Source organism: Pseudomonas sp. GW822-FHT02D10, assembly GCF_058802345.1.
The window spans coordinates 1-57,671 of record NZ_JBXAOB010000022.1 but is presented as its reverse complement, the minus strand read 5'-3'; the positions used below and the strand labels follow the sequence as shown (position 1 = coordinate 57,671).

At 59.5% G+C, this 57,671-nt stretch carries 48 protein-coding genes and 5 tRNA genes (1 of these 53 running past the window's edge); 14 read left to right on the top strand and 39 right to left on the bottom strand.

Annotated features, from left to right (window positions below; all coding sequences use genetic code 11):
* From asd to leuC, 5 genes are all read right to left on the bottom strand, one after another.
* On the bottom strand, positions 1-716 hold the 5' portion of the coding sequence (gene asd, locus AC1RPZ_RS25260) for an aspartate-semialdehyde dehydrogenase (protein WP_493140341.1). The gene continues 397 nt to the left of window position 1, outside the view; only the first 716 of its 1,113 coding nucleotides appear in the window; its start codon is at positions 714-716; its stop codon lies beyond the left edge, outside the window.
* A gap of 67 nt (positions 717-783) precedes the next feature.
* Positions 784-1,866, bottom strand: a complete 1,083-nt coding sequence (gene leuB / locus AC1RPZ_RS25255; protein ID WP_493140339.1) for a 3-isopropylmalate dehydrogenase — start codon at positions 1,864-1,866, stop codon at positions 784-786.
* Positions 1,867-1,931: 65 nt separating this feature from the next.
* Positions 1,932-2,699, bottom strand: a complete 768-nt coding sequence (locus AC1RPZ_RS25250) for a class I SAM-dependent methyltransferase (RefSeq protein ID WP_493140337.1) — start codon at positions 2,697-2,699, stop codon at positions 1,932-1,934.
* A 57-nt stretch (positions 2,700-2,756) separates the two neighbouring features.
* Complete coding sequence (gene leuD, locus AC1RPZ_RS25245; protein WP_054596619.1) at positions 2,757-3,401, bottom strand: 3-isopropylmalate dehydratase small subunit; 645 nt, start codon at positions 3,399-3,401, stop codon at positions 2,757-2,759.
* A gap of 11 nt (positions 3,402-3,412) precedes the next feature.
* Positions 3,413-4,831, bottom strand: coding sequence for a 3-isopropylmalate dehydratase large subunit (gene leuC / locus AC1RPZ_RS25240; protein ID WP_123425723.1), 1,419 nt, complete (start codon positions 4,829-4,831; stop codon positions 3,413-3,415).
* Between the two features lie 147 nt (positions 4,832-4,978).
* Between leuC and AC1RPZ_RS25235 the strand changes: the two genes are divergently transcribed.
* Entirely contained in the window at positions 4,979-5,869 is an 891-nt protein-coding gene (locus AC1RPZ_RS25235; RefSeq protein ID WP_493140335.1) for a LysR family transcriptional regulator, read from the top strand.
* Between the two features lie 69 nt (positions 5,870-5,938).
* Complete coding sequence (locus tag AC1RPZ_RS25230) at positions 5,939-9,229, top strand: EAL domain-containing protein (protein WP_493140333.1); 3,291 nt, start codon at positions 5,939-5,941, stop codon at positions 9,227-9,229.
* 69 nt (positions 9,230-9,298) lie between these two features.
* Here the strand turns inward: AC1RPZ_RS25230 and AC1RPZ_RS25225 are convergent, their stop codons facing one another.
* From AC1RPZ_RS25225 to gltX, 9 genes are all read right to left on the bottom strand, one after another.
* Complete coding sequence (locus AC1RPZ_RS25225; protein ID WP_493140331.1) at positions 9,299-10,258, bottom strand: tRNA dihydrouridine synthase; 960 nt, start codon at positions 10,256-10,258, stop codon at positions 9,299-9,301.
* Between the two features lie 69 nt (positions 10,259-10,327).
* Positions 10,328-10,765, bottom strand: a complete 438-nt coding sequence (locus tag AC1RPZ_RS25220; protein WP_493140329.1) for an acyl-CoA thioesterase — start codon at positions 10,763-10,765, stop codon at positions 10,328-10,330.
* A 47-nt stretch (positions 10,766-10,812) separates the two neighbouring features.
* Positions 10,813-11,646, bottom strand: coding sequence for an alpha/beta fold hydrolase (locus AC1RPZ_RS25215; protein ID WP_493140327.1), 834 nt, complete (start codon positions 11,644-11,646; stop codon positions 10,813-10,815).
* A 29-nt stretch (positions 11,647-11,675) separates the two neighbouring features.
* On the bottom strand, positions 11,676-12,215 hold the full coding sequence (locus AC1RPZ_RS25210) for a TetR/AcrR family transcriptional regulator (protein ID WP_493140325.1): 540 nt from the start codon (positions 12,213-12,215) through the stop codon (positions 11,676-11,678).
* Positions 12,216-12,395: 180 nt separating this feature from the next.
* Positions 12,396-12,471: transfer RNA gene (locus AC1RPZ_RS25205), tRNA-Glu, on the bottom strand.
* Positions 12,472-12,552: 81 nt separating this feature from the next.
* Positions 12,553-12,628: transfer RNA gene (locus AC1RPZ_RS25200), tRNA-Ala, on the bottom strand.
* 53 nt (positions 12,629-12,681) lie between these two features.
* A tRNA-Glu gene (locus AC1RPZ_RS25195) sits at positions 12,682-12,757 on the bottom strand.
* A gap of 79 nt (positions 12,758-12,836) precedes the next feature.
* A tRNA-Ala gene (locus tag AC1RPZ_RS25190) sits at positions 12,837-12,912 on the bottom strand.
* 169 nt (positions 12,913-13,081) lie between these two features.
* Positions 13,082-14,563, bottom strand: coding sequence for a glutamate--tRNA ligase (gltX, locus tag AC1RPZ_RS25185; RefSeq protein ID WP_493140323.1), 1,482 nt, complete (start codon positions 14,561-14,563; stop codon positions 13,082-13,084).
* Between the two features lie 231 nt (positions 14,564-14,794).
* Here gltX and AC1RPZ_RS25180 point away from each other — a divergent pair, with 231 nt between their 5' ends.
* On the top strand, positions 14,795-15,841 hold the full coding sequence (locus AC1RPZ_RS25180; RefSeq protein ID WP_493140321.1) for an HlyD family secretion protein: 1,047 nt from the start codon (positions 14,795-14,797) through the stop codon (positions 15,839-15,841).
* Complete coding sequence (locus AC1RPZ_RS25175; RefSeq protein ID WP_493140319.1) at positions 15,831-17,381, top strand: MDR family MFS transporter; 1,551 nt, start codon at positions 15,831-15,833, stop codon at positions 17,379-17,381. Before AC1RPZ_RS25180 ends, AC1RPZ_RS25175 begins: the two co-directional genes overlap by 11 nt.
* 119 nt (positions 17,382-17,500) lie before the next feature.
* Here the strand turns inward: AC1RPZ_RS25175 and uvrB are convergent, their stop codons facing one another.
* Positions 17,501-19,516 carry an excinuclease ABC subunit UvrB gene (gene uvrB, locus AC1RPZ_RS25170; protein ID WP_493140317.1) on the bottom strand — a complete coding sequence of 672 codons (2,016 nt, stop codon included), beginning with the start codon at positions 19,514-19,516 and terminating at the stop codon, positions 17,501-17,503.
* 336 nt (positions 19,517-19,852) lie between these two features.
* Between uvrB and AC1RPZ_RS25165 the strand changes: the two genes are divergently transcribed.
* Positions 19,853-21,049: an amino acid aminotransferase gene (locus AC1RPZ_RS25165; RefSeq protein WP_493140315.1), complete on the top strand. Its 1,197-nt coding sequence runs from the start codon at positions 19,853-19,855 to the stop codon at positions 21,047-21,049.
* A 128-nt stretch (positions 21,050-21,177) separates the two neighbouring features.
* Positions 21,178-21,381, top strand: coding sequence for a hypothetical protein (locus AC1RPZ_RS25160; protein WP_071550868.1), 204 nt, complete (start codon positions 21,178-21,180; stop codon positions 21,379-21,381).
* Between the two features lie 6 nt (positions 21,382-21,387).
* Here the strand turns inward: AC1RPZ_RS25160 and AC1RPZ_RS25155 are convergent, their stop codons facing one another.
* Positions 21,388-21,621: a hypothetical protein gene (locus AC1RPZ_RS25155; protein WP_493140313.1), complete on the bottom strand. Its 234-nt coding sequence runs from the start codon at positions 21,619-21,621 to the stop codon at positions 21,388-21,390.
* Positions 21,622-21,863: 242 nt separating this feature from the next.
* On the opposite strand from AC1RPZ_RS25155, the gene AC1RPZ_RS25150 reads away from it, so the two are divergent.
* A tRNA-Asn gene (locus AC1RPZ_RS25150) sits at positions 21,864-21,939 on the top strand.
* Positions 21,940-22,097: 158 nt separating this feature from the next.
* Here the strand turns inward: AC1RPZ_RS25150 and AC1RPZ_RS25145 are convergent.
* The 9 genes from AC1RPZ_RS25145 to AC1RPZ_RS25105 form a co-directional block, all read right to left on the bottom strand.
* Positions 22,098-23,618: a nucleobase:cation symporter-2 family protein gene (locus AC1RPZ_RS25145; RefSeq protein ID WP_493140363.1), complete on the bottom strand. Its 1,521-nt coding sequence runs from the start codon at positions 23,616-23,618 to the stop codon at positions 22,098-22,100.
* A 169-nt stretch (positions 23,619-23,787) separates the two neighbouring features.
* Positions 23,788-24,627 carry an arylamine N-acetyltransferase family protein gene (locus AC1RPZ_RS25140; protein WP_493140311.1) on the bottom strand — a complete coding sequence of 280 codons (840 nt, stop codon included), beginning with the start codon at positions 24,625-24,627 and terminating at the stop codon, positions 23,788-23,790.
* Positions 24,628-24,676: 49 nt separating this feature from the next.
* The gene (locus AC1RPZ_RS25135) at positions 24,677-26,110 is read right to left on the bottom strand and encodes a mechanosensitive ion channel domain-containing protein (RefSeq protein ID WP_493140309.1); all 1,434 of its coding nucleotides are present in this window, start codon (positions 26,108-26,110) and stop codon (positions 24,677-24,679) included.
* A gap of 243 nt (positions 26,111-26,353) precedes the next feature.
* Positions 26,354-26,980, bottom strand: coding sequence for an isochorismate family cysteine hydrolase YcaC (gene ycaC / locus AC1RPZ_RS25130; RefSeq protein WP_493140307.1), 627 nt, complete (start codon positions 26,978-26,980; stop codon positions 26,354-26,356).
* A 254-nt stretch (positions 26,981-27,234) separates the two neighbouring features.
* Positions 27,235-30,480 carry a transporter substrate-binding domain-containing protein gene (locus AC1RPZ_RS25125; protein ID WP_493140305.1) on the bottom strand — a complete coding sequence of 1,082 codons (3,246 nt, stop codon included), beginning with the start codon at positions 30,478-30,480 and terminating at the stop codon, positions 27,235-27,237.
* Entirely contained in the window at positions 30,481-31,128 is a 648-nt protein-coding gene (locus AC1RPZ_RS25120) for a response regulator (protein WP_493140303.1), read from the bottom strand.
* A 173-nt stretch (positions 31,129-31,301) separates the two neighbouring features.
* Positions 31,302-31,736 (bottom strand): response regulator, encoded by a 435-nt coding sequence (locus AC1RPZ_RS25115; protein ID WP_493140301.1) that lies wholly within the window; start codon positions 31,734-31,736, stop codon positions 31,302-31,304.
* 213 nt (positions 31,737-31,949) lie between these two features.
* Positions 31,950-33,122 carry an MFS transporter gene (locus tag AC1RPZ_RS25110; RefSeq protein WP_493140299.1) on the bottom strand — a complete coding sequence of 391 codons (1,173 nt, stop codon included), beginning with the start codon at positions 33,120-33,122 and terminating at the stop codon, positions 31,950-31,952.
* A 155-nt stretch (positions 33,123-33,277) separates the two neighbouring features.
* The gene (locus tag AC1RPZ_RS25105) at positions 33,278-33,649 is read right to left on the bottom strand and encodes a DUF6124 family protein (protein ID WP_493140297.1); all 372 of its coding nucleotides are present in this window, start codon (positions 33,647-33,649) and stop codon (positions 33,278-33,280) included.
* A gap of 442 nt (positions 33,650-34,091) precedes the next feature.
* Between AC1RPZ_RS25105 and AC1RPZ_RS25100 the strand changes: the two genes are divergently transcribed.
* Entirely contained in the window at positions 34,092-34,481 is a 390-nt protein-coding gene (locus tag AC1RPZ_RS25100; RefSeq protein WP_493140295.1) for a hypothetical protein, read from the top strand.
* Positions 34,482-34,488: 7 nt separating this feature from the next.
* Here the strand turns inward: AC1RPZ_RS25100 and AC1RPZ_RS25095 are convergent, their stop codons facing one another.
* Positions 34,489-35,475 (bottom strand): GlxA family transcriptional regulator, encoded by a 987-nt coding sequence (locus AC1RPZ_RS25095; RefSeq protein ID WP_493140293.1) that lies wholly within the window; start codon positions 35,473-35,475, stop codon positions 34,489-34,491.
* 109 nt (positions 35,476-35,584) lie between these two features.
* Here AC1RPZ_RS25095 and inhA point away from each other — a divergent pair, with 109 nt between their 5' ends.
* Positions 35,585-36,277, top strand: a complete 693-nt coding sequence (inhA, locus tag AC1RPZ_RS25090) for an isonitrile hydratase (protein ID WP_493140291.1) — start codon at positions 35,585-35,587, stop codon at positions 36,275-36,277.
* Between the two features lie 46 nt (positions 36,278-36,323).
* On the opposite strand, the gene AC1RPZ_RS25085 is transcribed toward inhA, so the two are convergent.
* The gene (locus AC1RPZ_RS25085; RefSeq protein WP_493140289.1) at positions 36,324-36,953 is read right to left on the bottom strand and encodes a LysE family translocator; all 630 of its coding nucleotides are present in this window, start codon (positions 36,951-36,953) and stop codon (positions 36,324-36,326) included.
* Positions 36,954-37,044: 91 nt separating this feature from the next.
* Between AC1RPZ_RS25085 and AC1RPZ_RS25080 the strand changes: the two genes are divergently transcribed.
* Entirely contained in the window at positions 37,045-38,370 is a 1,326-nt protein-coding gene (locus tag AC1RPZ_RS25080) for an aminotransferase-like domain-containing protein (RefSeq protein WP_493140288.1), read from the top strand.
* A 299-nt stretch (positions 38,371-38,669) separates the two neighbouring features.
* On the opposite strand, the gene AC1RPZ_RS25075 is transcribed toward AC1RPZ_RS25080, so the two are convergent.
* Complete coding sequence (locus tag AC1RPZ_RS25075) at positions 38,670-39,032, bottom strand: ArsR/SmtB family transcription factor (protein WP_493140286.1); 363 nt, start codon at positions 39,030-39,032, stop codon at positions 38,670-38,672.
* Complete coding sequence (locus AC1RPZ_RS25070; RefSeq protein ID WP_493140284.1) at positions 39,019-39,477, bottom strand: SRPBCC family protein; 459 nt, start codon at positions 39,475-39,477, stop codon at positions 39,019-39,021. Before AC1RPZ_RS25070 ends, AC1RPZ_RS25075 begins: the two co-directional genes overlap by 14 nt.
* A 150-nt stretch (positions 39,478-39,627) precedes the next feature.
* On the opposite strand from AC1RPZ_RS25070, the gene AC1RPZ_RS25065 reads away from it, so the two are divergent.
* Positions 39,628-40,548 carry an ADP-ribosylglycohydrolase family protein gene (locus AC1RPZ_RS25065; RefSeq protein WP_493140282.1) on the top strand — a complete coding sequence of 307 codons (921 nt, stop codon included), beginning with the start codon at positions 39,628-39,630 and terminating at the stop codon, positions 40,546-40,548.
* Positions 40,549-40,572: 24 nt separating this feature from the next.
* A complete protein-coding gene (locus AC1RPZ_RS25060; protein ID WP_493140280.1) occupies positions 40,573-40,962 on the top strand; it encodes a GFA family protein in 390 nt (129 codons plus the stop codon).
* Positions 40,963-41,123: 161 nt separating this feature from the next.
* On the opposite strand, the gene peaD is transcribed toward AC1RPZ_RS25060, so the two are convergent.
* The 4 genes from peaD to peaA all read right to left on the bottom strand — a co-directional run bounded on the left by peaD (position 41,124) and on the right by peaA (position 45,695).
* Positions 41,124-42,242: a quinohemoprotein amine dehydrogenase subunit beta gene (gene peaD, locus AC1RPZ_RS25055; RefSeq protein WP_493140278.1), complete on the bottom strand. Its 1,119-nt coding sequence runs from the start codon at positions 42,240-42,242 to the stop codon at positions 41,124-41,126.
* A gap of 23 nt (positions 42,243-42,265) precedes the next feature.
* Entirely contained in the window at positions 42,266-42,589 is a 324-nt protein-coding gene (gene qhpC / locus AC1RPZ_RS25050) for a quinohemoprotein amine dehydrogenase subunit gamma (protein WP_054596428.1), read from the bottom strand.
* 1 nt (position 42,590) lies between these two features.
* Positions 42,591-44,021 carry a quinohemoprotein amine dehydrogenase maturation protein gene (gene peaB / locus AC1RPZ_RS25045; protein ID WP_493140276.1) on the bottom strand — a complete coding sequence of 477 codons (1,431 nt, stop codon included), beginning with the start codon at positions 44,019-44,021 and terminating at the stop codon, positions 42,591-42,593.
* A gap of 93 nt (positions 44,022-44,114) precedes the next feature.
* Positions 44,115-45,695, bottom strand: a complete 1,581-nt coding sequence (gene peaA, locus AC1RPZ_RS25040; RefSeq protein ID WP_493140274.1) for a quinohemoprotein amine dehydrogenase subunit alpha — start codon at positions 45,693-45,695, stop codon at positions 44,115-44,117.
* Between the two features lie 498 nt (positions 45,696-46,193).
* Between peaA and AC1RPZ_RS25035 the strand changes: the two genes are divergently transcribed.
* Complete coding sequence (locus AC1RPZ_RS25035) at positions 46,194-47,684, top strand: aldehyde dehydrogenase family protein (protein WP_493140273.1); 1,491 nt, start codon at positions 46,194-46,196, stop codon at positions 47,682-47,684.
* 84 nt (positions 47,685-47,768) lie between these two features.
* On the opposite strand, the gene qhpG is transcribed toward AC1RPZ_RS25035, so the two are convergent.
* The 5 genes from qhpG to AC1RPZ_RS25010 all read right to left on the bottom strand — a co-directional run bounded on the left by qhpG (position 47,769) and on the right by AC1RPZ_RS25010 (position 54,345).
* Complete coding sequence (gene qhpG, locus AC1RPZ_RS25030) at positions 47,769-49,064, bottom strand: flavin-dependent monooxygenase QhpG (RefSeq protein WP_493140271.1); 1,296 nt, start codon at positions 49,062-49,064, stop codon at positions 47,769-47,771.
* Positions 49,061-49,738: a subtilisin-like serine protease QhpE gene (qhpE, locus tag AC1RPZ_RS25025; protein ID WP_493140269.1), complete on the bottom strand. Its 678-nt coding sequence runs from the start codon at positions 49,736-49,738 to the stop codon at positions 49,061-49,063. The genes qhpG and qhpE overlap by 4 nt, the downstream gene beginning before the upstream one ends.
* Positions 49,728-51,446 carry an ABC transporter ATP-binding protein gene (locus tag AC1RPZ_RS25020; RefSeq protein WP_493140267.1) on the bottom strand — a complete coding sequence of 573 codons (1,719 nt, stop codon included), beginning with the start codon at positions 51,444-51,446 and terminating at the stop codon, positions 49,728-49,730. Before AC1RPZ_RS25020 ends, qhpE begins: the two co-directional genes overlap by 11 nt.
* Positions 51,446-53,350 (bottom strand): sigma-54-dependent Fis family transcriptional regulator, encoded by a 1,905-nt coding sequence (locus tag AC1RPZ_RS25015; RefSeq protein ID WP_493140265.1) that lies wholly within the window; start codon positions 53,348-53,350, stop codon positions 51,446-51,448. Before AC1RPZ_RS25015 ends, AC1RPZ_RS25020 begins: the two co-directional genes overlap by 1 nt.
* 239 nt (positions 53,351-53,589) lie before the next feature.
* Positions 53,590-54,345, bottom strand: coding sequence for a class II aldolase/adducin family protein (locus AC1RPZ_RS25010; RefSeq protein ID WP_493140264.1), 756 nt, complete (start codon positions 54,343-54,345; stop codon positions 53,590-53,592).
* 176 nt (positions 54,346-54,521) lie between these two features.
* Here AC1RPZ_RS25010 and AC1RPZ_RS25005 point away from each other — a divergent pair, with 176 nt between their 5' ends.
* Positions 54,522-55,478, top strand: a complete 957-nt coding sequence (locus AC1RPZ_RS25005) for a LysR family transcriptional regulator (protein WP_493140262.1) — start codon at positions 54,522-54,524, stop codon at positions 55,476-55,478.
* 11 nt (positions 55,479-55,489) lie between these two features.
* Here the strand turns inward: AC1RPZ_RS25005 and mrdA are convergent, their stop codons facing one another.
* Entirely contained in the window at positions 55,490-57,382 is a 1,893-nt protein-coding gene (gene mrdA, locus AC1RPZ_RS25000) for a penicillin-binding protein 2 (RefSeq protein WP_493140260.1), read from the bottom strand.
* Between the last annotated feature and the right edge of the window lie 289 nt (positions 57,383-57,671).

The following is a 57,671-nucleotide window of genomic DNA, read 5'->3' as shown; positions in this document are numbered from 1 at the left end:
CTCTGACCGTTCGGCAGTTCTTTGTCGATCCACGGAATCAGGCTGCCGGCCAATGGCACGCCGAAGTTTTCGGTCGGGTAGGCATCGCTGCGCATGGCTTCGGCGACACGGCGGTCGATGTCAAGGATCGCGCTGGCCGGGTCGGCCAGTTGATCGGCGACAGCGGCGTGAGTCGCGCCCATCTGCTTGATCAGTTCACGCATGTTCTGCGCACCGGCACCGGAGGCTGCCTGATAGGTCATGGCGCTCATCCACTCCACCAGACCGGCTTCGAACAGACCGCCCAGGCCCATCAGCATCAGGCTGACGGTGCAGTTGCCGCCGATGTAGTTCTTGGTGCCCGCGTCGAGTTGCTGGTCGATGACCTTGCGGTTTACCGGGTCCAGAACGATGACCGCGTCATCCTCCATACGCAGGCTGGAAGCGGCGTCGATCCAGTAACCCTGCCAACCGGCTTCGCGCAGTTTCGGGAAGACTTCGCTGGTGTAGTCGCCACCCTGGCAGGTCAGAATCACGTCGAGGGTTTTCAGCTCTTCAATGCTGTAAGCGTCCTTGAGCGGAGCAATATCCTTACCCACGGACGGGCCTTGGCCACCCACATTGGAAGTGGTGAAAAACACCGGCTCAATAAGATCGAAATCCTGCTCTTCCAGCATCCGCTGCATGAGCACGGAACCGACCATACCGCGCCAACCGATCAGACCTACACGTTTCATCGCAACTACACCTTTTACAAAAAGTGGGCTCGCTTGCCGGCATCAGCGACAAGCGGGGCCAGAGAGATTACAGATTCCGCAGCGCTGCGACTACTGCGTCGCCCATTTCCTGCGTACCTACTTTCGCGCAACCCGGCGACCAGATGTCACCTGTGCGCAGCCCTTGGTCCAATACCAGGCTCACGGCCTTTTCAATAGCATCAGCGGCCACAACCTGATTGAAGCTGTAACGCAACATCATCGACACCGACAGAATCGTCGCCAACGGGTTGGCGATGCCTTTGCCTGCGATGTCCGGCGCCGAACCGTGGCACGGCTCGTACATGCCTTTATTGTTGGCATCCAGCGAGGCCGACGGCAACATGCCGATGGATCCGGTGAGCATCGAAGCTTCGTCGGACAGGATATCGCCGAACAGGTTGTCGGTGACGATCACGTCGAACTGCTTCGGTGCACGCACCAGTTGCATGGCGGCGTTGTCGACGTACATGTGGCTCAGCTCGACATCCGGGTAATCCTTGGCCACTTGCTCGACGATTTCGCGCCACAGCTGGCTGGACGCCAGAACGTTGGCCTTGTCGACCGAGCAGAGCTTCTTGCCGCGTACACGCGCCATGTCGAAACCGACACGGGCGATACGACGGATTTCGCTTTCGCTGTATGGCAGGGTGTCGTAAGCCTGACGCTCGCCATTTTCCAGCTCGCGCACACCACGTGGCGCGCCGAAGTAGATACCGCCGGTCAGTTCACGGACGATCAGGATGTCCAGGCCCGCGACGATTTCCGCTTTCAGGCTCGAAGCTTCGGCCAGTTGCGGATACAGAATCGCCGGACGCAGGTTGCCGAACAGGCCCAGTTGCGCACGAATCTTCAACAAGCCGCGCTCTGGACGAATATCACGCTCGATGGTGTCCCATTTCGGACCACCCACCGCACCCAGCAACACCGCATCGGCAGCGCGAGCGCGGGCCAGGGTTTCGTCGGCCAACGGCACGCCGTGCTTGTCGATGGCGGCGCCGCCGATCACGTCATGGCTCAGCTCAAAATCCAGCGCGAACTTGTCGTTGGCCAGCTCCAGCACCTTGACCGCTTCGGTCATGATTTCCGGGCCAATACCGTCACCTGGGAGAATCAGAATCTGCTTGCTCATGCGTTCCTCATGTCATCAGTCGGCGCGCTCATGGGCGCGCCCGGAAAAATTCCAGCGCTCGGCGCTTATCGTTCAGCCATCAGCACCAGCACATCGGTGCTGAACGAACCATCGGCTTCTATCTCGAAATACTCGCGCACTTCGTTGCCCATTGCCTGCTGCAACTCACGGATCGCCACGCGCAATGCTTGCGGTGTGCGCATGCGCTCGACCCAGGAGTTGTACTCCAGACGCAGCCGCTGGCGCGTGGTGCTACGGGTATGCAACCCCGCCTCGCTGACCTGACGCAACCACTCCCCGGCGGAATAATCACGCACGTGGCTGGTGTCGCGCAGCACTTCAACGCTTTGCAGGTAAGTGTCGAACAACGGACTGCCCGGAGACAAGACATCTATGAACGCTGCCACGCCACCCGGCTTGAGTACCCGGCGCACTTCGCGCAAAGCCTGCCCGAGATCGCTCCAATGGTGCGCCGAATAACGGCTGAAGACGAAATCGAATTCACCATCGGCGAACGGCAGACGCTCCGCCGCACCGAGCACGGTGGTCACGTTGTTCAGGCCACGATCAACCGCAGCGCCAGCCACCACGTCGAGCATCTGCTGCGACAGGTCGTAGGCCACTACTTCTTTCACCAGCGAAGCGACATGAAAACTCACATGACCAGCACCGCAGCCCAGGTCCAGCACACGTGCATCATCGCGACCTGCGAGTTCGGCCTGTAGCAGTGCGAATTCGGTACCTTGGGCGTGTACTGCGCTGCTCAGGTAGGCGGCAGCCTGTTCACCGAATTGCTTTTGTACGACTTCGCTGTGCTGGGCAGTGCTGGTCATGATGACTTCCTTAAGGGGTGAGTCTTGTGGTGTTTATTGGGGCCTCATCGCGAGCAATCAAGCGTCGCGGAACAACCATGGCTGGCTGGCGCGGTGCCTGGCTTCGAACGCGGCAATCGCATCACCGTCCTGCAAGGTCAGGCCGATATCGTCCAGACCGTTGAGCAGGCAGTGTTTGCGGAACGCATCGATTTCAAAGCTCAGGACCTTGCCGTCAGGACGGGTCACGGTCTGGGCCTGCAAGTCGATCTGCAACTGGTAGCCAGGATTGGCTTCCACCTGCGCAAACAACTCGTCGACTTCAGCGTCGCTCAAGATGATTGGCAGCAAGCCGTTCTTGAAGCTGTTGTTGAAGAAAATATCGGCGTAGCTCGGCGCGATGATGCTGCGGAAACCGTACTCTTCCAGGGCCCAAGGCGCATGCTCGCGGCTCGAACCGCAGCCGAAGTTTTCCCGGGCGAGCAACACGCTGGCACCTTGATAACGCTCGGCGTTGAGCACGAAGTCCTTGTTCAACGGACGCTTGGAGTTGTCCTGATACGGTTGGCCCACATCCAGGTAACGCCACTCGTCGAACAGATTCGGGCCAAAACCGGTGCGCTTGATCGACTTCAAGAACTGCTTGGGAATGATCTGATCGGTGTCGACGTTGGCACGATCCAAAGGCGCGACAAGACCAGTGTGCTGGGTAAAAGCTTTCATGCTGCGCTCCTTTAGATCAATTCACGGACGTCGACGAAACGACCGTTGACAGCGGCGGCGGCGGCCATCGCCGGGCTCACCAGGTGCGTACGGCCACCGGCGCCCTGACGACCTTCGAAGTTACGGTTGGAGGTCGATGCGCAATGCTCGCCGGACTCCAAACGGTCCGGGTTCATTGCCAGGCACATCGAGCACCCTGGCTCACGCCATTCGAAACCGGCCTCGAGGAAAATCTTGTCCAGCCCTTCAGCTTCGGCTTGGGCCTTCACCAGGCCCGAACCCGGCACCACAATGGCTTGCTTGATGGTCGAAGCCACTTTACGGCCCTTGGCAATCACCGCCGCAGCGCGCAAATCTTCGATCCGCGAGTTGGTGCAGGAGCCAATGAATACGCGGTCCAGTTGAATGTCGGTGATCGCCTGATTGGCGGTCAAACCCATGTATTTCAAGGCGCGGACGATGGAGTCGCGCTTGACCAGGTCCATCTCTTTAGCCGGATCCGGCACGTTCTGATCGACCGCGAGGACCATTTCCGGGGAAGTACCCCAGCTGACTTGCGGTTTGATCTGCGCAGCATCGAGTTCAACGATGGTGTCGAACTTGGCATCTGCATCGGAAACCAGGTCTTTCCAGGCTTCGACAGCCAAATCCCACTCCGCGCCTTTCGGTGCGAACGGACGCCCCTTGACGTAGGCAACGGTCTTTTCGTCAGCGGCAACCAGACCAACCCGCGCACCGGCTTCGATGGACATGTTGCAGATGGTCATGCGGCCTTCGACCGACAACTCACGAATCGCGCTACCGGCGAATTCGATGGCGTGGCCGTTACCGCCGGCAGTGCCGATCTTGCCGATAACAGCCAGAACGATGTCCTTGGCGGTCACGCCGAACGGCAAGGTGCCTTCGACCGAAACCAGCATGTTCTTCATTTTCTTGGCGACCAGGCACTGGGTGGCGAGCACGTGCTCGACCTCGGAAGTGCCGATACCGTGAGCCAATGCGCCAAAAGCGCCGTGGGTCGAGGTATGGGAGTCACCGCAGACCACGGTCATGCCCGGCAAGGTTGCGCCCTGCTCCGGACCGATAACGTGAACGATGCCTTGACGTACGTCATTCATCTTGAATTCGACGATGCCATATTCGTCACAGTTGTCATCGAGGGTCTGAACCTGCAAACGCGAGACTTCGTCAGCGATGGCGGCAATGCCGCCCTTGCGCTCTGGAGTCGTCGGTACGTTGTGGTCCGGGGTCGCGATGTTGGCATCGATGCGCCACGGTTTGCGCCCGGCCAGACGCAGACCTTCGAAGGCTTGCGGCGAGGTCACTTCGTGAATGATGTGACGATCGATGTAGATCAGCGCCGAACCATCGTCGCGCTGCTTGACCAAATGCGAATCCCAGAGCTTGTCGTAGAGCGTTTTGCCGGCCATCAGACGTTTCCTCATCAGCTTGTTTCTATGCCCCGGGTTAAGGACGCTTCAATAACCCCTTGGCTTGTGAGGTCGATCCTATGGGGTTACATTAAATAACTCAAATTCATATTTTTTATGCTTTGGATAACCAACTGGAATACAACCATGGACCTGGCCAACCTCAATGCTTTTATAGCCATCGCCGAGACCGGCAGCTTCTCCGGTGCAGGTGAACGGCTGCACCTGACCCAGCCGGCCATCAGCAAACGCATCGCCGGGCTGGAGCAGCAGCTCAAGGTGCGGCTGTTTGATCGACTGGGTCGGGAAGTCAGCCTGACCGAAGCCGGACGCGCCCTCCTGCCGCGGGCTTATCAGATTCTTAACGTGCTGGATGACACGCGCCGGGCGCTGACCAACCTGACCGGCGAAGTGACCGGCCGTCTGACACTGGCGACCAGTCACCACATCGGTCTACACCGCCTGCCGCCCTTGCTGCGGGCGTTCACCCGGCGCTATCCCGAGGTCGCGCTGGATATTCAGTTCCTCGATTCGGAAGTTGCCTACGAGGAAATTCTGCATGGCCGCGCCGAACTGGCGGTCATTACCCTGGCGCCCGAGCCACACACGCTGGTGAAGGCCACGCCGGTGTGGGACGACCCACTGGACTTCGTGGCGGCCCCGGAACACTCGCTGATCAGCAACGGCGCCGTCAGCCTGGCCGATATTGCCCGCCATCCGGCGGTTTTCCCTGGTGGTAACACCTTTACCCACCACATCGTGCAACGACTTTTCGAAGCCCAAGGGCTGACGCCGAACATCGCGATGAGCACTAACTATCTGGAAACTATCAAGATGATGGTTTCCATTGGCCTGGCCTGGAGCGTGTTGCCACGCACCATGCTCGACGATCAAGTGGCACGCATTCCTTTACCGGGCATACAACTCACTCGCCAGCTAGGCTATATCGTGCACACCGAACGGACGCTGTCGAATGCTGCACGGGCTTTCATGGCCTTGTTGGACGCACAAATCGATTTGCCACGGACTCACGGCTAAGTTGTGCTAATCCTTTAAGGTTGAAAATCCCAGCGCCAAACACCCCATTCAGCCCAAGGCTTGTTACCCATGCCCAAATCTGCTGACCGCACTCGCTCACGCACGCCCCCAATGCCGCGCATTCAGGCGCTCGACCCGCGTACCTCGGAGCAGATTTGGGAGAGTGCGCCACAACTGCTCGCCGCCTTGAACGGTGCACGCTTGGGCGCCTGGTACTGGGACATTGAACGCGGGCTGATCAGCTGGTCGCGGGGGACTCAAGCCCTGTTCGGGTTTGACCCAAAAAAGCCACTGCCGGCCGACTTGGAATACCTGGATCTGTTGCCGGTGGAGGATCGCGCCAAAACCCTGCGGGCCTTTAACGCCGTGGTCGCTGGCGCACCGCTGGAACAGGCGATGCATCACCGGATCCGCTGGCCCGACGGCAGCCTGCACTGGCTGGAGATCAACGGCAGCCTGATACCGGACAAACAAGGCCGGCCACGGATGATCGGGGTGATCCGCGAGATCACCCATCAACGCCAGCGCGAACAGGCCCTGAGCAGCTCTGAGAAACGTTTCGCAACGCTATTTCATCTATGCCCGAACATGGTGCTGCTGACCCGCCAGGAAGACGGCCTGATCAGCGAAGCCAATCAATACTTCGAAAGCCTGTTTGGCTGGCCCGTGCACAGCGTGATCGGCCGCACGACACTGGAACTGGGCCTTTGGGTGAACCCGGAACAACGCGCCAAACTGGTCAAGGCAACCAAGGCCAAGGGCGAGCTGGTCAGCATGGAGGTGCAGTTTCGCGCCAGCAACGGCCAGGTCCACGATGGCATTCTCAGCGCGCAAAAGGTTGAACTCGAAGGCCAGCCCTACCTGCTCAGCACATTCCTCGACACCAGCGAACGCAAACTCGCCGAGCAAGCGCTCAAAGACAGCCAGGAGCGCCTGGACCTGGCCCTGGATTCAGCGCAACTCGGCACCTGGGACTGGCACATTCCCAGTGGCATGCTCTACGGCTCGGCCCGCGCCGCGCAGTTGCATGGCCTTGACCCGGTGCCCTTTCACGAACCCTTCGATGCGTTTTTCGAAGGTGTGCCCGACGATGAGCGCGGCAGCATGCGCGACGCCTACCGCAGCCTCCGCGAAGGCCCGGCCGGCAATTATCAGCTGACCTACCACGTGCAATTGGCCGACGGCAGTTCGCGCTACCTGGAAAGCCGTGCACGGCTCTATCGCGATGAGTCCGGCGCGCCACTGCGCATGGCCGGCACTCTGCTCGACATCACCGACCAGGTGGAGCGCGAACAACGCCTGATCACCTCCGAGGAAAAATTCGCCAGCCTGTTCCAGGTCAGCCCGGACCCGATCTGCGTGACGCGCCAGGACACGGGTCAGTTCATCGAAATCAACTCCGCTTTCACCCAGACCTTCGGCTGGACCACCCGCGACGTCATCGACCGCAGCGCCGACGAAATCGGCCTCTGGGACGCCTCGGTGAAACGCCAGCAGCGCATCGAACAGGTGATTCGTGAACAAGCGTTGAACAACGTCGCGATCATCGTTCACCACAAGGACGGACAACCCCTGACCTGCGTGATTTCCAGTCGCCAGATCAGCGTCGGCAACGAGCCATGCATCGTCACCACCTTGCGCGACATCACCCAGCAGCAACGTTCCGAGGCAGCGCTCAAGGCCAGCGAAGAAAAATTTGCCAAAGCGTTTCACTCCAGCCCCGACGCCATCACCATCACCGAGCGCGACAGCGGACGTTACCTGGAGGTCAATGATGGTTTCTGTCGGTTGACCGGCTACCGTGCCGATGAGGTGGTTGGCAAAACCGTGTATCAGGTCGGCCTCTGGGCCGAAGAAAAACAACGCTCGGCACTGCTGGCCGAATTGAAGATCAAAGGCCGGGTGCATCACCAGGAAATGCTCGGTCGCAACAAGCGCGGCGAGATTCTCACGCTCGAGGTGTCGGTCGAACCCATCACCCTGAACGAAACCGCCTGCCTGCTGCTGACCGCCCGGGACGTCAGCCTGCTGAAAAATGCCGAAGCGCAGATCCGTCACCTGGCCTACCACGACCCGCTGACCAACCTGCCCAACCGCGCCCTGCTAATGGATCGCCTGAGCCAGCAGATCGCCCTGCTCAAACGCCACAACCTGCGCGGCGCCCTACTGTTCCTCGATCTCGACCACTTCAAGCACATCAACGACTCGCTGGGTCACCCGGTGGGCGACACGGTGCTGAAAATCATCACCGCACGACTCGAAGCCAGCGTGCGCATGGAAGACACCGTGGCGCGACTGGGTGGCGATGAGTTTGTGGTGCTGTTGAGCGGCCTGGAAGGTACACGCAGCGAGGTCACCGAACAGGTTCGCGAGCTGGCCGACACGTTGCGCGAACTGCTGTCCGAGCCGATGTTCCTCGACGGTCAGCGCCTGCAAGTCACACCGAGCATCGGCGTGGCCTTGATCCCCGATCACGGCTCAACCCCGACCGACCTGCTCAAGCGCGCCGACATCGCGCTCTACCGGGCCAAGGACTCGGGGCGCAATACCACGCAGATGTTCCACACCACCATGCAAAAAGCCGCCAGTGAACGCCTGCGGATGGAAACCGACCTGCGCCTGGCCCTTTCACGAGGCGAGTTCAGCGTGCAGTACCAGCCTCAGGTGGACGCGCAAGACGATCGAATCATCGGCGCTGAAGCCCTGGTACGCTGGCACCACCCGCAGCTGGGCGTGCAATCGCCCACCGAATTCATCAAGGTGCTGGAGGACAGCGGACTGATTCTGGAAGTCGGCACCTGGATCCTCGATGAAGCCTGCCAGGCCTTCAGGCAACTGATCGATGGAGGCCTGATCGATCCGTTGAATTTCAGTCTTTGTGTGAACATCAGCCCACGGCAATTTCGCCAGAATGACTTCGTCGAACGGATTGAACACTGCCTGAGCAGTCACGGGTTACCGTGCTCGCTGCTCAAGCTGGAGATTACCGAAGGCATCGTGATCCAGAACCTGGACGACACCATCGGCAAGATGCGCCGCCTGAAGAAACTCGGTGTCAGCTTTGCCATGGACGATTTTGGCACCGGTTACTCCTCGCTGACGTACCTGAAGCGCCTGCCGGTGGACACATTGAAGATCGACCAGTCCTTTATCCACGATGCGACCACCGACCCGAACGATGCAGAAATCATCCGCGCCATTGTGGCCATGGCACGCAGCCTGGAATTGGAAGTGATCGCCGAAGGAGTGGAGACACCGGAGCAGCTGGCGTTTCTACAAGGGCTGGGCTGCCATTTGTATCAGGGCTATCTGCACAGTCGACCGCTACCGCTGGAGGGGTTCCTGAAACTGCTCAAATGACGAGCACAAAAAAGGGCGCCAGTGGCGCCCTTCTTCATCGCGATGACTCAGTGTTCCAGAGCCGGTTTTTCAGGCTGCTTCAGAGACCTGGACACCCAGCAAACGCGATACCTGATCCAGTTCGGTCTCACGACGCAGGACTGTGAACAGCTCCACCGCTTCGGGATAATTGCGGGTCAGCATCGCCAGCCACTGCTTCAAGCGACCCGGCGACTGGCGTGGCGTCATCTGTGCCTTGGCTTGCAACCAGAAGTCCTGAAGCAGGGGCAGCAACTCAGCCCAGGTCATCTCGACCACTTCCTCACCCGCCCGTGCCGCAGCGATTTGCCGCGCCAGGTCAGGGCGCGAGACCAGGCCGCGACCCAGCATGATGTCTTCCACGCCGCTGATTTCACGGCAACGGCGCCAGTCTTCAACGCTCCAGATATCGCCATTGGCGAACACCGGCACCTTGACCACTTCCTGCACCCGTGGGATCCACTCCCAATGCGCTGGCGGCTTGTAGCCGTCAGTCTTGGTCCGTGCATGCACCACAATGTGCGCTGCACCGCCCTCAGCCAATGCCGTGGCACACACCAGCGCGCCGTCGGGACTGTCAAAACCCAATCGCATCTTGGCGGTCACCGGGATGTGCGCCGGCACTGCGCGGCGCACGTGCTCGACGATTTCGTTGAGCAGCTCAGGCTCTTTGAGAAGTACTGCACCGCCGCGTGATTTGTTCACGGTCTTGGCCGGGCAACCGAAATTCAGATCAATCACCTCTGAGCCCAGCTCACAGGCCAGCGCCGCGTTTTCCGCCAGGCACACCGGATCGGAACCGAGCAGTTGCACACGCAACGGCACGCCGGCAGCGGTCTTGGCGCCGTTCAGCAGTTCAGGGCCGAATTTGTGGAAATAGGCAGGTGTAAGCAGTTGATCGTTGATCCGAATGAACTCGGTCACGCACCAATCGATACCGCCAACACGAGTCAACACGTCCCGCAGGATGTTGTCGACCAACCCCTCCATGGGCGCCAAAGCAATTTGCATGGAAAACACTCAACGAAAAACGTGCGGCAGTTTACTGGATTTACACCACGTAGGGGCGGGGGGGCTTTGTCAGATCGTGACTTGCAACGCCGGGCCGTAGCCTTCGATGAATTCCGCCGGCATGCGCTTGGGCTTGCCGCTGGACAGCTCGATGCAGACAAACGTGGTTTGCGCCCGCAGCAACGTGGCGTTGTCGCTGGGGCGGATCAGCTGGAAGTGTCGGGTCATCTTCAGGCGCTGATCCCAGTCGACGATCCAGGTCGCCAACTGCAATTCATCGTCCTCATACGCGGCAGCCAGGTAATCGATTTCGTGGCGCACCACCGCCATCGCCCGGTCCAGCCGCCGATACTCGGTCAGGTCCAGCCCCAGGCGCTGCGAGTGGCGCCAGGCGCAGCGCTCGAGCCAGGTGACGTACACGGCGTTATTGGCGTGCCCCAGACCATCGATGTCTTCGGCAGCCACCTGCAGGTCAATGATAAATGGCGTTGCCCGATCCCAGCCCATGCCCCACTCCCGGTCAGATTATTCGACCGGGGGAGTGTAACGGATGATCAGGCAGATTGGCGCGCCTGCAAGCTACGACCGGACAGCAGCGACAGCACGCCTTCGATCAATCGAGGATCAGCCAGCACCCGCTGATGCCCCCCCTCTTCCAGGCGCAACAGGCGACTGTCGAACCAGGCGTCGTGAATCAGCTGCGACTCCTTGACCGAGACAAAGCAGTCGTCTTCGGCGTGTACGATCAGCCCCGGCATATCCAGCTGGTAATGGGCGACATCAAGTCGCGAGGCCTGGATGCCAACATCCTGCTCGACCTTGCGGATAAACGCCGAGCGCGCCTTGGGCGGCATGCGAACGTGACGGGCAAAACCGCGCAACACAGCGAGAATCCGCGCCGGTGCGGCGATACTGACCAGGGTTTCAGTGCGCAAACCCAATTGAACGGCAAGCATCGCACTGGCACCCCCCATAGAGTGACCGATGACCGCTTGCAAAGGTGGCAGCTCCGCCGCCGCTTCAAGCATGGCTCGCGCAAACAGCACCACATTGGCCTCGCGACCAGGAGAACGACCGTGAGCCGGGCCATCCAGCGCAACCACGGTGTAGCCGGCGTCTACCAGCGCCGTGATCAGACTGGCAAATTGCGTCGGCCGACCTTCCCAGCCGTGCATCAACAGCACCGTCGGGCCCTGCCCCCAGCGCAACGCTGAAAGGCCGAAGCGCAAGGTGATTCGCTCGGAATTCGCCAGCAGCGGCATTTCCCAATCACGCGGCGGCAGCTCGCGCGGCGTCATGAACGCCGAACGCATCTTGCTTGCCACCAACTGTGGTGCGACCCAGCCCAAGGTGCCATTAACGCCACGAATCCAACTTAACGTGCTCATCGCTCATCTCCAAAGGCTTGTGCTTCAGGTCATAGCACCGCCGACTTAGCGGCACGCAATAATCGATCGGACAACTCGCCGGCACCCAGCGCCCGCGCCAGGGCCAAACCACCGACCATCAGCGCCAAGTCAGCCAGCGCTTTGTCGATGTCTTCCGGGCTGGCGGCCAATTGCGCGACCATCAGTTCGACGTGTTCATTCAAGGCCAGACGGAAATCGTCCGGCAAACGCCCCAACTCGCCTATCGACGCCGGAATCGGGCAGGCGTGTTCGGTGGAATCACGGTGTTTGCGTGACAGGTAAAACGCAGCGACCAACGCCCGGCGCTCCTCGCCAGTCAGCTCGGCGTCCATATCGGCAATCATGGCCCGACGCTGGCCGAGCAATTGAGTGAAGGCCTCCAGCATCATCGCGTCCTTGCTTTCGAAGTGAGCATAGAAACCGCCGACGGTAAGGCCGGCAGCGCCCATCACTTCACCCACGCTAGGTTCTGCCGGGCCACGCTGAATCAGCGCGGAACTGGCGGCCTGGAGAATACGTTCACGGGTTTTAGCTTTTTTGTCGTTCATCGTTATCTCCGAATATTACGATTAGAATATTATTCTCATAATAATTTTACGCAAGTCGTTGATGTGACCGTTGGTCAGAAGAAAGTTTTGGGAGAATGAGGGATTAGCTAAACGCCAGACAAACAAAAGGGCCATTCAATAATTGAATGACCCTTATAAATCCCGCAGAGCGGGTAATCGTGGCGTCCCCTAGGGGACTCGAACCCCTGTTACCGCCGTGAAAGGGCGGTGTCCTAGGCCACTAGACGAAGGGGACACAAACCCTTCTATACAACTGATCAGTGCTGAGTACTGATCGATTCAAGGCCGGTGTGGCCAGACCTTGAACTGTAAAATTTGGTGGAGCTAGACGGGATCGAACCGTCGACCTCTTGCATGCCATGCAAGCGCTCTCCCAGCTGAGCTATAGCCCCGGATTTTTCGCCTCGCGGCGGAGCGACGTTTTGCAACATCACTTCTGTAAAACTGGCGTCCCCTAGGGGACTCGAACCCCTGTTACCGCCGTGAAAGGGCGGTGTCCTAGGCCACTAGACGAAGGGGACGCAAACCCTTCTATACAACTGATCAACGCTGAGTGCTGATCGCTTCAAAACCGGTGTGGCCAAGCCTTGAAGTGTAAATTGGTGGAGCTAGACGGGATCGAACCGTCGACCTCTTGCATGCCATGCAAGCGCTCTCCCAGCTGAGCTATAGCCCCTCATCGCTGAGGACGGGGCGAATCTTAAGGGCGTATCGAAAGACTGTCAAATTTATTTTCAACAATTTTCAATATTTTTTGCCGACATAACAATCACTTACCGCCCTCCCCCCGAAAAACGGGGCTTTTGGAAAGATCGTCCGAACGCGGCCCGAGCCTTTGGCAGCTGCTACGCGATAGCGCCCAAGAGCTTTTCCCACTCTTTGTTTTCTTTCTTCGACACGCCACCGAGCAAGTCGATGGCCTGGCGCAGACGGAAACGCGTCAGATCCGGGCCGAGGATTTCCATCGCATCCAGCACCGAGACCGAACTGGCCTGACCGGTGATGGCGGCGAACATCAGCGGCATGGCGTCACGCAGCTTCAACTCCAGGGATTCGACCACTGCCTGAATGGTCGCCGTGATGCTGTCCTTCTCCCACTGACGCAGGCTTTCGAGCTTCCACAGGATCAACTGCATCAACTGGCGAACCTGATCGCCCGAGAGCTTCTTGGATTCGAACAGCTTGGCATCCGGGGTCACGCCACCGGCGAAGAAGAACCCGGCCAACGGTGCGATCTGGCTGAAGGTTTCAACCCGACCTTGCACGTGCGGCGCGATCTTCATCATGTACTCGGGGTTCAGCGCCCAGGTCTGCACACGGCTGGCAAACTCTTCCACCGGCAGATCACGCAACCATTGGCCGTTGAGCCACGACAGTTTCTCGATGTCGAAAATCGGCCCGCCCAGGGAAACGCGTTTCAGGTCGAAGTTGTCGACCATTTCCTGCAGCGAGAACTTCTCGCGCTCGTCCGGCATCGACCAGCCCATGCGACCGAGGTAGTTGAGCATCGCTTCCGGCATAAAGCCCATGCGCTCGTAGAACGTCACCGAGGTCGGGTTCTTGCGCTTGGACAGCTTGCTCTTGTCCGGGTTACGCAGCAGCGGCATGTAGCACAGCGCCGGTTGCTCCCAGCCGAAGTACTCGTAAAGCAGGATCAGCTTCGGCGCCGAGGGCAGCCACTCTTCACCGCGCAAGACGTGAGTGATGCCCATCAGGTGGTCGTCGACCACGTTGGCGAGGAAGTAGGTCGGCAGGCCGTCGGTCTTCATCAACACTTGCATGTCCATGCGATCCCACGGGATCTCGACGTCGCCACGGAGCATGTCCGGCACCACGCAGACGCCTTCGGTCGGCACCTTCATGCGGATGACGTGCGGCTCGCCAGCGGCCAGACGGCGCGCGACTTCTTCCTTGGAGAGCAACAGCGCGCGACCGTCGTAACGCGGGGTTTCACCGCGGGCCATTTGTTCGGCACGCATCTGGTCCAGTTCTTCGGCGGTGCAGAAGCACGGGAAGGCATGGCCCAGATCGACCAGTTGCTGGCAGTACTTCTGATAGATGTCGCCACGCTCGCTCTGGCGATACGGACCGTGCGGACCGCCCACATCCGGGCCTTCGCTCCAGTTGATGCCCAACCAGCGCAAGGCATCGAAAATCTGCTGTTCGGACTCGCGGGTCGAACGCAATTGGTCGGTGTCTTCAATCCGCAGGATGAACTCACCGCCATGCTGCTTGGCAAAGCAATAGTTGAACAAAGCGATGTAAGCGGTGCCGACATGGGGATCGCCGGTAGGCGATGGCGCGATGCGAGTGCGGACGGTGGTCATGGCGTGTCTCGAAAGAATATAAAAAGCGGAGATGAAACAAAGGGCGAATGGTAACAGGCGTTGCCCGCCCGGCTCCAGTGAGCAGGGCATTTAAGCCAACGTTGAGGCTACAAAAGGCTCTGGCACCGTTCAATGGCTGATTATCAATAAGTGGCATTTACCGCCTATCGGCTATATGACAGATTCGCGCAACGATAAATCTCCTTACACTTTCTCGACTACAGTCTGCCCATGCCTGCCCAACTCAAGCGTCGCCTGTTTATTTTCCTGTTTATCGTCCTGCTGATTGCCGGGGGCTTCTTTGCTCAATGGCTCTTCAAGGGACGTTTTTATGAAAGCACCGATAACGCTTATGTCCAGGGTGAAATTACCCGCGTCTCCAGCCAGTTGGGCGCGCGCATCGAGGAAGTGCTGGTGCAGGACAACCAGCATGTCGAAAAGGGCCAGTTACTGATCAAACTCGAAGGCGACGACTTTCATCTCGCCGTCGACCGCGCCAACGCCGCCCTCGCCACTCGCGAGGCCGAGCGCCTGCAAGCCCAGAGCAAGCTGACCCAACAAGCCAGCCTGATCGCCGCCAGCGAAGCCCAGGTCGCTGCCAGCCAGGCCACCCTCGGCCGCTCGCAAATCGATTTGTCCCGCGCGCAAACCCTGCGCAAACCGGGTTACGTCTCGGAAGAACGGGTGACCACCCTCTCCGCCGACAACCATATCGCCCGCTCGCAAGTGGCCAAGGCTCAGGCGGATGCCCAAAGCCAGCGCCAGCAGGTCAACGCTTTGGCGGCCGAGATCAAGCGCCTCGACGCCCAAATCGCCAACGCCAAAACCGATTTGGCCCAAGCCCAACTGAACCTGACCCGTAGCGAAATCCACGCACCGATCAGCGGCCTGATCGGCCAGCGTGCCGCCCGCAATGGCCAATACGTGCAGGCCGGCGCTTACCTGCTGTCGATCGTCCCGGATCAGGACATCTGGATTCAAGCCAACTTCAAGGAAACCCAGATTGGCCACATGCAGCCCGGCCAGAAAGCCGAGCTGACCTTCGATGCCTACAGCGACACGCCGATCGAAGCCCGGGTCAACAGCCTGTTCGCCGCCTCGGGCGCGCAGTTCAGCCTGCTGCCACCGGACAATGCCACCGGCAACTTCACCAAAGTCGTACAACGGATTCCGGTGAAACTGACTTTTGCTGCTGACAATCCGCTGCACGGCAAGATCCGCCCAGGCATGTCGGTCACCGTCAAAGTGAACATCAAAGATTCTGTCGATGGCCGGTGATCAACTGATCCGCCCGGTCGGCGAACCGACCCGGCGGGACTGGATTGCGGTGATGAGCGTGATGCTCGGCGCCTTCATGGCGGTGCTCGACATCCAGATCACCAACGCCTCGCTCAAGGACATTCAAGGCGCGCTGTCAGCGACACTGGAAGAGGGCTCGTGGATTTCCACCTCGTACCTGGTGGCGGAAATCATCATGATCCCGCTCACCGCGTGGCTGGTGCAGCTGCTTTCGGCACGACGGCTGGCGGTCTGGGTTTCGCTGGGGTTTCTCGCCGCCTCCCTGCTCTGCTCAATGGCCTGGAGCCTGGAGAGCATGATCGTGTTCCGCGCCTTGCAGGGTTTCACTGGCGGTGCGCTGATCCCGCTGGCGTTCACCCTGACGCTGATCAAACTCCCCGAACACCATCGCGCCAAAGGCATGGCGATGTTCGCCATGACCGCGACTTTCGCGCCCTCCATCGGCCCGACCCTCGGCGGCTGGTTGACGGAAAACTGGGGCTGGAAGTACATCTTCTACATCAACATCCCGCCGGGGCTGATCATGATCGCCGGCCTCATGTATGGCCTTGAGAAAAAAGAAGCCCACTGGGAATTGCTCAAAAGCACCGACTACATAGGCATTCTCACGCTGGGGGTTGGCCTGGGGTGCTTGCAGGTGTTTCTTGAGGAAGGTCATCGCAAGGACTGGCTGGAGTCGAACCTGATCGTGACGCTGGGTTGCATCGCCCTGCTGAGCCTGATCACCTTTGTGATCGTGCAAGTGTCCAAGCCCAATCCGCTGATCAATCTGGGCATCTTGCGCAACCGCAATTTCGGTTTATCGAGTATTTCCAGCCTGGGCATGGGCGTCGGGCTGTATGGCTCGATTTATCTGCTGCCCCTATATCTGGCGCAGATCCAGAACTACAACGCCTTGCAGATCGGCGAAGTGATCATGTGGATGGGCGTGCCGCAGCTGTTCCTGATTCCGCTGGTGCCGAAACTGATGAAGTTCGTTTCGCCGAAGTGGCTGTGCACGCTCGGTTTTGGCCTGTTTGGCTTGGCAAGCATTCTTTCGGGCGCGCTCAACCCGGATTTCGCCGGACCGCAGTTCAATCAGATCCAGCTCGTCCGGGCGCTGGGCCAGCCGCTGATCATGGTGACCATCTCGCTGATCGCCACCGCCTACATCCTGCCGCAGGATGCAGGCTCCGCTTCGAGCCTGTTCAATATTCTGCGTAACCTCGGCGGCGCGATTGGCATCGCCCTGCTCGCCACCCTATTGGATGCACGAACCAAGACTTACTTCGATTATTTGCGTGAGTCGATCGTGCCGATCAACCCGCAAGTGGCCGAACGCATGGCGAGCATGACTGATCGATTTGGCAGTGAGACGGCGGCGCTGGGCAAGCTCAGTGAGATCGCCCATCAGCAGGCCTCGATCATGGCCTACAACGATGCGTTTCACTTTGTCGGGATTGCGCTGGGGGTGAGCATGCTGGCGATCTTGCTGACCAAGGCGTTGCCGGCAGGGTTGAAGGCTGGCGAGGCGCATTGAGACTGCGGCGCCCCTATCGCGAGCAAGCTCGCTCCCACATTGGACCGCGCATGCCTGGACAACGCGATCAACTGTGGGAGCGAGCTTGCTCGCGATGAGGCCATTTCAGGCATCGCAAATCAGACGGTCAACAACCGCTCGCGCATCTTGGCGATTTCGTCGCGTGTCTGCGCGGCTGCTTCGAACTCTAGGTCGCGGGCGAGCTGGTACATTTTCTCTTCCAGCTGACGAATGCGCTTGGCGATTTCGCTCGGTGAACGCAGTTCGTTTTCGTACTTGGCGCTTTCCTCCGCAGCCTTGGCCATGCCCTTGCGCTTCTTGCTGCGCGAGCCCGGCACGACGGCGCCTTCCATGATATCGGCGACGTCCTTGAATACGCCTTTTGGGGTGATGCCATTGGCCAGGTTGAAGGCGATCTGTTTGTCGCGACGACGCTCGGTCTCGCCAATCGCTCGCTCCATCGAGCCAGTGATCCGGTCGGCATACAGAATCGCCCGGCCATTGAGGTTACGTGCCGCACGGCCGATGGTCTGAATCAGCGAACGCTCGGAACGCAGGAAGCCCTCCTTGTCCGCATCGAGAATCGCCACCAGCGACACTTCCGGCATGTCCAGCCCCTCACGCAGCAGGTTGATCCCCACCAGCACATCGAAGGTGCCCAGACGCAAATCGCGAATGATCTCGACCCGCTCCACGGTGTCGATGTCCGAATGCAGATAACGCACGCGCACACCGTGGTCGGCGAGGTAGTCGGTCAAGTCTTCGGACATGCGCTTGGTCAGCGTGGTGACCAGCACCCGCTCTTCAAGCGCCACGCGCTTGGTGATTTCCGAGAGCAAGTCGTCGACCTGGGTCAGCGCCGGACGGATTTCGATTTGCGGGTCGACCAGACCGGTCGGCCGCACCAACTGCTCGATCACTCGACCGGCGTGCTCGGCCTCATAGTTGCCCGGGGTCGCCGAGACGAAAATCGTCTGCGGACTGATACTTTCCCACTCGTCAAAACGCATGGGCCGGTTATCCAGCGCCGACGGCAGGCGGAAGCCATATTCCACCAGCGTTTCTTTACGCGAACGGTCGCCCTTATACATCGCACCGACCTGCGGCACGCTGACGTGGGATTCGTCGATCACCAGCAAGGCGTCGGCCGGCAGGTAGTCGAACAAGGTCGGCGGAGCCTCTCCGGAGGCACGACCCGACAGGTAGCGCGAGTAGTTTTCGATACCGTTGCAGTAACCCAGTTCCAGAATCATTTCCAGATCGAAACGGGTGCGCTGCTCCAGCCGTTGGGCTTCCACCAGTTTATTGTTGGAGCGCAGGTATTCCAGGCGCTCCTGGAGCTCAACCTTGATCCCTTCGATGGCCCCCAACAGGGTTTCTCGCGGTGTGACATAGTGGCTTTTCGGATAGAAGGTGAAACGCGGCAGTTGGCGAATCACTTCGCCGGTCAACGGATCGAAGGCAGAAATCTTCTCCACTTCATCATCGAAGAGCTCAATACGGATCGCTTCAAAATCGGATTCCGCCGGGTGGATATCAATCACGTCGCCGCGCACGCGGAAGGTTGCGCGGGCAAAATCCATATCGTTGCGGGTGTATTGCAGGTCCGCCAAACGGCGCAACAAGGCGCGCTGATCGAGCTTGTCGCCGCGATCGACGTGCAGCACCATTTTCAGATAGGTTTCCGGGCTGCCCAAACCGTAAATGCACGACACCGTGGTGACAATGATTGCGTCCTTGCGCTCCAGCAACGCTTTGGTCGCCGACAGCCGCATCTGTTCGATGTGATCGTTGATCGAGGCATCTTTCTCAATGAACGTATCGGACGACGGCACGTAGGCTTCGGGCTGGTAGTAGTCGTAGTAGGAAACGAAGTACTCCACCGCATTGTTCGGGAAGAACGCCTTGAACTCGCCATATAACTGCGCGGCCAGGGTCTTGTTCGGCGCCAGCACCAGTGTCGGCCGCTGCACCTGGGCGATCACGTTGGCGATACTGAAGGTCTTGCCCGAACCGGTCACACCGAGCAACGTCTGGTGCGCCAGTCCGGCCTCGATGCCCTCGACCATCAAACGGATGGCTTCCGGTTGATCGCCGGCGGGCTCGAAGCGGGTCACTAGCTGGAATTCAGACATAACGTACCTCTTGGTTCATTCCTGCGCGAGCTGACCGGGCACGAACGATGAAGACCGCTCACGACGAATGTCGCCGGGAAAAATCATGATAACCGTTGATGTGGTGCCGAATACCTCTAGTTTCAAGGCAAACGTCCTACACGCCCCTTAGCCATTAACGTGACAATAAGGCGAACGGTCGAAAAATAATCCGAAAAAACCTGCCCGAAAAGCGGAAACGCCTGTCGCCGCGCCGGGTGTTGGCCTCTATACTAGCTCCCCGTTTGTGCACCGCTCTAGTGCATTCGGCTGGAGCGCTACACGTCCCTCCACATTCCATTCAGAGCCGCCGCAATAATGAGCCTCTTCTCCGCTGTCGAAATGGCACCACGCGATCCAATCCTGGGCCTCAACGAAGCATTCAACGCTGACACCCGTACCAATAAGGTCAACCTGGGAGTCGGTGTTTATTGCAACGAGGAGGGGCGAATTCCACTCCTGCGAGCCGTTGTCGAAGCCGAGACGATTCGCGCTGCTCAACATGCTTCCCGTGGCTACCTGCCGATCGACGGTATCGCCGCCTACGACCAGGCCGTGCAAAAGCTGCTGTTCGGTAAAGACTCGCCACTGCTCGCCGCTGGCCGGGTTGTTACTACCCAGTCCGTCGGCGGTACCGGCGCCCTGAAAATCGGCGCTGACTTCCTCAAACAACTGCTGCCGAACGCCGTCGTTGCCATCAGCGACCCAAGCTGGGAAAACCACCGCGCGCTGTTCGAAACCGCCGGTTTCCCGGTTCAGAACTATCGCTACTATGACGCCGCGACTCACGATGTGAACCGCGCTGGTCTGCTGGAAGACCTGAACGCCCTGCCGGCCGGCTCGATCGTCGTGCTGCACGCGTGCTGCCATAACCCGACCGGTGTCGATCTGAGCCCGGCGGACTGGAACAACGTGCTGGACGTGGTCAAGGCGAAAAACCTCGTACCGTTCCTCGACATGGCCTACCAGGGCTTTGGCGACGGCATTGACGAAGACGCCGCTGCCGTGCGCCTGTTCGCCGAGTCGGGCCTGAACTTCTTCGTTTCCAGCTCGTTCTCCAAATCGTTCTCGCTGTACGGCGAACGTGTAGGCGCGCTGTCGATCGTCAGCGAGTCGAAAGAAGAAAGCGCTCGCGTACTGTCGCAAGTCAAACGCGTGATCCGCACCAACTACTCCAACCCGCCGACCCACGGTGCAGCCATTGTTGCCGCCGTACTGAACAGCCCTGAGCTGCGCGCCCAGTGGGAACAGGAACTGGCCGAAATGCGTCTGCGCATTCGCGGCATGCGCACGCAAATGGTCGACCTGCTGGCGAAAAATGCACCTGGCCGCGACTTCAGCTTCGTCGGTCGTCAACGCGGCATGTTCTCGTACTCCGGCCTGACGGTTGAGCAAGTCACCCGTTTGCGCAACGAGTTCGGCATCTATGCCCTGGACACCGGCCGCATCTGCGTGGCCGCGCTGAACCAGAACAACATCGACGTGGTGACCAAGGCCATCGTTCAGGTGATCTAAGCCACACGCGCGACAGAAAAGGGGAAGCCGTTTGGCTTCCCCTTTTCGTTGCAGCCCAGAAAATCAACAGTGTGGCGCGCATGCACTCTAGACTGATGGTCTAGCGCCCTGCCTTTTCGAGAGATTTTATGAAGAACGATGATTTACGCGCTGACCGTGATGAAGACCTGGATCACTTCGTGCCGCGCAACCAGACCAAACGCAGCAGCGGGCTGGTGTGGCAGGTTGCCTTGGGCGTGTTTCTCGGTGGCCTGGCTCTGTGGCTGGTGCAACTGGCTGCCACGTCGCTGTATGCCAAGTTCTTGCTTGGCACCTTTACCTTTGGCGGCTAAGGTCGATCAGCCCGCCAGTTCAGCCGAACGCTGACTGGCGGCGTCGTCATAAGCCACATACAGCGATTCGGCGACCTGACTTTTGATCGCTTTGGTGCTTTCCAGCCCCAGTACAAACCCTTCGGCCTTACCGCCAGCGCGATTCAGCTCATCAGCGGTGCTCGCCTGCGTGATCGCATCGAAGAGCTTCTCGGCATGCGGCCCAACGCCTTTGGGCAGGCTGATCTGTGCGACGCTCATACGAACACCTCGCGCAGCAGGGAAGATGTGATCAGTGGTTGGTGAGTCATGACGCGTACCTTTTCGGCTGAGGGCCGGTAGCGCGTGAAACCACTTCCGGGGGGCCATGGTAGACCTCTGCCACGATTCTGGTAACCGCCAATGGCTGACAGCCTCCGGAATCATCACCGCTCAACTGAAAATCTGCCACTCGAGCAATCCACACTTGACTTGTCCTTTTTAATCAGTAACATACGGCGCATTCCGCGATAGCTCAGTTGGTAGAGCAAGTGACTGTTAATCACTGGGTCCCTGGTTCGAGTCCAGGTCGTGGAGCCAGACAGCAGTATCGAAAGCCCCTGAATCGAAAGATTCAGGGGCTTTTTTGTGGCCGATCGAAATCAGAAGCAGGCCCAGCCGTCGTAGACCTTGTGTACGAAACAAAAAGGGCCGGTCTGTCTACTCGACAGGCCAGCCCTTTTTAGCAGGTGCAGCCGTCAGACATGCTCACTGCTTTTGGCATGTGCCGATCGATGCTCCATCGGGCCGTGAGACGAATCCACAATCACCGGGACTTCATTCCCGTCACAGTCATGCAGTTTGCCGTCGCTGAAGTAATCCCCTTCACGCAACGCCGCCAGATCCTGGAAGCGCAGGGTCCGTTCGGTGCCGGCGGCAAATACCGACTGCTGGTCCGAGTTGCCGGCGGTGAAATGGTTGAAGGTCAGGTTGAGCACGATCGCCATGATCGCCGATGAGCTGATGCCGGAATGGAAGATGGTTGCGAACCAGCTTGGGAAGTGATCGTAGAAGTTAGGTGCGGCGATGGGAATCATGCCGAAGCCGATGGAAGTGGCGACGATGATCAGGTTCACGTTGTTGCGGTAGTCGACCTTGGACAGGGTACGAATGCCACTCGCCGCCACCGTGCCAAACAACACAATACCGGCACCGCCAAGGACGGAAGTCGGTACAGCGGCAATCACTCGCCCCATCACTGGCAACAGGCCTAGCACCACCAGGAACACCCCGCCCGTGGCCACCACGTAGCGGCTCTTGATCCCGGTCACCGCCACCAGTCCGACGTTCTGAGCGAAGGCACTTTGAGTGAAAGAACCGAAGATCGGCGCGATCATGCTCGACAGCATGTCGGCCCGCAGCCCGTTACCCAGACGCTTGGAATCAACCTTGGTGCCGATGATTTCACCGACCGCCAGGATGTCCGCAGAAGTTTCCACCAGCGTCACCATGATCACGATGCACATCGACAGGATCGCCGCGAAGTGAAAGGTTGGCATGCCGAAGTGGAACGGCGTCGGGAAGCCAAACATCGGCCCTTGAGTGACCGTCGAAAAGTCGGCCATACCGAGAAACACCGCGATCACTGTACCGATCACCATGGCCAACAGGATCGACAAACGGGAGATCGTGGCGCTGCCGATCTTGCTCAGCATCAGGACCAGCACCAGCGTCAATCCCGCCAGGCCGATGTTCGACATGCTGCCGAAGCTCTCGGCGTGGCTGTTGCCGCCCATGGCCCAGCGCGCCGCCACCGGCATCAGCGTCAGGCCGATGGTGGTAATCACGATGCCGGTGACCAATGGCGGGAAGAACCTGGTAATTCGAGAAAACACCGGCGTGATCAGCAACCCGATCAATGAGGCAGCGACCACCGCCCCCAGAATCGACTGAAAACCGCCCTCACCACCGCTGCTGACAATCGCCACCATGGTTGCGACGCCCGAGAACGAAACGCCCTGCACCAGCGGCAACTGACAACCGAAAAACGGCAAACCGAGGGTTTGCAGTAATGTCGCCAAGCCCCCCGCAAACAGTGATGCCGCAATCAACAGACCAATGTCGGCCGGAGAAAGCCCGGCCGCCTGGCCGATGATCAGTGGTACCGCAACGATACCGCCATACATGGTCAGAACGTGTTGCAGGCCATAAGCCATATTCGCGCCGACCCCGAGGTTTTCATCCTCAGGCCGTTGATGTGAAACAGAGGGCGTTTTCATCATGGGGGGTTCCCTGGTTTTTTGTTATGCGCACACTGTATTCAATACTCAAGACAAATGTCTATAGAGTTGTATACAGTTTTCCAGCCAGTGACCCGATTGGATTGTTGCTGCAATCGTCCACAACCCTACCCAACGCGCCGCGCAGAGCGACCTGCGGCCCCAGAGCTCAGCCAGGCCTTTCGCTTGAGCTGACCAACTGCGCCAGCATCTGCTTCAACTCTGGATGCTGCGGCACACGAATGTCGAACTCGCGCTCCAGCACCTCAATGACTTCATCAGCGTCCGTCAGCTGCCGACGCTCGCTCTCCTGACCCATCCGGTGAATGGCATAGTTGCCGTTGTTGAGCGTGCGACGCATCCCTGGCCCGGTGCGCGCCACCTTCAATTGCCCCCGGAATGGAGAATCGGGGTGGGTCGAGACGTACCAGTTGCCGATCTGGTAATCGATGTCCGACTGCGCCTGTAGATCGAACACATACATCGGTCGCCACTCGCCGGCGACCTTTGCGCGCAAGATGTAGCTGCTGTCCTGCCGAACGATACGATACGGCTCATGAGCGGTAGGCTGCTCGTCTTCAGTATCGAGACGCAGTGGCGCCGTGGGCACCATGCCGCCGAAGCCGACATCCGAGATATAACGAACCCTGTCCAGGGTCACCAGGCTCAAGCGGTGAGTGCGCGCGGTCAACGCGTTCTCGGGACCGCCCATCACCACCCGCCCGGTAATCCCCCGCGCTTCGAACCCCAGTTGCTGAAGCAAGGCCAGGAACATGTTGTTGAGCTCGTAACAGTAACCACCACGGCCCTCATGCAAGACTTTGCGCTCTACCGAAGGCAGGTCGATGGGCACCGGAACCCACAGCATCGTCGACAAGGTTTCAAAGGGGAAAACCGCGGTATGCCGTGATTGCAACTCGCAAAGGGTGTCGAGCGTGGGCGGCGGCGGTGTGTCGTAACCGAGGCGCCTCAGGTAGAGGTCAACATTCGATAATTCAGGCTGGATCATCAGTGGCTCCTTGTGTACGGGTATCACGTAAACCCTCGTCTGCACTGGATCAACGATTGCGCAACCACTGCAAGAAACCCTTCTTCTCCACCACCTTCGGTACTTCCTGAGTCAGGGTTTGTGCAGTGTGCAAACGGAAATCCAGCAACGTTTGCATCGCTTCGTTGATGTCGTGGCGGGCGTCGAGACAGGGTTTGAGGTACTCCTTCTCGATCCGGTACAGGGTGCAGAGGGTCTTGGCCGAAAAGTCCGCTGGCACCGATTTATCCGAGAGGATACCGGCCTCGCCGATCACCTCGCCCGGCCCCATGCGTCCGGCTTCGAACTTTTTGCCGCCACGGCTCAAGGCCACCGACACCACGCCCGACTCGATGATGAACAGGTGATCGCTGACCTCGCCCGCCGGCAGGATCATTTCCCCCGCGTGGAAGGTGATGAGCGTCATGTTCTGGCTGAAGGTGTCTTTCTCTTCCGAACGCAAGGTCGAGAAAATACTCGAACTTTCAAGTAACGCCCTTGGCCGCGAAAGGCCCGGTGGTGTTGCGGTTTCTGCGGTCGACAACAGGCTGACGCCCGACGCGCGCAAATGCCGGAACGCCAGATCGAACAGCAGATTGCGCACTTCGCGCTTTTGCCCCATGGACGATACAAATCCGATGATCTCGTACTCCACGCCGCTGGCACTGGAGCTTTTCAAGGAGACGTTCGGCGCCGGCTTGCCGAGCAGCTGCCGGCAACCTTGTATCGCCCGCTCCAGCGCTTCGATCACCGTGTGCGGGCGCGCATGGGGACTCAGCTGCAGGCTGATCGTAATGCCGAATATGTCGCTGGGCCGGCTGAAGTTGATGATTTTGGCCTTGGCCGCCAACGAGTTGGGAATCACCGCCATGCTGCCCTGGGCGGTTTGCAGCCGCGTGGCCCGCCAGTCGATGTCGGTGACCCGGCCTTCGGTGCCGTCGATGGAGATCCAGTCATTCAGTTGATAAGGTTTGGTGGTGTTGAGCACGATGCCGGAAAACACGTCGCTGAGGGTGCTCTGCAATGCCAGGCCGACGATGATCGCCAGGGCACCGGAAGTTGCGAGCACGCCTTTGACCGGCAGGTCGAGCACATACGCGAGGGCGGCAATGATCGCGATCAGGAAAATCACCGCGCCAAGCAAATCCTGCAGCAGCCGACCGGTATGCCCGACCCGTTGCATCAACACCGTGCCGAGCAACACCGTCAGAGTCCGCGCGCCAAACAGCCACCAGCCGATCTGCAATCCGGTCGCGGCCAGGTGCAGTGGCACGTTCTCTGGCCAGGGTGCCACATCCATCGGGTTCATGCCTTCGTTGAACAGCACCGCGCTGAACAACGAAAAAATCACCAGCCGCACGACCAGCTGCCAGTGACTGACACTGACCAACCGCCACAGCAGGATGTCGACCAGAATCAGCGCCAAAGCGCAAAACAGCGGGTGATCAGTAAGAAAGGACAGCATCAAGCAACTCCAGCAAAGCCAATGGCGTGAAGATCGCACAGATTGGGCACAGTGTAGGAGGAATTGATTATGCGAGAAGAACGCTACTGACCGGACACCCAAAAACCTGTGGGAGCGAGCCTGCTCGCGATGACGGTGGAACAGACACCTATACAGTGACTGTCAGACCGCTATCGCGAGCAGGCTCGCTCCCACAGTTGATCGGTGGTGTATACAGGATCTGTGTACGCCACCCGACCATTGTTACTTGCTGTTGGTCAGCGCGTTGTAGCTGGTCATCAGGTTGCGGTAGTCCGGAATGTGGTTGGAGAACAAGGTCGCCAGCCCTTCCACATCGTTGCGCCAGTCGCGGTGCAGCTCACAGGCCAGGGCGAACCAGGTCATCAGTTGTGCGCCCGAGGACGACATGCGGTCCCAGGCCGAATGCCGGGTCACTTGATTGAAAGTACCGGAAGCATCCGACACCACGAACACCTCAAAACCTTCAGCCAGTGCCGACAGCGCCGGGAACGCCACGCAAACCTCAGTCACCACACCGGCGATGATCAGTTGCTTCTTGCCGGTGGCCTTGACGGCCTTGACGAAGTCTTCGTTGTCCCAGGCATTGATCTGGCCCGGGCGGGGGATGTACGGCGCGTCCGGAAACAGTGCCTTGAGCTCGGGCATCAGCGGGCCGTTGGGGCCGGTTTCGAAACTGGTGGTGAGGATGGTCGGCAGTTTGAAGTACTTGGCCAGATCAGCCAGCGCCAGCACGTCGTTCTTGAACTTGTCCGGTTCGATGTCGCGCACCAGCGACAGCAGGCCCGCCTGATGATCGACCAGCAGAACGGCGGCGTTGTTTTTGTCCAGACGTTTGTAAGAGGCAGTCATTGCAGTAGTCCTCGCTTTTTATCGATGCCGAACAGGCCGGCGTAAGTAAAACCGGGTTGAGTTCGTGCCGCCGAAGCGGCATCGGGTATTCGTTAAATCGCGGCCAAGCAAGCATAGTCACGCATAGCTGCAATGCCATGCCATGCCATGCAGCAACAGTAATCAGCTCAACCACTCATCCGACCGAACTGCCCCGACTGAAAATCGGCGAAGGTCTGGTGAATCTCTTGCTCGGTGGGATTGAGCAGAACCGCTCAGCGTTGCTCCAGGTGCTGAGCCAGACACGCCATGGCGTCTTGCAAGGCTTGCACCGCCTGGCTCAACAAGGTGTCGTCGCGTCTGCCGCACGCGACTTCCAGCTGTTCGCAACAGCGAACCAGGCGCTGCGCCTTGACCATCTGCGCACCGCCCTTGATCCGATGAGCCAGGTCGCGCAAACCCATGCGGTCACGTTGGCTGTAAAAGCCCTGTAAACGTGTCAGGTCCTCGGCGTTACTGGTGGCCAGGTCAGCCAGCAAATTATTGATCAGATGGCGGTCATCCCCGGCCAGCCGTTCAAGACTGCTGAGGTCGATCTCAGCGCCTGAGACCTGTGTCGTTTCGGCCCGTGTCGGTTCACGAGCGTCCGATGCTCTGCCCGTCAGTCGGCTTTTCAGATCCTTCAGGCTGATGGGCTTGAACAGGCAATCGTCCATCCCCGCGTCCATGCAGCGGATCTTTTCTTCGGGTTGAGCGTTGGCGGTGAAACCGAGAATCAGGCAAGGCGTGTACCCATTGGCCCGTTCCTCGTCACGAATCACCCCTGCCAACTCGTAGCCACTGAGGTTAGGCATATTGCAATCGCTGATCACCACGTCGAACGAATGCTCACGCCAGTATTCCAGCCCCTGTTCGCCGTCGTTGGCCGTCAGAACACGGTGCCCCAGGTAGCTCAATTGTTGTGACAGCAACAGGCGGTTGGCCGGGTAGTCGTCAACCACCAGAATGTTCAACGAACGCCCCGGCTCCATCGGTGCAGTCTCTGTTGTCGGCTGCTCGGCCAGCGGCTGCAGTGCCAGCACCTCAAGGCTGATATCGACCTGGGTACCGCTGCCCAGCACACTGCTCAAGTGCAATTGCCCGCCCATCATCTCGCACAGTGAACGGCTGATGACCAGGCCCAGACCTGAGCCACTGCGACCATCCTGCGGGCTATTGGAGGCCTGAACAAACGGATTGAACAGGCGTTGCTGATCGACGTTACTGATGCCAATCCCGCTGTCCTCGATACGCAGGCTGATCGCCAGATACCCGTCAACGGCACCGGGCTCTACCCGCAGCGTCAGGCGAATCTGTCCTGCGCGGGTGAACTTGATCGCGTTACTCAGCACGTTGGAAACGATCTGCTTGAAACGCATGGGGTCAATCAGTACGTCACAGTGACTTCGGGCATCCAGCTCGACCTGCCAGAGCAGGTTCTTTTGCCGCGCCAGGCCTTCGAAGACCTTGCTCACCGAACCGACCAGTGCCAACAGATTCGCTCGCTCCGGGGCCAGGGACAAATGCCCCGACTCGATCCGCGAGATGTCCAGAATATCGCCGATCAACTCCAGCAACTGCTGCGCTGCGTTCGACGCGACCTCAATCGCAAAACGGTCGGTCACGCCCTCTTCAGCTCGCTTCATCGCCAGCTCAAGCATGCCGATCAGCGCATTCATCGGCGTACGGATTTCATGGCTCATGGTTGCCAGGAAAGTCGTTTTGGCCCGGTTGGCATCGTCTGCCGCGTCCCGGGCTTGCTGCACTTGCCGCAGCAATTGCTGGCGTTTGCGGATCAGGTTACGCTGGTAGGCAATCCAGCCCAGCGCCAACAGCAACAGCAGCCCTGCGGCCAGAAACCCCTGAATGATGGTGGTGCGGTGACGCGACCAGTAGCTGTCATCCAGCGGCAATTCATTGCGCCAGCGATTGGCCAACTCATCCATTTCTTCCGGGGAAATGCTTAACAGGGCTTTATTCAGGATCGAGTAGAGCTCCAGGGCTCCGCGGTTGGTCGCAAAGCTGATGTGCGCCGGCTCAGTGCCGACCGTACTGGTGATCGCCAGAGCCTGACGGTACTCCCGGGCGATCAGGTAGCGCGCGATGATCAACGAACTTAACGCCGCATCGGCTTGGCCCTTGGCGACCAGTTCCATGCCTTGGGCGGGGGTTTGCACATCGATGAAGCGCACACCGGGAACCCGCGCCAGAATGACCTCGCGCAGCGTATGACCGCTGTAGATCGCCAATCGCTTGCCGCTCATGTCGTCCAGCGTCGCCGGATCCCGAGCCCCGCCTGCACTGACCAGGACAAAGGGATTGATCAGGTACGGTCGAGTGAAACGCAGTTCTGCCTGACGCTCGGTGCTCGGGGTAATCACTGCCAGCAGGTCGAGCCCGCCTTGCTTGACCTGCTCTATTTGCCGATACAACGAATTGCCGCGCACGAGCTTGAACTTCAGCCCGGTATGCAGGCTGATCCTGTCCAGGACCTGGGCGCTGAGGCCTCTGAACTCACCTTTATCGTCATAAAAAGACAACGGTGCAAAATTGTCGATCACCCCGACCCTGACCGACTGATGGCTATCCAGCCAACGTTGTTCACTGGCACTCAATTGCAAGCGTTGCGCACTGTTCAAACTACTGCCGGCACTCCAGCGGCGCAGGATGGTCATGCGCTCTTGCACGGGAATCGCCGCCAGAGCGGCATCGATAATCCGCCGCAAGCGAGGATTGTCAGCACTCACTGCAAAGCCGAACGCGTTGACGTCCAGCCGGGCGAAACCCGCCAACTGCACATTGTTCAGGTAATTGTTATTGATCAGGTAACTGGCACTGATGGAGTCGCCGAGGTAGACATCGGCACCGCCGAAGGCCACGGCGCCGATGGCACTCAATGTCGAGTCATACAGTTGCAAGTGCGCCTTGGGATAAACCGCCTCGACCGCTTCAGACCGTAAGTAATGATCTAGCATCGCTACCCGCTGACCCGCAAGGCCTGCTGTCAGCCTGGCGCTGTCGCCCGTGCGGGTGACCAGCGCCGGTGCGTCTTCGGCATAAGAACGCAACATCAAAAGCTGCGGATCGGCCGCTTCGAAATCGTTGGCGGTGCCCAACAGATCGACATTGCCCTGCTTCAACGCGGCAATCACCTCCCCCCGGGACCTGTAGCGTTTGACCTCGACCTTGATGTGCAGCAATTGGCTGAGCAAGACCGCAAAATCAGCGGTGATGCCTTCCAGATACTTGTCGTTGATGGTGACTTCGAACGGCGCGTAATCGGGTGCCGAAGCGCCCAGTCGCAAGCGGCCCTGCTCGCGCAGCCAGCGCCAGTCGGCCTCTTCCAGTTCAACCTGGTAACCGTCGACGGCCGAACGCCCCTGCGGTTTGAGAAGTTGTGGCTTTGCCGCGAAGCTGTCCACTGAACTGAATATACCAAGCAACGTCAGCACCACCAGCCATACGCGTAGGCTCATGTGCATTCAGATCAGCTGATTGCGCTTGGCGAAATCCCTCAAGTGAACCAGGGATTTCACATTGAGCTTTGCGATCAAACGGGTTTTATAGGTGCTGACGGTTTTGTGGCTGAGAAGCATGGCCTCGGCAATATCCTTATTGCTGGAGCCACGCGCCAGTAATTGGAAGATGGTCAGCTCACGGTCGGAGAGCTTCTCGATCATCTGCAACTCGTTGAGTTGCAGTGCGTCCAGGTTCACTGAGTCGGTGTCCACCTGAGGGAAACACGTGTAGCCAGACATCAACGCATTAACGGCTTTACGCAGGTCCTCCAGGTCATTGGTTTTCGCGACGAAACCCAAGGCCCCGGCCCTCATGCAGCGCTGGACATAAAACCTTGGTTCATAGGAGGTGAAGACTAAAACCCTGCAGGACAACCGATCGTGCTGCAAACGGCTCAGCAGGTCCAGCCCACCAAGCTTGGGCATACTCAGATCCAGCACCACCAGAACAGGTAAATGCTCACGGATCATTTGCAGCGCATGAGCGCCATTGGATGACTCCAGAATCGTCCGGAACATCAGTCTGTCTTTAGAGTCTTTAACCACCGCCAGCAGCATTTTTATGGCGGCCCGAATAACCGGATGATCATCCACGATCAGCGCTGAACTCATGGCAACTCCTGTAGAAACGCCCAAAAACCCCGGCATGACGCCCATGGCATTTGCCAAGGCTGACACAACGGCTGCGCAACGACTGTTGCACGAGAAACGGAGCGAAACTACCTGTCAGAGTTGACAGTGCCGACGAGCGGTAGCGCGGAACTCTGGTGAGGAGCTCTGGCGATTCAGGCGCGCAAACCGCCGCGCTGCCTGGCGTGTCCACGCTCAGCCGTGTGGACCGGCATATCGACGCGGTTCATCAGCCCTTCGAGCGTCTCTTGGTCCGGTACCCGGGCCTGGCTGATCCGGATGTTGTGCCGCTGGACGGCGAACAGCGCGGGCAGCCCGGCTTTCTGGGCATCGTAGATCAATGCATGGCGGATTTGCTGGTTGTCCTGGCAGAACGCCACCAGATCCAGGCCGGTCCCGGCACACAAGGTTGCATTGATGATCACCAGATCAAACGGCTCACAGCCGTATTCGACCACGCTGAGCAGCTCTGCAAGGGAGTGCACGGGAGCGATCCGGTAATAACCGAGCTGGTTCAGGTTGCGCTCGATTTTCATCCGATGAAAATGCTGCTCATCGGCGATCAGGATACGTAATGCTTTATTCGGCATAGTTGATTGACCCTACAATGACGGTGCGGCCATTTGCGCCCACCCTTATCAAGAGCGCCTGAGACTAAGGGCAATGCCGCGAGGTTTCTGTAGGACCTTTCTGAAAGCAACAGTTCCATCTACTGTTAATTTTTTTGCTGTGATACCGATGACACCTGTCGCCACCAGCACGTTGATCCGCAGCCCCGCCGTGCGCTGACGGAGCTGGCACGCTTACTTGAGCCGGCGAAAGCTTTGTACCGCCGAGCCCAGCACCACCGTCCCCGCCGCAATCGACAGCCAGAATCCGCTGCGTGCGCCGAAGGCATCCACCAGCCAGCCGGAACCGGCTGCACCGATAGCCACGCCAATGCTCAAACCGGTGATCAGCCAGGTCAGACCTTCCGTGAGTTTGGCTGGCGGCACGATGCGCTCCACCAGCCCCATGGCGACAATCAGTGTCGGCGCGAAAGACAGCCCAGCGACAAACACCGCCAGCGACAACCCGAGAATATTCCCCGCCCACAGCAATGGCAGCGTGGTCAGCGCCGTCGCCACCCCGCCATACAGAAACAGCCGAGGCAACGGCGTGTTGAGTTTCAACGCGCCGAACGCCAACCCGGCGAGGCACGAACCGATGGCATACACCGACAGCACGATGCTCGCCGCTGCCGGTTGGCCTTGTTGCTGGGCGAAGGCCACGCTGACCACATCCACCACCCCGACGATGGCACCCATGGCGCCCATCAACAGCATCAACAGTCGGATATCCGCCGAACCAACCACCGAGCCCGGTTGATCCGCGTCATGCGGATGCACCGGCGGCTCGGTGCTACGCTGCAACACAAACGCGGTCACCCCGAGCGCCAACATCAGCAACGCCGCCAACGGCCCGGCCTCGGGAAACACTCCCACGCACAGCCCCACCGACAGCGGCGGCCCGACGATAAAACACACCTCGTCCAGCACCGACTCCAGCGCATACGCGGTGTGCAATTGCGGCTGGCCGCGATACACCTCGGTCCAGCGCGCCCGGACCATCGCCGACATGCTCGGCATGCAACCGGCCAGCGCAGCGAACACGAACAACGTCCAGTTCGGCGCTTGCAATCTTATACAAAGCAACAACATCAACAGCGCCCCGCCACCGACCAAAGCCGAAACCGGCAACACTCGGCCCTGACCAAAACGGTCGACCATGCGCGACACCTGCGGCGCGCAAAACGCCGTGGCCAAGGCAAAGGTCGCCGCGACCGATCCGGCCAATGCGTAACCGCCCTGCAACTGCGAGAGCATGGTGATCAGGCCGATGCCGGTCATCGAGATCGGCATGCGCGCGACCATTCCCGCCAGCACGAAGGCGCGGCTGCCTGGGGCATTGAATAACGCTCGATAAGGGTTTGCCATCGGGTTCCATCCTCTGCTGGGATGTGCAACTTGCCACAATTTGCCGTTGCGGAGAAATGACGTACCTGAATGGCGATGACAACGTCGGGAACAGCGCCGAACGCTGATCGTTCCTATAGCGAGAAAGCACAAGCTCCCTCGCCACAGGTTGTGCACTACGCGTCCGAGTCGTACGGATCGAAATTATCCAGCGCCCGATTCACCAATAATTCGCTCAACACAACCATCTGCTGAATCGCCAACGCCACATGACGCCGTGAACCTTCAAGTTCGAAGGCCAGATCGCTGGCCAGCACATTCACCGACGCCAGGGTTTCGCTGGCGTGGGCCAGCAGGGTTTCGTTATCGGCATCGGGAATGACGACAAACATTTTACCCGGCCGGGTATCGAGTTTCGGTGGCGGGGTAAACGGCGGCAAGTGGTAATCCAACGCGCGCTCGGCGGCGTCATGCAGCTTGCTGGAGTCGAGGGAGTCGTACGGGGAAACGCTTGGGTTTTCGGGGGGATTGGGGGTGATTTTGACCATGGTTGAAACTCCTGACATTCATGAAGCTCACCAGCATCGTGACCAAACGATGGGTGGTGGGCGGTACGCAGGTTGGTCAACCGGGAAGTCAGGCACCCGGCGCACTCGAAAGTGCCCCGCGCACAGCCCACCGCGAAGCATAACGACAAGTGCAAAAAAAAGCGCCGACATGCTTACGTTGGCGCTCGTGCGCCTGACATTGAACGGGTGACCAAACCCGGCCGCTGAATTGGCAGCGACCCGCAAAGGCTAGTCCCACGCCCTTCCCAACCACAACCTGAAAACCTCGTCGGAGAATTCCCCGGCCAACACCACATCTGTAGGAGCGTGGCGATCCCGCACGCTGAAATATGCAGTTGCAAGCCAGCCACCGGCCTCATAACATCGCCCCTCAACGGGTACAGCGGAGCTGTTCAACAAAACCCGCATTCAAGGAACCAGAATGAGCCAGCGCATCCAATGCAGCATCAAAGCACCTCCCCGATCGGGCCTGACCCGCGATCAACTTTGGGAAGCCGAAGACAAGGGTCTGATCAAATGCTGGGAAATCGGTCGCGACCGTGCCACTAAATTCCCCGATCTTTCAAAACGCTGCCTGGCCGGCGAACTCCCGGTACTCGGCTGGAAAGGTGGCGTCAGCCGCAGCCTGAAGAAACGCGATAAGTTCGGCTCCCTCAAATACCTCGCGCAATGGCAAGGCCTGCGCGGTGAAGACCTGGATATCGACCTGACTCAGGAACGGACGATGACCTGCTCCAGCACCAAAATGGTCGTGACCTTCACCCCGGACCGCTCGAAATACTTCAACCAGCCGTCGGAAATGGAAGCCTAGGGGCGATTCAAACCTCCTCAACAACACTCTCCCGCGAAAACCGCTCGCGATACGCCTGCGGTGTCACGCCCATGGCTCGCAGGAAACTGCGGCGCAGGGTTTCTTCGCTGCCGAACCCGCATTGCACGGCGATCCGTTTGATCGGCACTCCGGTGTCACTCAGCAATCGTCGTGCCGTTTCGACGCGGATCAACTCGATGGCTCGCGCCGGGGTCTGGCCGGTGTCAGCGCGATAGTGCCGGATGAAGCTGCGCTCGCTCATACCGGCTTGCAAGGCCAGCGCCGGGATGCCGAGGTCCAGAGTGAGATTTTCGGCAATCCAGGCGTGCAACTCATCAAAGCGATTGCCGTGCTGTTGCAGGTCCAGGGTCACGCTGAACTGCGACTGGCCGCCCGGGCGTTTGAGGAACACCACCAGTTGCCGGGCGACTTCCAGGGCGATCCCGCGCCCAAGATCCGCTTCCACCAGCGCCAACGCCAGGTCGATGCCGGCCGTGACGCCGGCCGAGGTCCAGACCGGACCGTCATTGATGAAAATCGGGTTGGGTTCGACCCGCAGTTTTGGGTGCTTTTGCGCCAACTGATCGCAGCGGGTCCAATGGGTGACCACCCGACGACCGTCGAGCCAGCCGCTGGCGGCCAGCAGAAAGGCGCCCGTACACACCGACGCCACGCGCCGGGAAACCGCAGCCTGTTGACGCACCCAGCCCACCAGCGCGGTGTCTTCGGCCGCCGCGTAAACACCCCAACCGCCCGCGATGATCAGCGTGTCGGAAGGCCCCCCCGGCAACGGTTCGGCCAGCAGCGCCAACCCCCCCGAGGACATCACCGCCCCGCCGCCAGCGGCAATCACCGTCGGCGCATAAGGTGGCGGCAGCCCTCGCTGAGCGGCGATGTCGTTGGCTGTGGCGAACACCTGTAACGGTCCGCTGACATCCAGCAGTTGCACCTTGGCGAAGGCCAGCACATGAATGGTTTTCGGTGAGCTCAGCATGATTGGCGTAATTCGAGGGTTTATTGGCGTGTACGCCAAATCCTACGAGCATACAGTCAAACCGTCCACCCGAACCGGGTGTGAACATGCAGACCAAGGAGAGAGCGTCATGACGTTGCAGATCGGTTTTCTGTTGTTTCCACAGGTGCAGCAACTGGACCTGACCGGACCTTACGATGTGCTGGCCTCGCTGCCGGACGTGAAGGTGCATTTGATCTGGAAGGACCTGGTCCCTGTGACGGCCAGCACCGGCCTGGTCCTGAAGCCGACCGCCACTTTCGATGACTGCCCGGACCTGGATGTGATTTGCATCCCCGGAGGCAGCGGCGTCGGAGCATTGATGGAAGATCCGCAGACCCTGGCATTCATTCAGGCGCAAGCCGCCAAGGCACGCTACGTGACCTCAGTGTGCACCGGTGCATTGGTGCTCGGTGCCGCTGGATTGCTCAACGGCAAACGCGCGACAACCCACTGGGCCTACCATGAATTACTGAGTCTTTTAGGCGCTATTCCGGTTCGGGACCGGGTGGTGCGCGACGGCAATTTGCTGACCGGTGGCGGGATCACGGCCGGTATCGATTTTGCCCTGACCCTGGCCGCTGAGTTGTATGGCGATGACGTGGCGCAATTGGTGCAATTGCAACTCGAATACGCGCCGGCACCGCCCTTCAATTCGGGCGACCCGAAAACCGCGCCGAAAGCCGTGCTGGAGGAAGCCCATCGGCGTTCGGCCGCCTCGCTCAATCAGCGCACGCTGATCACCGAACGCGTAGCGGCACGGCTTGATAAAGCGTTTGGCTAAGCCTGACAGGTGTGCAGGTGGCGCGGGTGACCGGAGAATGAATGATTCAGGCCACGCGCGTCATCAGCGCCAGCCGCACGGCCAGCAGCAACAGCACGGCCGCAAGGCCGAGTGATTGGAGGCGTGCAAGCGTTCCGGTAGTTGAAAAACAACGACTGAGCGCGCCGCCGAAAATCCCGAGCAAGGTATGAAAAACACCGCTCACCAGCGTTAGCACGACCCCCAGGACAATCAGTTGCGCGGCGATTGGCCCCTGCTCCGGCCGAACAAATTGTGGCAGGAAGACCATGAAAAACAACAACGCCTTGGGATTGAGCAGGCTGTTGAGCATCGCGCGCAGCAGCACGGTTTTCAGCGGCACCTGAGGGGGGGGCGAGCGGGTGTCGGTCGACGGTTTCTGCAGAATCTTGAACGCCAGCCACAGCAAGTACGCCACTCCGGCATAACGAATCAGGTCAAAGGCTGGCGGCCAGTTGGCGACGATGGCCGTGATGCCAGTGGCTGTCAGTGCAGTCAGTAGCAGGTCGGCAATGCCAATTCCCAGCCCCGACGCAACGCCACCGCGCCAGCCGTAGCTGACGCCATGGCTGATGACGAATGCCATGTTCGGTCCCGGTGACAGGAGCAGCAGCATCACCGCGCCGACAAAGATCAATAAGGTCGTGAGGTCAATCATGGTCACAGTGCCCAGTCAGCAAAGGCTGTAGATTAGGGCGTCGATCTGATACAAACAAAAAATTGATCTAGATACAAAGCAACGGAAAACCATGGCCCGTATCCGCTATAAACGTCTTGTCGATGAATTCGCCCTGAAAATTCGCAGTGGTGAACTTGCACCCGGTGCACAGTTGCCGACGATTCGGGCGCTGATGGCGAGCCAGCGGATTGCCCTGGCGACCGCGTTGCGGGTCTATAACGAGCTGGAAGCCAGTGGCCTGGTGGTCGGCGAAACCGGGCGCGGCACTTTCGTGCGTGACAGTTCGTTGCCTCGCGGTCTGGGCCTGGAGCAGCACCCACTAAGTGCTGGCGCGGTCGACCTGACCTTCAATTACCCCTCGGTTCCCGGCCAGGCCGAATTGCTGCGCGATGGCCTGCGGGCGGTTGCCGCTTCCGGCGACCTCGACGCCTTGCTGCATTCGGCGCCGCAGGGCGGTCGGCCCCACGAACGGCAAGCCGCGGCCCGGCATTTGCGCAATCGGGACATTCGGGTGGCGGGCGATCAGGTGCTGATCGTCAACGGAGCACAGCAAGGCCTGGCCGTGACGTTGATGGCGTTGCTCAAACCCGGCGATGTATTGGCCCTCGACGCCCTCACCTACCCAGGCCTGAAAACCCTGGCCCTGGCACATCGACTGGATCTTGAAGCGCTGCCGCAAATCGCCGGTCACACTGACCTCGACGCCCTTGAGGCACTGTGTAAACGACGTCCGGTGCGAGCCGTGTATTCAATGCCGACGATGCACAATCCGTTGGCTACCGTGATGTCTCACTCCGATCGATCGCGCCTCGCACACTTGGCCGAGCAGTACGACTTCTTGATCATCGAAGACGGCGCTTACGCCTTTCTCGCGGAACCGGCGCCCAAACCGCTGTTCACCCTTGCGCCCGAGCGGACGGTTTACATTGGCGGCCTGTCGAAGAGCGTCGCGTCCGGCCTGCGTATCGGGTTCATCGCTGCCCCCAAGGTAATGATTCCAGCGTTGGAGCAAGCCATTCGGGTCTCGACCTGGAGCACCCCGTCGCTGACCGTTGCGCTGGCATGCCGCTGGATCGACAGCGGCGTGATCGATGACCTCGAAGAACAAAAGCGTCAGGACGCTCAACGTCGTCAAACACTTGCACGGCAGATCTTGCGCCACAGCGACTTGATCGCCCACCCTTCGTCCTACTACTTCTGGCTCAGATTGCCGGAAGGTTTGCGCGCAGAAAGAGTGGTCGCCGAACTGGAGCGCAAAGGTGTGATGGTGACCAGTGCGCAACCCTTTGCAACCACCATCCATGTGCCGCACGCGTTGCGCGTGGCGATGGGCTCGGTTGCAATGGAGGCGCTCAAACAGGCGCTGGAAACCCTGCGCGAGGTAGTCGAAGTCTGAAACAGACTTTTACAGCGCTCATAAAAAAACCCGCCGAAGCGGGTTTTCAAGACCATGACGACATCCTGTCGCTGCGATCCTTGCAAATGGTCGATCATCCATGACCCTGAGCGCGTCCTGCGCTTCAGTTGATGGGTGTAGATTAAGCTTCGGATCCAATCTTAAATAGACGACATCGTTACCATCGCGTGTAAGACATTCGCCATTGCAGGACTTCCGAAAACCTTTAGAGATCTCAGGCCTCAAGCATCTGAACCGCGAGTATTGCGTCAGACAAGGCTCAAACATGCTGGGTCAATTCATTGTTCAACAAAGGATTTCAGATTCGTCAACGCGTGGTCCCACTGCTGACTGATGATCTCCAGCGAGCGGCGCGCCTCGTCCAGTTGCGTTGGCTCAAAGACCCACCGACGCTCACGCCCCCGTTTGGTGTCACGCACCAGACCGGCGTCCGCCAGCACCCGCAGGTGTTTGGTCACGGCCTGGCGGCTGATGTCGGTGCCGGCGGTCAGTTGCGCAATCGACATCGCCCCGCCGCCGCACAATACGTCGATCAGCCGCAACCGGGTTTCGTCGCCGAGTGCGGCGAAGGTCAGCGCCGAACGACCCAGCGCAGTGGCGGCCGACGGTACATCCAGCGTTAAGGCGTCAGGGGGTGGCAAGGTACGTCTCAATGTTGGTCATTTGGTCATCCCAGCCCCGACTGTTCATGCGGAAGGCTTTCAGACGGCGCTCTGCCGGAATGTTATCGAAACCGGACTCCACGACCTTCAGCAAAGTACCGCCGTCCATGTCTTCGAGCTCGAACAGCACCAGGGTGGTGGGTTCAGACGAATAGTCCATGTCCGGCTCCACCGCATACGGATGCCAACGAAACGCAAACACCCGCTCAGGCTCGACCCGCGCCACCTGCACGTCCCAGACCAGATGTTCATAGCCCGGATAAGTGATTTGCCCCCGGGTTCGTTCACCGGCGACAAAACGTTTGCCTTCGAGCGCGACGCCAAACCACTTACCGAAGGATTCGGCATTGGCCAGGGCACGCCAGACTGTGGAGCGTGGAGCCTTGAGCAGGATCTTTCTTTCGATGCGATCTGATGAGTGCATAGGTCACCTCCTTTGATGAACACTAGGCCCGGATGGCTGAATGCGCAACTTTTTGGTTGCACAAAAACATTAAGGCTGGCTTTACCTCCCTGCGATCACGCCTGGAAATGCTAACGTCGACAGTGAATTGGCCCAAAACAAGGATGCTTCATGTTGCCCTCTCTTTCGGACCGCTATCGCGGCAGCCTGCTGGGTCTGGCCTGCGGCGACGCCGTCGGTACAAGCGTAGAGTTCAAACCGCGCGGGTCGTTCCCAACGCTCACCGATATGGTGGGTGGCGGCCCCTTCAATCTGAAACCGGGCCAGTGGACCGATGACACGTCGATGGCGCTGTGCCTGGCCGAAAGCCTGCTCACAAAGAATGGTTTTGATGCCACCGACCAGATGGGTCGTTATCTCAATTGGTGGCAATGGGGTTACCTGAGCTCGACTGGCGACTGCTTTGATATCGGCATGACCGTGCGTGAAGCCCTGACTCTTTACCAGGAAACCGGCAATCCATTCGCCGGATCGACTGATCCGTTCAGCGCTGGTAACGGTTCGCTGATGCGGTTGGCGCCTGTGGTGCTGTTTTACTTCCCTGCTGTAGACCATGTCAGGACGTTTTCCAGCGACAGCTCTCGAACCACTCACGCTGCGCCTGAAGCCATCGAATGCTGCCAGTTGTTCGCCGGATTGATTTGCGAAGCATTGCAGGGCTCGACGAAGTCGGATTTGCGGCACCTGAGCCACGCACACTTTTCAGAACCAAAAGTCGCCGCGATTGCCTGTGGCAGCTATCTCGCAAAACCAAAATCCGAGATCGTTGGTACAGGCTACTGCGTTGCCTCGTTAGAGGCGGCGCTGTGGTGTTTTCATCACACCGACAGCTTCGAAGACGCCATTCTGCAAGCCGCCAACCTGGGTGATGATGCTGACACAACCGCTGCCATTGTCGGGCAGTTGGCCGGAGCGTTTTACGGTGTGCAAGGAATCCCCAAGAACTGGCTTGCGAAGCTGTATATGCGCGATGAGATTGAAGCGACAGCCGACGCATTGTTGCGAGCATCAATCACCCGCCTTAATGATTGAACACACCGATATGGGGAAAGCTCAATGACCACACTCCACGGCAGTTGCCTGTGCAAGGCCATCGCCTATGAACTCGACAGCCTGGACATGCTGATCAGCCACTGCCATTGCCACACCTGCCGCAAGGCGCATGCGGCGGCGTTTGCTTCGACGGCCGGGGTCATGCGCGAGCATTTTCGTTGGGTCAAAGGTTTGGATAAGCTGTCATCCTTCGAGTCCTCCCCCGGCAAGCTGCGACACTTCTGCTCGCAGTGCGGCTCGCATCTGGTGGCCGAGCGTTTGGCTCAGCCGCATGTGATTGTGCGAGTGGCGACGCTCGATGATGATCCGCAGATGACGCCGCAGGCACACATCTGGACGTCTCACGATGTGCCTTGGTTGGTTTATGAAGGGATTGCCAGGAAGGTGACCTGAGTTGCACGGTGCTCGGGGCTTGATGCTCGAGCGCTTTCAAGGGCCTCATCGCGAGCAAGCTCGCTCCCACATGGGATTTCGGTCGTACACACATTTTGTGTACACCCAGATCCAGTGTGGGAGCGAGCTTGCTCGCGATAGCGCCCGCACGGGCAACGCGATTACCGGACAAACACCTGCGCCGTGGTGATCGCCATGTCACCGCCCGGCATTTTGATGCTGCCGATCTGTTTCAGGCTCTCGGCATCAAAGATCGCCACGTCGTTGAAGGTCCCGGCCAGGTAGATTTTGCTGCCGTCCTTGTTGAAGGAAATGCAGTAGTAGGAGTGATCCAGGTTCGTCGCCTGAAGCAGCTTCTTCTGTTTGATGTCGTACTTGGCCAGACGATTGAGCACGCCAAACATCAGGTTCGGGTCCTTCGGCGAACGCATGCCGCTGAAGTAGATTTCGATCAGCGGACCGAAATCGGTGGTTTCGGTCTTGCCGGTTTTCAGGTCGATGCTGAACAAACCGTAGAGGTTTTCGGCCGTGGCCGGGTCCTGTTTCTCATCCTTGAATTTCGCCGTGGTGTAGAGCAGCGAGAAGTCATGCCGGTACGTCTGCTGATTCCACACGTAGAGCACGTCCGGTGCGCTGTAGTTCGGGCGTTTCCAGTGACGGCTAGGGATCAGCACGTCGAACTTGCCGGTCTTCACATTGACCTTGTAGATGTCCGCACCGGCCACATACAGCGTGCCGTCGTCACCGCTTTGCATGATGGTCAGCTGGCGCGGTGCCGGGAAACTGCGAACCGGTTTGGCGCTCATGCCGGCATCAGTGGCGTAGACATCCAACCGTGGCGGCTGCACTTCATAGTGATCATTGAGCATCAAGGTCGGGTTGGCGACGGTGTACAGCTCCTTGCCGTCATGGCTGAGGGTGAACGCGAACATCGAGCGCGCCTTCTCCCCCGGTTGCTGAGTGATGCTGGCATGGAACACCTGTTTGCAGCTGTCGAGTTCGACGCCGTAAATGTCCGCATAGTGGTTGTTCAGCACGTAGGCGGTCTTGCGGTCCGGCGACAACTGAATAGTGCCGGGGCCAAAGGCATCCGGCAGTTTGCAGGTCTTGTACAGGCTGTCGGTTTTAAGGTCGATGACGTTCAGGTTGTTCGGGTAATTGGTGGTCAACATGTACTCGTGACCACGTTCGAGCACAGTATTTTCATCGGCCAGAACGCTGAGTGAACAAACACTCAGGAGGGCGGAAGCGGCCAGGCCGCAGGCATTGATAAGGCGCATGCAGGAATCCTTCTTCTGTCCGATCATTTGTCTTTTGGGAACACTGTGCCGAGGTTGCGCCAGCTCTCGTTGGAGGCTTGGGCGTCTTTGTTCCAGTCCGGGTAGGTGCTCATCATGTCCGGCACCTGAGCCGGCCACCAGCAAGGGTCGGAACAGCCATAAAGGTCCGCTTCCATCGGCTGGCACAGCGACGACACACCGCCAAAGGCGTCGATTTCCCAACCGGGGTCGGTGGTCGAGGCGCAGCCGGCGACGGAACTCATGGCCACCACTTCTTCGATACGGTTTTCGGCCGCGGCCTGATCGAGCTTCTGCGCTTTGTTATTGATTGCCTTGAGATGTTTCATATCAGTGAGCCTTGCGCGGAGTGATGTAACTGCTGATAAACGCAGGGTTGTGAGCCATGATCCGGGTGTAGACCTCGATGCCGAAGTCGACCCAGTCACGCATCAGTTCGCAGTAGTGATAGGTCGGGTGGGTCGGGTCGCCATAACGGGCGTAGCTCTCGTGATAGCAGCCGCCGGAACACAGGTTGCGGATCTGGCAGTCTTCGCAGCCGGTATTGGTCCGGTCCAGGCGCTGGGACAAAAAGTCGTTCAACTCGACCTGTTTCACGCCGCTGTGAACGTTGCCGAAGGTCGGCAATGACGAGCCGGTGAAACGGTGGCAGAGGTTGAGTTCGCCCTTGTGGTCCACCGCCAGCATCTTCAGCCCGGCACCGCACGGCAGGGCTTTTTTGTGGCCCTCGTGGATGTCGGTGATCAACTGGTGCAGGTTGGAGAAACCGATGTTGCGGTGCTCCAGCGCCGCTTCCAGATAGCGCCGGCCGAGCTTTTTCATGTTGGCGAAGACTTCGATCAACTCGTCACTGGACAGGTTGAAAGTGCTGATGTCGCCCGAGGTCACCGGGGCAAAACCGACTTCAGCAAAACCCAGCTCGTTGAACAGGTGATCCCAGATGGTTTCGACATCGGTGACGCCAGTCGTCAGGGTCACACGCGCGCCAACCGGTCGGCTGTTGTAGCGCGACAACAGCATCTCGGCCTTGCGCCGGACCACGTCATAAGTGCCCTGCCCGCCCACGGTGATGCGATTGCGGTCGTGCACGGTTTTCGGTCCGTCGATGCTCACCGACAAACCAAAGCGATGGGCATTCAGGTAGTCGACCGTTTCCTCGGTGAGCAGCGTGGCGTTGGTGGTCATGACAAATTCGACAAACTTGCCGGCCTCGCGAAAACGCTTCTCGCAATAGTCGACCATGTACTCGATCAGCTTGCGGTTGCTCAACGGCTCGCCCCCGAAGAACACCACGGTGAAACGCTCTTCGTCAGGGGATTCGCGCAGCAGCATTTCCACCGACGCGACGGCAGTGTCGACGTCCATCTTTTTGCCGGCTGACGGCTTGTCGAGGTCTTCCTTGTAGCAATACGTGCAGCTCAGGTTGCAGCCGGTGTTGACGTTGAGCACCACGGTGTTGATCGCCGTGCGTTCGACCCGTTTGGTGCCGATGTCCGGGGTCAGCGGCGAACCGTCGCTGACCAACTCCAGGGAGATCAGCTCGCGCAGGGTTTCGCTGATTTCGTCACCGTTGAAGCGTGCCGCCAAGCGCTCGATCAAGTCCTCCGAGGAACAACCGGGACCGCGCAAGGTATCGATGATGGTGCCGGTCAGCTCATCGCTGGCGAACAGCGAACTGCTGGGAATGTGAAATAGCATGCGGTCGGCATCGACGTGCACTTCGTGCAGATTGCGCTCGACCAGATTCAAGATAGCGCCCATTACAACCTCCTGTGCAAACCCCGTTTCACGAGGCCTGCGGTCATTCCTGAAAAGTGTCTGAAACCGTTACGTCAGCCAGCTCACGTTTTCAAATCAGGGAATGGGTGGATTGTTCCAGCGTTGCACGGTGACGATCAGGTGGCCCTCGCCGGTCAACGCCTTGCCAGCGTCGTCGATGGCGGCGATCACCTTGAGGTTGCCGGCGTTGTTGGTGGACATCTTGCGCGCAGGGTTCGGCCCCGCATCACCTGGGGTGAACACGCCGCTGTCGGCTTGCATGGTGCCGGCAAACTTGACGTCCTGGTCTTCCTTGGCGCGGTCATCGAAGGCTTCGACCTTCCATTGCGCTGGGAACACACCAATGCGATACGGCTTGCCATCGGCGCCTTTGCCCCAGGCTTCAGCGTCAAAACGGCCCTGGACTTTCGGCGTCGAACCGCCGCCCTCACCGATCCGCGCCACCGAGAATTCCGGCACCACTTTGACCTCGGCAATTTGGTTGTAGACCGACAGGGTCGGACCTTTCAGGCTGCCAATGCTGACCTCACGCGCCCCAGGTTTGGCATCGACGGCGGCTTTGATTTTGACCTTGATACGCTCCGGACTTTGTTCCAGCACTTGCGCCACTTGCACACCGTTGCCGAAGTTCGGCGTGCCTTGCAGGCCGCTGCCGATCAGGGTGACTTCGGTTTCGCTGCCGGCCTTCAGGTAACCCGGCTGCACCGCCAGCAAACGGCTGGAGCCTTGTTTTGCGGCGATAAAGTCGAGACCGCGTTCATCGTGCTCGGCGTCGAACATCCGGCCTTGCAGTTCAGTGCCCTTGGCGGCAAACACCTGACGCATGACCACGCCGTCGATGGTCACGTTGCCGCGCCATTCGTAACCGCTGTAGAGGATGGCGCTGCCGTCACCATTGAACGGGCTGCCATCGGCGTATTGGCCTTTGACCGTGACCTTGAACTGATCAAAGCCCGAGGCGCTGACGGTCATGACACCGGCCAGTTCGCCCTTGCCCGGCAAGTGACCGCTGAAGCTCCAGTCACCGACCAGTGCGTCTGCCTTGGGCGCGGTTTTCTGCCAGGCTTTCCAGGCCGGGTTGTCCAGCGGATAGCGCTTGGCCAACAACGGCACCATGTCTTTGCGGGCAATGTCGAACCAGTCGCGGTCGCGGGCCAGCGCCTGGTATTCCAGAGACGGCCATTGGCCGAGGTGGAAGTTCACCAGACGCTCCCACTCCTGAGCTGGCCGCCGTTGCAGGGCCACCCGCGCACCGGAGTGGCAGCGGCCGCACATCTGACTGGTCTGGTCGTCGAAATGCTCGACGGTATTGAGCCGGCGCTCCAGCGCATAACGCACGCCATCAGTTTCGCTCGGCGCCAGGCCTTGGGTGTCAGCGAGGTATTTGACCAGTGTGCGACGGTCCTCATCACTGATCTGCAGACCATGCATGGTTTGCATCCGGGCGATGCTCATCAGCCAGCCTTCAGGCGTTTTGCGCTGATGGCTGATACGGCTCAAGGCATTGCCGGCTTCAGGGGTATGACAGCCCTGGCAGGTTTCCTTGAGGAGGGTTTGGGCATCACGCGCAGCCATGCTTTGTGGAGCATGCAGGGCAGCACATGCAGCGAGCGCCAGCAGACTGGCGCTCATGCCTGATCGGAGTTTTCTCTTCATCAACGTCGAACCTCGCACGGTGCTTTCTTATTTTTTTGAATGATCGTTTTTTTGGTTTCTGCCGCCGACGAACCGGTCGCTGGCGGAGGCAAGAGAAACGGCTGCGAAGGAGCAATACACGGAGCGTGCCAGCTTATTAATAGTCTTTAAAATCAAATAATTGGCGATACATAACAGTTTTTTATCACGGCCGAAAAAGGTCAGCGGCGTCTAATATCGCGACAACTGTTGCACTCTGAGACGAGCATAGATGACGCCCTACGAATAGGGTGCGCGTCTGGTAATCGAGGACTTTAACGATCCGCCGTTATGGCCCGTGATCGATCGTATGTTGAGCCGTTAATGGTTGTAGATGTCTCATCCGCGTCTCAGTTTGCAACAGCGCCGTGTGCTCCACTCTGCTGCTTTTGGCACTGAACCCCGCTAAATACAGCCCTTCGACAAACTGGCACAACCGTTGCGAAAGACCTCGTCACACGAACAAGACGAGGTCTCACCATGCCGCTCCCTTATCCGCTTCCTGCCGTTTCGGCTTTCATCCAACGCGCGCCGCGCATGCTGATCGGCGCCGACTGGGTCGAGGCCGACGACGGCCAGACCATGCCCCTGCATAATCCAGCCACCGGCGAAGTGCTGTGCGTTGTACCGAAGGCTACGCCGGACGACGTTGATCGCGCCGTACTCGCTGCGCGTCACGCATTCGATGATTCAGCCTGGACCCGAACCCGACCTCGGGAGCGGCAAAACCTGTTGTGGAAACTCGCTGACCTGATGGAGCGTGACGCCGAATTGCTCGCGCAACTGGAATGTCTGAACAACGGTAAAAGCGCCGCCGTGGCGCAGGTCATGGACGTGCAGTTGTCCATCGACTTCCTGCGCTACATGGCCGGTTGGGCGACCAAGATCGAAGGCTCCAGCGTCGAAGTCTCGCTGCCGTTAATGCCGGATGATCAGTTCCACAGCTTTATCCGTCGTGAAGCGGTAGGTGTGGTCGGCGCCATCGTTGCCTGGAATTTCCCGCTGCTGCTGGCCTGCTGGAAACTCGGCCCGGCCCTGGCCACCGGTTGCACCGTGGTGCTGAAACCGGCGGATGAAACACCGCTGACCGCGCTGAAACTCGCCGAGTTGGTACTGGAAGCCGGCTACCCGAGCGGGGTGTTCAACGTGGTCACTGGCACCGGCATCACCGCCGGTTCCGCGCTGACCCACAACCCGTTGGTGGACAAACTGACCTTCACCGGCTCCACCGCCGTCGGCAAGCAGATCGGCAAGATCGCCATGGATTCCATGACCCGGGTCACCCTGGAGCTGGGCGGTAAATCGCCGACCATCGTCATGGCCGACGCCAACCTCAGCAGTGCCGCCGCCGGAGCGGCCAGCGCGATTTTCTTCAACCAGGGTCAGGTCTGCTGCGCCGGTTCGCGGCTCTATGTGCAGCGCAAGCATTTCGACAATGTGGTGGCCGACATTGCCGGTATTGCCAACGCCATGAAGCTGGGTAACGGCCTGGACCCGAGTGTTGAAATGGGCCCGCTGATCTCGGCGCGCCAACAAGAGCGGGTTTACAAGTACATCGAAATGGGCCGTGAAAGCGGCGCGACCATCGCCTGTGGCGGTGAGCAATTCGGCCCTGGGTTCTTTGTCAAACCGACGGTGATTGTCGACGTCGATCAAAAGCACTCGCTGGTTCAGGAAGAGATCTTCGGCCCGGTGCTGGTGGCGATTCCGTTCGATGACGAAGCCGATGCGTTGCGCATGGCCAATGACAGTCCGTATGGTTTGGGCGCGAGCATCTGGTCCAACGACTTGGCGGCCGTGCACCGGATGATTCCACGGATCAAGTCCGGTTCGGTCTGGGTCAACTGTCACAGCGCCCTCGACCCGGCGCTGCCGTTTGGTGGTTACAAGATGTCCGGCGTGGGCCGGGAGATGGGGTATGCAGCGATCGAGCATTACACCGAGTTGAAGTCGGTGTTGATCAAACTCTAAAGCACCCCCCGTAGGAGCTGCCGAAGGCTGCGATCTTTTGATCTTTAGCGGTGGACGCTAAAAGATCGCAGCCTTCGGCAGCTCCTACGGTCGGTAGCCTTGCGCAAGCAACCAACTGCGCACCACCCGCCCCTGATCCACCGTCAAACCTGCCAGCGCTTGCTCGGCGGGTTCGGTTTGCAATCGCCGCAGCAACGGCGCCAACTCCACCCCTTGCACATGCCAGATCCCCAATGGCTGATCCGCCGTGATCACCACCTCTGCCTCATCGACAAATCCATCCTTGAGTACCGGCGCCCGCTCAATGCTCAGAGACGCGAAATCTGCGGGGGCGTGAGCAAGCTCAGTGTCCGGCCACTGCCGACGTGCACGCCAGAACGGTTGCTCCGGCCAGCGCAACTCATCGGCATAAAAGTCTCGGCCAATACGCGCAAACCGCAAGAACAGCTGTTCGACCCGCTGGTGATGGAAGCGCTGAGCCAACGCCGCCCGCTCAGGTTTGCGCAACAAGGTGTTGATCACCGCCGGCGCCTGCAACGCTGAAGACAATGACTGAAAGATCCCGTTGCCTGACAGCGGATCGACCGCCATGGCCGCATCGCCGACCCGAATCCAGTTATCGCCACACACCTGCGGATTGAGAATCGCCGTGCTGCTGCGAGCATGCAGTTGCAACTCGATTTCCGACTGCGCCCCGAAAAAATCGACGGCCAACGGCGAGTCCTGACGGCGCTGGCGACAGTAGTCGAGCAACTGCGCTTTGCCCGGCAACTCGGCGCTGGCCACATCCACGGTCAACTGCCAATAACATTGACCGTCGGCCCGCCGCGCCATCCACGCCCAACCGTCCTGCAGACTTTCCACCGCGCTGGCGGTGCTGCCGGGCGCGCCCTGCCAACGGTTGAGCAGGCTGACCGTCTCCGGTCCGCGTTGCCCTTTGCCAAGCGCTGGCGCCTGACGACCGCGAGCCTCCACCAGAAACCCGGTGAACAACTCTCCATGACCTTCGACCTCAACCCGATGGCCCGACGCCTGGGAGTGGACTGCCAGTACCCGACCTTCGATCAACTCGACACCGGCCAGGCGCAAGTCCTCACGCAGGCCGCGATCAAAGCTCGGCCGATCCAGCAGAAATTCGATGTTTTGCGCATGCTGCTGGCCGTTCCACGATACCTGCCGCTGCGACGGCAACGCAGCCTCCGCCAGTGCCTGATTCAATCCAGCACCGCGCAGGGCTTCGAGCACCCGTTGCGAAACGCCTTCAAGTGCCGCAAATCGTCGCCAGTCGCTGACCAGCGTCACCGCATAACCCAGCCGGCGCAGCCCCAACGCCACCGCTGCGCCCGCGGGCCCGGCGCCGAGAATCAGGATGCCGCTCATTGCCAGACTCGTCGCTCAGGGCCGCGATAACGGGCGTTATCCCGCAGCCATTGAAGAATTTGTGGATTGCTCGCGTCGAGGTGTCCGGCGAGGAAATTGGCGATATGCCCGGTCAACGCCGCGCAACCGAGACTGGCGCCGGATTGCCCTGGATAGGTGCCTTGAACGCAAGCGGCAAAGTCGGCCTGCTGGCTGTTAAGCCACGACCATTCGTGTTCGCCGCAACGTGCATCGCCGGTCACTCGCAACACCTGCGGGTAACTCGCGGGGTATACACCTTCGCCTTGCGCCGGGCTCGAGGCGCACAGCAAAACACCACGCGCCAACGCCGCCGAACACGCCTCACGCAGCAGGCTACGGTCCTGGCGCAAGCCAAGGCTGAGGTTGATCACCCGCACGTCCTGCGTCACCAACCAATCGATCGCCGTGGCGATTTGCAAGGCACTGGTCACCCCGCGCTGGTCGAATACTTGCGCCACACAAAAACGCGCCGAGGCAGCACGTCGGCTGATCGCCTCGACAACCGCGCTGCCGTGGCCGAGCGGATCGTCACGCAGCTCGTCTTCGGCGAGCCCGTCTTCGACCAGATAAAACCGGCGCCCGGCACTCACCTGGCCGCGTTGCGCCACGGAGTGTCCGCTGTCGACTACGCCAATCCGTAGCTCAGACTTCATGCAGCACCTTTATCTGTGTCAGAACACCGTCGAACAATTCAAAGCGCAAATCGGCATCGGCCAGGGTCGAGGGGCGATGGCTGATCAGGATTCGTGTACGTCCGGCAAACAGTCGGTCGATGGCCTCGATGACTTCGCGCTCAGTGGCCTCATCGACCGCCGAAGTGGCTTCATCGAGTACCAGAATCAGTGGGTCCTGCAACAGTGCACGGGCGATGGCGATCCGCTGCTTCTGCCCGCCGGACAACTGCTGACCACGTTCGCCCAAAGGGCTGTCGAGGCCTTCGGGCAGGGACGCGATCAAGCTGTCGAGCTGCGCCAGCCGCGCCACTTCGACCACCGCCTCACGACTGGCATCTGGCACCGCGTAAGCGAGGTTATCCGCCAGGCTCCCGCGAAACAGCACGATGTCCTGGCTGACCACGGCGATCCGCCGACGCAACTCGAACAGCGCAAGCTCACGCAGGTCGATCCCGTCCAGCAGCACCCGGCCGGACTGCGGGTCGTGGTGCCGTTGCAGCAGGTCAATCAGCGTCGACTTGCCAACCCCGGAGCCGCCGCTCAGGGCCACTTTCAAACCGTAGGGAATACGCGCCTCGATCCCACGCAACGTCACCGGGCGCCCAGGGTGGCTGAAATGCACCGCCTCAAAACACAGTTCGCCAGAGCTCGGCATTGGCTGCGGCGTTACCGGCGTGACGACGCTCGGCTGTTCACCACGCAGCTCCATCACCCGACCGAGGCTGACGGTCATCCGTTGAATCGCCACATACAACCCGAGCAAGCTCTGCACCGGCCCGACCGCCATCCCCAGATAGGTCGAAAATGCAATCAGCGCACCGAGCTGCCAGGTGCCCTGCACCACCCAATAACCGCCAATCAAAAACGCACAGGCCCGCGACAACGAAGTCAGCGTACCGGGCACCGCCTGGGTGAAAAACTCGGTGACTTGCAGGCGCAACAACTGGCTCATGTAGCCCTGCCCCAATCTCTCGAGACGCCGCGCTTCGCGTTGCTGCTGGCCGGCGGACTGGATGAATTTCATCACCGGCAAGGTTTCGACCATGAACGAGGACATGTCTGCCGAACGTTCGCGCAACTGCCGCACATCGCGCTCGACCTTGCGCCGCATCCAGCGCAACCAGAGTACGTCCAGCGGGATCAACACCAGCGCCAGCAGCGAGAGTTTCCACGACAGGGTCAGCAACATCGCCACCGCGCAGACCAGACCGATGACGCTGGAAACCGCCGAGAACAGCGAGTCGACGGCAAAGCGCTGGATCTCCGCGACGTCACCGTCGAGGCGTGACATCAGGTCGCCGATCCGCCGTTGCCCGTAGAAGCCTGGCGACAAGGTCTGCAAGTGTCGATAAAGGTCATCGCGCAAAGCAAACAGAATGCGCCCCGATAGCCGCGTATGCAGGTAGCGGTTGATCCCCGACAACGCCGTACCGAGCAGTCCGGCAACGATCATTAAACCGGCGATCAGCACCAGCATGGCAAAGTTATGTGCCAATAACCCATCGTCGATCAGCAACTTGGTCAGCCAGGGCTGCACCAGCACCAGCAACGAGGCGCACACCGACAACCCGAGCAGTCCGGCAATCGCCAGCCGATGCGGGTGCACGAAGCCGTAGAGCCACGCAAGCGCAGCGTCCAGTGCCAGGGGGTTGTGGCTGTCGACCAGCCTGACGATCAAGCGACGCATCAGCTGCGCAACTGTTTGAGCTTGCGATACAAGGTCGCACGGCTGATGCCCAGCGCATCGGCAGTCGCCGAGACGTTGCCATGATGACTGTCGAGGGACTGGCGAATCAGCTCCAGTTCGTTCTCGCGAATGCTGCCGGAGGTCAAGCGCTCGCTGGCATTCAACTCGTCGAGCATGCTGTCGGGCAGATGATCCAGGCTGAGCACGCTTTCACCGGGCTCGCGCATCGCCAATGCAGTACGCAGCACCATCTCCAGTTGGCGAATGTTGCCCGGCCAGTGGTAACCGGCGAGCAGGTTGCTCAAGTCGTCCTTGAGCTTGACCGTTGGTGCATCCAGCTTGCCGAGCAAGCGATTCACCAGCTCACTGAAGTCTTCGCGCTCGCGCAAGGCCGGCAGCATCACGCTGATGCCATTGACCCGGTAGAACAGGTCTTCGCGAAAGTGTTTGTCCTCGACCAGACGCTTGAGGTCGCGGTGAGTGGCGCAGATCAGCGCGACGTCGATGTCTTGCTCTTCACCCGCGCCCAGCGGTGCGACCTTGCGGTCCTGCAACACCCGCAACAGCCGCGCTTGCAGCGCCAGTGGCATGTCGCCGATTTCATCGAGGAACAACGTGCCGCCATGGGCCTGTTGCAATCGACCGATCATCCCGCCCCGTCGTGAGCCGGTGAACGCACCTTCGCGATAGCCGAACAATTCCGACTCGATCAGGCCTTCGGGGATCGCTGCACAATTGACCGCAACGAACGGTTTATCGCAACGACTGCCGGCCATGTGCAACGCCCGGGCGATGACTTCCTTGCCAGTGCCGGTTTCCCCCAGCAGCAACACCGGCAACTCATTGGCCAGGCCTTGCCGGGCCATACGCAACGCACGCGCATAACGCGCATTGCTACCGGCCAGGGAGTCGAGATCGGGTTGAGGTTTGGTGCTTTTGGCGACAGGGCGCGGTGTGCTGCCGACATTGATTGAACGTTGCGGCGCACGCAGGGTTTTGTAAAAGAATTCGCCTTTGGCGGTTTGCAGACTGCCGACCCCACCTTGCTGCAGACGCGCCAGTAGTTGCAGGCCATCGACCCCGAGGAACTCTTCGCACCGGCGACCGACCAAGGCTGAACGCTCGGCATTGAGCAACTGGCAGGCCTGCGCACTGACCGCCAGAATCTGCCCGCCGAGGCTCACCGCCAACAGACCTTGCCAGGGTGACTCGAGGTACTGTCGACGACTGTGGAAGGCCAGCACGATCTGCTCGGGGAAGCTTGCGTTGAACACCCGGCTTTCAATCTGACTGACTGCCATCGCCAGTAACGCGGTGCTGTCATGCACGCGGCCCAACGGGCCTTCGCGGGTCAGATCGAGTACGCCAAGGATGTCGCCTTGAGGGCAGTGAATCGGCACCGAGGTACAGGAAAAATCGCTTAGACGATCCAGGTAGTGTTCGCCGCAGTCGATCAACGTCGGCCGGGCCTCCACCAGCGCAGTGCCGAGGGCGTTGGTGCCGCGCGCAGCTTCGCTCCAGCAGGCGCCCAGGGTAATGTCTTGCAGGCCGCTGCCCTTGAGGCGGTCGGCGCGGCCTTCGACGGCGAGAATGGTCGCGTCGGAGTTGGCGAGGATGATCAACCCTTCCTTGCCCTGACGCGCGGCCAGGTAGTCGATGGCCGGCATCGCGGCGTCGATCAGCAAGCGATTGCTCGCCAGCAACACCTCAAGGCTCGCGCTCGATTCCAGCGCCAACTCATGCTTGCCATTGAAGTGCACGCCATGGCTCAAGCTGCGCCGCCATGAGGCATCGATTTCAGCGCGCAACACCCCGCTGGGGACTTCGCCTTCAAGGTGAAGTTTCTCCCGGGCCAGCCGGGCTTCATGTTGCAGCTCTGGCGTTATTGTTTTTATAAGAGTCATCAAGCGCTCCGGATCGGTCCGCCCAGTCTCTGGCCGGGTCACTTCCAGACATGCGACGAAGCACGCATGTCATGGGAAAATATCTACCCGGTTCAGACGGCAGTAAAGGGAAGTTTGCCCAATACCTCGGACAGCCCTTCCCTCAAGCAATACCTGCGCCATGGGACATCGGCGCCAGCGCTTATCTTTACGTTAACGTCAAGAGACTGGCAAGTGCCACAGAGCGCCTGACTCGGTGTTCATGAGCAATAGGACTCGCGTTGTGACTCGATCAGGGTCAATGCCGCAGCCCAGGCCAGGTCGATGATGTTCTCGGCATCGTCTTGCTCGAACTGTTCAGCCGTGTGAACACAGACCTCTGGCGACGGAAAATTCAGCTCACACCCACCCGCCAGCGCCTGAACCTGCGCCTGACAGGCACGCTCCAGGAAGTAAATTTCCTGGAACGCATGGGCCACGCTGGCGCCGCCCACCAACAGCCCGTGATTGCGCAGGATCATCGCCTTGTGCGGTCCCAGATCGGCAATCAACCGCTCACGTTCGTCCAGCGACAAAGCGATGCCTTCATAGGTGTGATAGGCCAGCTTGCCGTAGAACTTCAGGGCGTGCTGAGTGATCGGCAGCAGGCCTCGCTTCTGCGCAGCCACTGCCATGCCCGCTGCCGTGTGGGTGTGGATTACGCAGTTCAGATCGGCGCGCGCCATGTGGATGGCCGAATGGATTACGAAGCCCGCGGTATTGACTCGATGATCTGCATACGCCGGATCGACAATGCGGCCCTGCTGGTCGATGCGCACCAGATCAGAGGCGCGTATGCGATCAAAGATCACCCCGTAGCGATTGATCAGGAAATGATGCTCGGGCCCCGGAATCCGCAAGGTGATGTGGGTGTCGATCAGGTCGGTCATGCGGAAATGCGCGACCAGTCGATACAGGGCCGCCAACTCGCAACGGGCCTGCCATTCAATGGTGTTCATGTGTTCAGGCGTATTCACCCACTCACCTCTTTGTGTGTGTGATGGCGTCTGCGCTTTGTCCTTGGGCGGGCAAAACGCAGACGCCGATTGTCGACAGCACGGTGTGCTTGTGGGCTTTATCGCGGCCGGGCTAGGATTAGTCAATTTTCAATTTCTTAACCTACCTATTAGCTGAACTAATAGCAGGACTCTTTATGCCCTCCCTCCTCTCCCATTCCAGCCGGCGCTTTCTCAACGACCGGCTCGACTGGAACCTGTTGCGCACGTATCTGGTGATCGCCCAGGAAGGCAGTATGAGCCGCGCCGCTGCACGCCTGCACATCACCCAATCGGCGGTGAGCCAGGCGCTCAAGCGTCTCGAAGAACAGCTCGATTGTGTGCTGATTGCCCGCAGTGGTCGACGCTTCGATCTCACCGAAACCGGAGAAGAAGTGCTGCGTATTGCGGCAGATATTTATGGTGATATTTCCCGATTGGGAACGGTGATCGAAAGTCGTCACGATGACGTAGTGGGCAAGGTGCGGATCCTTACCATCAGCGGTATTCAGTCCTCGCACTACGATGAGTTTCTGGCGAACTTTCACGAAAACCATCCAAACGTCGAACTGGAAGTCGAGGTGATGGGCAGTTCGAACATCATCAGTTCACTGCTGCAAAAAACTGCGACGGTCGGTGTTGGTTTATGCCGGCTGTCGCAGCCACGACTGGAGCAACGGGTGCTGTTTCGCGAGCGTTATGGGTACTTCTGCGGCCAACGCCACCGGTTGTTCGGGCAGGCGAATCTGACACTGGAACAGCTTGCCGCCGAGCACTTCGTCAGCTTCACCAGCGACCAGTTGGGCGGCAATCTTTCACCGCTGACGCTGTTTCGCGACCAACAGGGCTTTACCGGCAAGACCGTCGCATCTTCGACCAGTTTCGAAGAGATTCATCGGCTGATTTGCGCAGGGTTTGGGATCGGCTGTTTGCCCGTGCATCTGGTGCGGCGAGATGTCGAGGAGGGGCTGCTGTGGCGTCTGCCGCCTGAGGAGGGCGTGGTGGATCTGGATATTCGGCTGCTCTGGAATCGTGAGCAGAAAATGACTCAAGCCGAAACTGTATTCCTGGAAAGCTTCCAGCACCTGCTCAACAGGCGTGAGCAGGCGTTGTAGCTTTTAGCGCTTCAAACGTGCGGATAGCCTGGTGGTTTGCTCGGGCTTGCGTATTGCGGCTTCAGGTGACCGTCCTTGTCCAGCAGCCACGCATCCATGATCTGCCGCACCACAGGGCCGGCAACCCGACCGCCAGCCTCGCCGTTCTCGATCATCACTGAAATCACGATCTGCGGGTGTTCGGCCGGGGCGAAGCCGACGAACAAGGCGTTGTCGCGGTTACGTTCACGGGTCTTCAAACGGTCGTAGCGTTCGCCCTGTTTGATCGCCACCACTTGTGCGGTGCCGCTCTTGCCTGCGATCCGGTACTGCGCCCCCACTGCTGCCGCACGGGCGATTCCGCGCGGATCGTGCATGACCATTTGCATGCCGTGGTTGACCTGGTCCCAATCCCTCGGGTTTTTCAGCAGGATGTTGGGCATCGGATGCTCGTCCACCGGCGCCACGCCGTCGATCGTCTTGGCCAGGCGCGGTCGGTTCCACACGCCTTTGTTGGCGATCAGTGCAGTTGCCTGAGCCAGTTGCAGCGGCGTCACTTGCATATAGCCCTGACCGATCCCGAGGATCACCGTTTCACCCGGGAACCACGGCTGGCGGCGAGTAGCGCGCTTCCACGCCTGGGATGGCATCAACCCGGCGGACTCTTCGAACATGTCCAGCGAGACCTTCTCGCCGAGGCCAAACATCGCCATATAATCGTGTAGACGATCGATACCGAGCTTGTGCGCCAGGTCGTAAAAGTAGGTGTCGTTGGAGCGCATGATCGCTGCATCCATGTCGACCCAGCCGTCGCCGCTGTGATTCCAGTTGCGGTATTTGTGGTCGAAATCCGGCAGTTGGTAGTAACCCGGATCGAAGACCCGAGTGGACGCCGTCACTACGCCGGTGTCGAGCCCGGCAATCGCCACTTCCGGTTTGATCGTCGAGCCCGGCGCGTACAACCCGCGTAATACCCGGTTGAACAGCGGGCGGTCAATGGAGTCATGCAGCGCCGCGTATTCCTTGAAGCTGATGCCGGTGACGAACAGGTTCGGATCGAAGCTCGGTTTGCTGACCATTGCCAGCACTTCACCGGTTGCCGGATCAAGAGCAACTACTGAGCCACGACGGTCGCCCAGCGCGTCTTCTGCCGCTTCCTGAAGCTTCACATCGAGACTGAGCACGATGTTTTTCCCGGGGATCGGATCAGTGTGCTTAAGCACGCGCAACACGCGACCCTGGGCGTTGGTTTCAACCTCTTCGTAGCCGACATGTCCATGCAACTCGGACTCGTAGAATTTTTCGATGCCGGTCTTGCCGATCGACTGGGTACCGCGGTACTCGACGGTGTCCAGTGCCTTGGATTCTTTCTCGTTGATGCGCCCGACATAACCGATCGAGTGGGCAAAATGCGCGCCCAGCGGGTAGTTGCGAACGAACTGCGGCTCGACGTCGATTCCCGGCAAACGGAACTCGTTCACCGCCAGTACGGCGATCTGCTCTTCGGTCAGCTCATAAAACAAAGTGACCGGAACAAAGGGATGGCGCGCCTGTTTCATCGCCTTGTCGAATAGCGTGCGGTCTTCAGGAGGTAAATGCAGCAGGCTGACCACCGAGTCCAGCTCACCCTTTACATCGGTCGCGCGCTCGCGGGTGATGGTCAGGTTGTAGCTCGGCCGATTGTCGGCCAGCAACACGCCATTGCGGTCATAGATCAGACCGCGAGTCGGGGTAATGGGCAGGACATGCACCCGGTTATTTTCGGAGATCGTCGAGTGATAGTCGAACTCGACCACTTGCAGAATGTACAGGCGCGCAACCAGTGCACAGGTGATGGCAACCACGAACAGCGCGCAAGCCAACAACCGTTTGTTGACCAGACGCGTTTCTGTTTCATGGTCTTTGATCGGGATCGGTTCGGGCATTTCTGCAGCAACTCTTTGACTGGGTTAAACGCCATTCCCTGCGCGTGACATCAGTCCATCAAAAAACGAGCTGCACCATACCAAAAACTGGACGGCCGCTTTAGGACTAATTTCCTGAGTAGCTGTCCTTGACGGCCAAAACGACAGTCGGACGCGCTTCGGGCTCATCGTAAAAAGACACGACTATGAGCGAGGCGACTTTCTCGCAGGCCAAACAAAACCCCTACCTGCATACGCAGATAGGGGTTTCGGAATTTAATCTTGACGATGACCTACTCTCACATGGGGA

Coding starts and splice junctions, on each gene's coding strand:
- leuB (WP_493140339.1), bottom strand. CDS start 1,866: ATGAGCAAGCAGATTCTGATTCTCCCAGGTGACGGTATTGGCCCGGAA.
- AC1RPZ_RS25250 (WP_493140337.1), bottom strand. CDS start 2,699: ATGACCAGCACTGCCCAGCACAGCGAAGTCGTACAAAAGCAATTCGGT.
- leuD (WP_054596619.1), bottom strand. CDS start 3,401: ATGAAAGCTTTTACCCAGCACACTGGTCTTGTCGCGCCTTTGGATCGT.
- leuC (WP_123425723.1), bottom strand. CDS start 4,831: ATGGCCGGCAAAACGCTCTACGACAAGCTCTGGGATTCGCATTTGGTC.
- AC1RPZ_RS25235 (WP_493140335.1), top strand. CDS start 4,979: ATGGACCTGGCCAACCTCAATGCTTTTATAGCCATCGCCGAGACCGGC.
- AC1RPZ_RS25230 (WP_493140333.1), top strand. CDS start 5,939: ATGCCCAAATCTGCTGACCGCACTCGCTCACGCACGCCCCCAATGCCG.
- AC1RPZ_RS25225 (WP_493140331.1), bottom strand. CDS start 10,258: ATGCAAATTGCTTTGGCGCCCATGGAGGGGTTGGTCGACAACATCCTG.
- AC1RPZ_RS25220 (WP_493140329.1), bottom strand. CDS start 10,765: ATGGGCTGGGATCGGGCAACGCCATTTATCATTGACCTGCAGGTGGCT.
- AC1RPZ_RS25215 (WP_493140327.1), bottom strand. CDS start 11,646: ATGAGCACGTTAAGTTGGATTCGTGGCGTTAATGGCACCTTGGGCTGG.
- AC1RPZ_RS25210 (WP_493140325.1), bottom strand. CDS start 12,215: ATGAACGACAAAAAAGCTAAAACCCGTGAACGTATTCTCCAGGCCGCC.
- gltX (WP_493140323.1), bottom strand. CDS start 14,563: ATGACCACCGTCCGCACTCGCATCGCGCCATCGCCTACCGGCGATCCC.
- AC1RPZ_RS25180 (WP_493140321.1), top strand. CDS start 14,795: ATGCCTGCCCAACTCAAGCGTCGCCTGTTTATTTTCCTGTTTATCGTC.
- AC1RPZ_RS25175 (WP_493140319.1), top strand. CDS start 15,831: ATGGCCGGTGATCAACTGATCCGCCCGGTCGGCGAACCGACCCGGCGG.
- uvrB (WP_493140317.1), bottom strand. CDS start 19,516: ATGTCTGAATTCCAGCTAGTGACCCGCTTCGAGCCCGCCGGCGATCAA.
- AC1RPZ_RS25165 (WP_493140315.1), top strand. CDS start 19,853: ATGAGCCTCTTCTCCGCTGTCGAAATGGCACCACGCGATCCAATCCTG.
- AC1RPZ_RS25160 (WP_071550868.1), top strand. CDS start 21,178: ATGAAGAACGATGATTTACGCGCTGACCGTGATGAAGACCTGGATCAC.
- AC1RPZ_RS25155 (WP_493140313.1), bottom strand. CDS start 21,621: ATGAGCGTCGCACAGATCAGCCTGCCCAAAGGCGTTGGGCCGCATGCC.
- AC1RPZ_RS25145 (WP_493140363.1), bottom strand. CDS start 23,618: ATGAAAACGCCCTCTGTTTCACATCAACGGCCTGAGGATGAAAACCTC.
- AC1RPZ_RS25140 (WP_493140311.1), bottom strand. CDS start 24,627: ATGATCCAGCCTGAATTATCGAATGTTGACCTCTACCTGAGGCGCCTC.
- AC1RPZ_RS25135 (WP_493140309.1), bottom strand. CDS start 26,110: ATGCTGTCCTTTCTTACTGATCACCCGCTGTTTTGCGCTTTGGCGCTG.
- ycaC (WP_493140307.1), bottom strand. CDS start 26,980: ATGACTGCCTCTTACAAACGTCTGGACAAAAACAACGCCGCCGTTCTG.
- AC1RPZ_RS25125 (WP_493140305.1), bottom strand. CDS start 30,480: ATGCACATGAGCCTACGCGTATGGCTGGTGGTGCTGACGTTGCTTGGT.
- AC1RPZ_RS25120 (WP_493140303.1), bottom strand. CDS start 31,128: ATGAGTTCAGCGCTGATCGTGGATGATCATCCGGTTATTCGGGCCGCC.
- AC1RPZ_RS25115 (WP_493140301.1), bottom strand. CDS start 31,736: ATGCCGAATAAAGCATTACGTATCCTGATCGCCGATGAGCAGCATTTT.
- AC1RPZ_RS25110 (WP_493140299.1), bottom strand. CDS start 33,122: ATGGCAAACCCTTATCGAGCGTTATTCAATGCCCCAGGCAGCCGCGCC.
- AC1RPZ_RS25105 (WP_493140297.1), bottom strand. CDS start 33,649: ATGGTCAAAATCACCCCCAATCCCCCCGAAAACCCAAGCGTTTCCCCG.
- AC1RPZ_RS25100 (WP_493140295.1), top strand. CDS start 34,092: ATGAGCCAGCGCATCCAATGCAGCATCAAAGCACCTCCCCGATCGGGC.
- AC1RPZ_RS25095 (WP_493140293.1), bottom strand. CDS start 35,475: ATGCTGAGCTCACCGAAAACCATTCATGTGCTGGCCTTCGCCAAGGTG.
- inhA (WP_493140291.1), top strand. CDS start 35,585: ATGACGTTGCAGATCGGTTTTCTGTTGTTTCCACAGGTGCAGCAACTG.
- AC1RPZ_RS25085 (WP_493140289.1), bottom strand. CDS start 36,953: ATGATTGACCTCACGACCTTATTGATCTTTGTCGGCGCGGTGATGCTG.
- AC1RPZ_RS25080 (WP_493140288.1), top strand. CDS start 37,045: ATGGCCCGTATCCGCTATAAACGTCTTGTCGATGAATTCGCCCTGAAA.
- AC1RPZ_RS25070 (WP_493140284.1), bottom strand. CDS start 39,477: ATGCACTCATCAGATCGCATCGAAAGAAAGATCCTGCTCAAGGCTCCA.
- AC1RPZ_RS25065 (WP_493140282.1), top strand. CDS start 39,628: ATGTTGCCCTCTCTTTCGGACCGCTATCGCGGCAGCCTGCTGGGTCTG.
- AC1RPZ_RS25060 (WP_493140280.1), top strand. CDS start 40,573: ATGACCACACTCCACGGCAGTTGCCTGTGCAAGGCCATCGCCTATGAA.
- peaD (WP_493140278.1), bottom strand. CDS start 42,242: ATGCGCCTTATCAATGCCTGCGGCCTGGCCGCTTCCGCCCTCCTGAGT.
- qhpC (WP_054596428.1), bottom strand. CDS start 42,589: ATGAAACATCTCAAGGCAATCAATAACAAAGCGCAGAAGCTCGATCAG.
- peaB (WP_493140276.1), bottom strand. CDS start 44,021: ATGGGCGCTATCTTGAATCTGGTCGAGCGCAATCTGCACGAAGTGCAC.
- peaA (WP_493140274.1), bottom strand. CDS start 45,695: ATGAAGAGAAAACTCCGATCAGGCATGAGCGCCAGTCTGCTGGCGCTC.
- AC1RPZ_RS25035 (WP_493140273.1), top strand. CDS start 46,194: ATGCCGCTCCCTTATCCGCTTCCTGCCGTTTCGGCTTTCATCCAACGC.
- qhpG (WP_493140271.1), bottom strand. CDS start 49,064: ATGAGCGGCATCCTGATTCTCGGCGCCGGGCCCGCGGGCGCAGCGGTG.
- qhpE (WP_493140269.1), bottom strand. CDS start 49,738: ATGAAGTCTGAGCTACGGATTGGCGTAGTCGACAGCGGACACTCCGTG.
- AC1RPZ_RS25020 (WP_493140267.1), bottom strand. CDS start 51,446: ATGCGTCGCTTGATCGTCAGGCTGGTCGACAGCCACAACCCCCTGGCA.
- AC1RPZ_RS25015 (WP_493140265.1), bottom strand. CDS start 53,350: ATGACTCTTATAAAAACAATAACGCCAGAGCTGCAACATGAAGCCCGG.
- AC1RPZ_RS25005 (WP_493140262.1), top strand. CDS start 54,522: ATGCCCTCCCTCCTCTCCCATTCCAGCCGGCGCTTTCTCAACGACCGG.
- mrdA (WP_493140260.1), bottom strand. CDS start 57,382: ATGCCCGAACCGATCCCGATCAAAGACCATGAAACAGAAACGCGTCTG.